This window comes from Lysobacter yananisis, from assembly GCF_031199375.1.
In the GTDB taxonomy this organism is placed as follows: domain Bacteria; phylum Pseudomonadota; class Gammaproteobacteria; order Xanthomonadales; family Xanthomonadaceae; genus Lysobacter; species Lysobacter yananisis.
In genome coordinates this window covers 1,073,453-1,128,861 of the sequence record NZ_CP133568.1, presented here as the reverse complement: position 1 = coordinate 1,128,861, position 55,409 = coordinate 1,073,453, and the positions used below count along the sequence as shown (strand labels likewise).

The 55,409-nt window shown below is 65.5% G+C and carries 54 protein-coding genes, 1 tRNA gene and 1 pseudogene (1 of these 56 cut by a window edge); 25 read left to right on the top strand and 31 right to left on the bottom strand.

Annotation, left to right across the window (positions count from 1 at the left end; genetic code table 11):
• Window positions 1–444 precede the first annotated feature (444 nt).
• Window positions 445–1,497, top strand: a complete 1,053-nt coding sequence (locus RDV84_RS04835; protein ID WP_267272131.1) for an IS30 family transposase — start codon at window positions 445–447, stop codon at window positions 1,495–1,497.
• Between the two features lie 320 nt (window positions 1,498–1,817).
• Here the strand turns inward: RDV84_RS04835 and RDV84_RS04830 are convergent, their stop codons facing one another.
• From RDV84_RS04830 to RDV84_RS04820, 3 genes are all read right to left on the bottom strand, one after another.
• Window positions 1,818–3,317 (bottom strand): PH domain-containing protein, encoded by a 1,500-nt coding sequence (locus RDV84_RS04830; protein ID WP_057949910.1) that lies wholly within the window; start codon window positions 3,315–3,317, stop codon window positions 1,818–1,820.
• Window positions 3,318–3,391: 74 nt separating this feature from the next.
• A complete protein-coding gene (locus RDV84_RS04825) occupies window positions 3,392–4,159 on the bottom strand; it encodes a PH domain-containing protein (RefSeq protein WP_309152657.1) in 768 nt (255 codons plus the stop codon).
• A gap of 124 nt (window positions 4,160–4,283) precedes the next feature.
• On the bottom strand, window positions 4,284–5,219 hold the full coding sequence (locus tag RDV84_RS04820; protein WP_078996900.1) for a lauroyl acyltransferase: 936 nt from the start codon (window positions 5,217–5,219) through the stop codon (window positions 4,284–4,286).
• A 129-nt stretch (window positions 5,220–5,348) separates the two neighbouring features.
• Here RDV84_RS04820 and dtd point away from each other — a divergent pair, with 129 nt between their 5' ends.
• From dtd to RDV84_RS04800, 4 genes are all read left to right on the top strand, one after another.
• Window positions 5,349–5,789 (top strand): D-aminoacyl-tRNA deacylase, encoded by a 441-nt coding sequence (dtd, locus tag RDV84_RS04815; RefSeq protein ID WP_057945982.1) that lies wholly within the window; start codon window positions 5,349–5,351, stop codon window positions 5,787–5,789.
• Between the two features lie 92 nt (window positions 5,790–5,881).
• Entirely contained in the window at window positions 5,882–7,750 is a 1,869-nt protein-coding gene (gene rpoD / locus RDV84_RS04810; RefSeq protein ID WP_057945983.1) for an RNA polymerase sigma factor RpoD, read from the top strand.
• Window positions 7,751–7,877: 127 nt separating this feature from the next.
• Window positions 7,878–8,375 (top strand): hypothetical protein, encoded by a 498-nt coding sequence (locus RDV84_RS04805; RefSeq protein ID WP_309152656.1) that lies wholly within the window; start codon window positions 7,878–7,880, stop codon window positions 8,373–8,375.
• On the top strand, window positions 8,372–8,860 hold the full coding sequence (locus RDV84_RS04800; protein WP_309152655.1) for a hypothetical protein: 489 nt from the start codon (window positions 8,372–8,374) through the stop codon (window positions 8,858–8,860). Before RDV84_RS04805 ends, RDV84_RS04800 begins: the two co-directional genes overlap by 4 nt.
• Before the next feature lie 54 nt (window positions 8,861–8,914).
• Here the strand turns inward: RDV84_RS04800 and RDV84_RS04795 are convergent, their stop codons facing one another.
• The 5 genes from RDV84_RS04795 to RDV84_RS04775 form a co-directional block, all read right to left on the bottom strand.
• Complete coding sequence (locus tag RDV84_RS04795) at window positions 8,915–9,280, bottom strand: nuclear transport factor 2 family protein (protein ID WP_057945986.1); 366 nt, start codon at window positions 9,278–9,280, stop codon at window positions 8,915–8,917.
• Between the two features lie 249 nt (window positions 9,281–9,529).
• Window positions 9,530–10,744, bottom strand: coding sequence for an AGE family epimerase/isomerase (locus RDV84_RS04790; protein WP_309152654.1), 1,215 nt, complete (start codon window positions 10,742–10,744; stop codon window positions 9,530–9,532).
• Complete coding sequence (locus RDV84_RS04785; RefSeq protein ID WP_309152653.1) at window positions 10,741–11,772, bottom strand: carbohydrate kinase family protein; 1,032 nt, start codon at window positions 11,770–11,772, stop codon at window positions 10,741–10,743. The genes RDV84_RS04790 and RDV84_RS04785 overlap by 4 nt, the downstream gene beginning before the upstream one ends.
• Complete coding sequence (locus RDV84_RS04780) at window positions 11,772–13,067, bottom strand: sugar MFS transporter (RefSeq protein WP_057945989.1); 1,296 nt, start codon at window positions 13,065–13,067, stop codon at window positions 11,772–11,774. The genes RDV84_RS04785 and RDV84_RS04780 overlap by 1 nt, the downstream gene beginning before the upstream one ends.
• A complete protein-coding gene (locus RDV84_RS04775; RefSeq protein ID WP_309152652.1) occupies window positions 13,064–14,116 on the bottom strand; it encodes a LacI family DNA-binding transcriptional regulator in 1,053 nt (350 codons plus the stop codon). The genes RDV84_RS04780 and RDV84_RS04775 overlap by 4 nt, the downstream gene beginning before the upstream one ends.
• Window positions 14,117–14,476: 360 nt before the next feature.
• Between RDV84_RS04775 and RDV84_RS04770 the strand changes: the two genes are divergently transcribed.
• Window positions 14,477–16,804, top strand: a complete 2,328-nt coding sequence (locus tag RDV84_RS04770; protein ID WP_309153685.1) for a GH92 family glycosyl hydrolase — start codon at window positions 14,477–14,479, stop codon at window positions 16,802–16,804.
• A 55-nt stretch (window positions 16,805–16,859) separates the two neighbouring features.
• On the opposite strand, the gene RDV84_RS04765 is transcribed toward RDV84_RS04770, so the two are convergent.
• Window positions 16,860–18,032 (bottom strand): alginate lyase family protein, encoded by a 1,173-nt coding sequence (locus RDV84_RS04765; RefSeq protein ID WP_309152651.1) that lies wholly within the window; start codon window positions 18,030–18,032, stop codon window positions 16,860–16,862.
• 401 nt (window positions 18,033–18,433) lie between these two features.
• Between RDV84_RS04765 and RDV84_RS04760 the strand changes: the two genes are divergently transcribed.
• From RDV84_RS04760 to RDV84_RS04750, 3 genes are all read left to right on the top strand, one after another.
• Window positions 18,434–18,509: transfer RNA gene (locus tag RDV84_RS04760), tRNA-Ile, on the top strand.
• Window positions 18,510–19,069: 560 nt separating this feature from the next.
• Entirely contained in the window at window positions 19,070–20,080 is a 1,011-nt protein-coding gene (locus RDV84_RS04755) for an ImmA/IrrE family metallo-endopeptidase (protein ID WP_309152650.1), read from the top strand.
• On the top strand, window positions 20,080–20,595 hold the full coding sequence (locus RDV84_RS04750; RefSeq protein WP_309152649.1) for a DUF4411 family protein: 516 nt from the start codon (window positions 20,080–20,082) through the stop codon (window positions 20,593–20,595). The genes RDV84_RS04755 and RDV84_RS04750 overlap by 1 nt, the downstream gene beginning before the upstream one ends.
• A gap of 78 nt (window positions 20,596–20,673) precedes the next feature.
• On the opposite strand, the gene RDV84_RS04745 is transcribed toward RDV84_RS04750, so the two are convergent.
• Entirely contained in the window at window positions 20,674–21,093 is a 420-nt protein-coding gene (locus RDV84_RS04745) for an H-NS histone family protein (RefSeq protein WP_309152648.1), read from the bottom strand.
• A 61-nt stretch (window positions 21,094–21,154) separates the two neighbouring features.
• Window positions 21,155–22,024 carry a hypothetical protein gene (locus RDV84_RS04740; RefSeq protein ID WP_309152647.1) on the bottom strand — a complete coding sequence of 290 codons (870 nt, stop codon included), beginning with the start codon at window positions 22,022–22,024 and terminating at the stop codon, window positions 21,155–21,157.
• A gap of 210 nt (window positions 22,025–22,234) precedes the next feature.
• Between RDV84_RS04740 and RDV84_RS04735 the strand changes: the two genes are divergently transcribed.
• The gene (locus tag RDV84_RS04735) at window positions 22,235–22,576 is read left to right on the top strand and encodes a DUF3024 domain-containing protein (protein WP_309152646.1); all 342 of its coding nucleotides are present in this window, start codon (window positions 22,235–22,237) and stop codon (window positions 22,574–22,576) included.
• A gap of 28 nt (window positions 22,577–22,604) precedes the next feature.
• Here the strand turns inward: RDV84_RS04735 and RDV84_RS04730 are convergent, their stop codons facing one another.
• On the bottom strand, window positions 22,605–23,231 hold the full coding sequence (locus RDV84_RS04730) for a hypothetical protein (protein ID WP_309152645.1): 627 nt from the start codon (window positions 23,229–23,231) through the stop codon (window positions 22,605–22,607).
• Window positions 23,232–23,379: 148 nt separating this feature from the next.
• Window positions 23,380–23,688 carry a hypothetical protein gene (locus RDV84_RS04725; RefSeq protein WP_309152644.1) on the bottom strand — a complete coding sequence of 103 codons (309 nt, stop codon included), beginning with the start codon at window positions 23,686–23,688 and terminating at the stop codon, window positions 23,380–23,382.
• A 785-nt stretch (window positions 23,689–24,473) separates the two neighbouring features.
• Between RDV84_RS04725 and RDV84_RS04720 the strand changes: the two genes are divergently transcribed.
• Both RDV84_RS04720 and RDV84_RS04715 read left to right on the top strand, forming a co-directional pair.
• Window positions 24,474–25,016 (top strand): hypothetical protein, encoded by a 543-nt coding sequence (locus tag RDV84_RS04720; RefSeq protein WP_250447859.1) that lies wholly within the window; start codon window positions 24,474–24,476, stop codon window positions 25,014–25,016.
• The gene (locus RDV84_RS04715) at window positions 24,998–29,383 is read left to right on the top strand and encodes a peptidoglycan-binding protein (protein WP_309152643.1); all 4,386 of its coding nucleotides are present in this window, start codon (window positions 24,998–25,000) and stop codon (window positions 29,381–29,383) included. Before RDV84_RS04720 ends, RDV84_RS04715 begins: the two co-directional genes overlap by 19 nt.
• A gap of 159 nt (window positions 29,384–29,542) precedes the next feature.
• On the opposite strand, the gene RDV84_RS04710 is transcribed toward RDV84_RS04715, so the two are convergent.
• The 7 genes from RDV84_RS04710 to RDV84_RS04680 all read right to left on the bottom strand — a co-directional run bounded on the left by RDV84_RS04710 (window position 29,543) and on the right by RDV84_RS04680 (window position 34,254).
• A complete protein-coding gene (locus RDV84_RS04710; RefSeq protein ID WP_250447855.1) occupies window positions 29,543–30,199 on the bottom strand; it encodes a helix-turn-helix domain-containing protein in 657 nt (218 codons plus the stop codon).
• A 36-nt stretch (window positions 30,200–30,235) separates the two neighbouring features.
• The gene (locus RDV84_RS04705; RefSeq protein ID WP_309152642.1) at window positions 30,236–30,682 is read right to left on the bottom strand and encodes a LacI family transcriptional regulator; all 447 of its coding nucleotides are present in this window, start codon (window positions 30,680–30,682) and stop codon (window positions 30,236–30,238) included.
• Complete coding sequence (locus RDV84_RS04700) at window positions 30,679–32,007, bottom strand: recombinase family protein (protein ID WP_309152641.1); 1,329 nt, start codon at window positions 32,005–32,007, stop codon at window positions 30,679–30,681. The genes RDV84_RS04705 and RDV84_RS04700 overlap by 4 nt, the downstream gene beginning before the upstream one ends.
• Window positions 32,004–32,366 carry a recombinase family protein gene (locus RDV84_RS04695; RefSeq protein ID WP_250447850.1) on the bottom strand — a complete coding sequence of 121 codons (363 nt, stop codon included), beginning with the start codon at window positions 32,364–32,366 and terminating at the stop codon, window positions 32,004–32,006. Before RDV84_RS04695 ends, RDV84_RS04700 begins: the two co-directional genes overlap by 4 nt.
• Entirely contained in the window at window positions 32,363–32,770 is a 408-nt protein-coding gene (locus tag RDV84_RS04690; protein ID WP_250447848.1) for a recombinase family protein, read from the bottom strand. The genes RDV84_RS04695 and RDV84_RS04690 overlap by 4 nt, the downstream gene beginning before the upstream one ends.
• On the bottom strand, window positions 32,767–33,237 hold the full coding sequence (locus RDV84_RS04685; protein ID WP_250447846.1) for a DUF2924 domain-containing protein: 471 nt from the start codon (window positions 33,235–33,237) through the stop codon (window positions 32,767–32,769). The genes RDV84_RS04690 and RDV84_RS04685 overlap by 4 nt, the downstream gene beginning before the upstream one ends.
• 183 nt (window positions 33,238–33,420) lie before the next feature.
• Window positions 33,421–34,254, bottom strand: a complete 834-nt coding sequence (locus RDV84_RS04680; RefSeq protein ID WP_309152640.1) for a hypothetical protein — start codon at window positions 34,252–34,254, stop codon at window positions 33,421–33,423.
• A 43-nt stretch (window positions 34,255–34,297) separates the two neighbouring features.
• Here RDV84_RS04680 and RDV84_RS25835 point away from each other — a divergent pair, with 43 nt between their 5' ends.
• The 5 genes from RDV84_RS25835 (at window position 34,298) to RDV84_RS04660 (ending at window position 37,545) form a co-directional block, all read left to right on the top strand.
• Window positions 34,298–34,699, top strand: coding sequence for an alpha/beta hydrolase family protein (locus RDV84_RS25835; protein WP_425606448.1), 402 nt, complete (start codon window positions 34,298–34,300; stop codon window positions 34,697–34,699).
• A 95-nt stretch (window positions 34,700–34,794) separates the two neighbouring features.
• Entirely contained in the window at window positions 34,795–35,097 is a 303-nt protein-coding gene (locus tag RDV84_RS04675) for a hypothetical protein (RefSeq protein ID WP_309152639.1), read from the top strand.
• 95 nt (window positions 35,098–35,192) lie between these two features.
• Window positions 35,193–36,194, top strand: a complete 1,002-nt coding sequence (locus RDV84_RS04670; protein WP_309152638.1) for a magnesium transporter CorA family protein — start codon at window positions 35,193–35,195, stop codon at window positions 36,192–36,194.
• 152 nt (window positions 36,195–36,346) lie between these two features.
• The gene (locus tag RDV84_RS04665) at window positions 36,347–36,997 is read left to right on the top strand and encodes a DUF6766 family protein (RefSeq protein WP_309152637.1); all 651 of its coding nucleotides are present in this window, start codon (window positions 36,347–36,349) and stop codon (window positions 36,995–36,997) included.
• Window positions 36,998–37,020: 23 nt separating this feature from the next.
• Window positions 37,021–37,545 (top strand): hypothetical protein, encoded by a 525-nt coding sequence (locus RDV84_RS04660; protein WP_309152636.1) that lies wholly within the window; start codon window positions 37,021–37,023, stop codon window positions 37,543–37,545.
• Here RDV84_RS04660 and RDV84_RS04655 read toward each other — a convergent pair.
• Entirely contained in the window at window positions 37,542–38,078 is a 537-nt protein-coding gene (locus RDV84_RS04655) for a hypothetical protein (RefSeq protein WP_309152635.1), read from the bottom strand. The genes RDV84_RS04660 and RDV84_RS04655 overlap by 4 nt on opposite strands.
• Before the next feature lie 210 nt (window positions 38,079–38,288).
• Between RDV84_RS04655 and RDV84_RS04650 the strand changes: the two genes are divergently transcribed.
• Window positions 38,289–38,897 carry a DUF4142 domain-containing protein gene (locus RDV84_RS04650; protein ID WP_309152634.1) on the top strand — a complete coding sequence of 203 codons (609 nt, stop codon included), beginning with the start codon at window positions 38,289–38,291 and terminating at the stop codon, window positions 38,895–38,897.
• 46 nt (window positions 38,898–38,943) lie between these two features.
• Here the strand turns inward: RDV84_RS04650 and RDV84_RS04645 are convergent, their stop codons facing one another.
• Complete coding sequence (locus RDV84_RS04645; protein ID WP_309152633.1) at window positions 38,944–39,330, bottom strand: hypothetical protein; 387 nt, start codon at window positions 39,328–39,330, stop codon at window positions 38,944–38,946.
• A 354-nt stretch (window positions 39,331–39,684) separates the two neighbouring features.
• Here RDV84_RS04645 and RDV84_RS04640 point away from each other — a divergent pair, with 354 nt between their 5' ends.
• Entirely contained in the window at window positions 39,685–39,876 is a 192-nt protein-coding gene (locus RDV84_RS04640) for a hypothetical protein (RefSeq protein WP_309152632.1), read from the top strand.
• 15 nt (window positions 39,877–39,891) lie between these two features.
• Here RDV84_RS04640 and RDV84_RS04635 read toward each other — a convergent pair whose 3' ends face one another.
• The 4 genes from RDV84_RS04635 to RDV84_RS04620 form a co-directional block, all read right to left on the bottom strand.
• Window positions 39,892–40,179: a hypothetical protein gene (locus RDV84_RS04635; protein ID WP_309152631.1), complete on the bottom strand. Its 288-nt coding sequence runs from the start codon at window positions 40,177–40,179 to the stop codon at window positions 39,892–39,894.
• Window positions 40,176–40,640: a BON domain-containing protein gene (locus tag RDV84_RS04630; RefSeq protein WP_309152630.1), complete on the bottom strand. Its 465-nt coding sequence runs from the start codon at window positions 40,638–40,640 to the stop codon at window positions 40,176–40,178. The genes RDV84_RS04635 and RDV84_RS04630 overlap by 4 nt, the downstream gene beginning before the upstream one ends.
• A gap of 245 nt (window positions 40,641–40,885) precedes the next feature.
• On the bottom strand, window positions 40,886–41,707 hold the full coding sequence (xth, locus tag RDV84_RS04625; protein WP_309152629.1) for an exodeoxyribonuclease III: 822 nt from the start codon (window positions 41,705–41,707) through the stop codon (window positions 40,886–40,888).
• A gap of 25 nt (window positions 41,708–41,732) precedes the next feature.
• Window positions 41,733–42,230: a hypothetical protein gene (locus tag RDV84_RS04620; RefSeq protein WP_309152628.1), complete on the bottom strand. Its 498-nt coding sequence runs from the start codon at window positions 42,228–42,230 to the stop codon at window positions 41,733–41,735.
• 270 nt (window positions 42,231–42,500) lie between these two features.
• On the opposite strand from RDV84_RS04620, the gene RDV84_RS04615 reads away from it, so the two are divergent.
• Genes RDV84_RS04615 through RDV84_RS04605 form a run of 3 tightly spaced genes read left to right on the top strand, consistent with a single transcriptional unit; the run spans window position 42,501 to window position 45,600 of the window.
• The gene (locus RDV84_RS04615) at window positions 42,501–43,109 is read left to right on the top strand and encodes an RES family NAD+ phosphorylase (protein ID WP_309152627.1); all 609 of its coding nucleotides are present in this window, start codon (window positions 42,501–42,503) and stop codon (window positions 43,107–43,109) included.
• Entirely contained in the window at window positions 43,106–44,656 is a 1,551-nt protein-coding gene (locus tag RDV84_RS04610) for an FAD-dependent oxidoreductase (RefSeq protein ID WP_309152626.1), read from the top strand. The genes RDV84_RS04615 and RDV84_RS04610 overlap by 4 nt, the downstream gene beginning before the upstream one ends.
• The gene (locus RDV84_RS04605; protein ID WP_309152625.1) at window positions 44,656–45,600 is read left to right on the top strand and encodes a cation diffusion facilitator family transporter; all 945 of its coding nucleotides are present in this window, start codon (window positions 44,656–44,658) and stop codon (window positions 45,598–45,600) included. Before RDV84_RS04610 ends, RDV84_RS04605 begins: the two co-directional genes overlap by 1 nt.
• A gap of 36 nt (window positions 45,601–45,636) precedes the next feature.
• Here RDV84_RS04605 and RDV84_RS04600 read toward each other — a convergent pair whose 3' ends face one another.
• The 3 genes from RDV84_RS04600 to RDV84_RS04590 form a co-directional block, all read right to left on the bottom strand.
• A complete protein-coding gene (locus RDV84_RS04600; protein WP_309152624.1) occupies window positions 45,637–46,356 on the bottom strand; it encodes an SOS response-associated peptidase in 720 nt (239 codons plus the stop codon).
• A 70-nt stretch (window positions 46,357–46,426) separates the two neighbouring features.
• On the bottom strand, window positions 46,427–46,843 hold the full coding sequence (locus RDV84_RS04595; RefSeq protein WP_309152623.1) for a GFA family protein: 417 nt from the start codon (window positions 46,841–46,843) through the stop codon (window positions 46,427–46,429).
• Window positions 46,840–47,118, bottom strand: coding sequence for a hypothetical protein (locus RDV84_RS04590; RefSeq protein ID WP_250447585.1), 279 nt, complete (start codon window positions 47,116–47,118; stop codon window positions 46,840–46,842). Before RDV84_RS04590 ends, RDV84_RS04595 begins: the two co-directional genes overlap by 4 nt.
• 241 nt (window positions 47,119–47,359) lie before the next feature.
• On the opposite strand from RDV84_RS04590, the gene RDV84_RS04585 reads away from it, so the two are divergent.
• A complete protein-coding gene (locus RDV84_RS04585) occupies window positions 47,360–48,664 on the top strand; it encodes a phospholipase D-like domain-containing protein (protein ID WP_309152622.1) in 1,305 nt (434 codons plus the stop codon).
• A gap of 161 nt (window positions 48,665–48,825) precedes the next feature.
• On the opposite strand, the gene RDV84_RS04580 is transcribed toward RDV84_RS04585, so the two are convergent.
• Window positions 48,826–49,383: a cysteine hydrolase family protein gene (locus RDV84_RS04580; RefSeq protein WP_309152621.1), complete on the bottom strand. Its 558-nt coding sequence runs from the start codon at window positions 49,381–49,383 to the stop codon at window positions 48,826–48,828.
• Window positions 49,384–49,636: 253 nt separating this feature from the next.
• On the opposite strand from RDV84_RS04580, the pseudogene RDV84_RS04575 reads away from it, so the two are divergent.
• Window positions 49,637–50,566, top strand: a pseudogene (locus RDV84_RS04575) (SDR family oxidoreductase); the annotation flags it as partial.
• A 2,350-nt stretch (window positions 50,567–52,916) separates the two neighbouring features.
• Here the strand turns inward: RDV84_RS04575 and RDV84_RS04570 are convergent.
• A complete protein-coding gene (locus RDV84_RS04570; protein ID WP_078995460.1) occupies window positions 52,917–53,234 on the bottom strand; it encodes a YkgJ family cysteine cluster protein in 318 nt (105 codons plus the stop codon).
• Between the two features lie 104 nt (window positions 53,235–53,338).
• Here RDV84_RS04570 and RDV84_RS04565 point away from each other — a divergent pair, with 104 nt between their 5' ends.
• On the top strand, window positions 53,339–55,409 hold the beginning of the coding sequence (locus RDV84_RS04565) for a glycoside hydrolase family 94 protein (RefSeq protein ID WP_425606312.1). The gene runs 6,632 nt beyond the window's last position; the window shows 2,071 of its 8,703 coding nt (coding positions 1–2,071); its start codon is at window positions 53,339–53,341; its stop codon lies beyond the right edge, outside the window.

Below are 55,409 nucleotides of genomic sequence, written 5' to 3'. Positions count from 1 at the left end.
TTCTTTGGTTACTTTCTTTGTGGCTTCAGACAAAGAAAGTGACCCGGCCGCTTGCGGACGGAAGCTGTTGATGTTCGCTTGTCGTCACCCATTGCTACAGCAGAGGCCGACCTTGCCGCGGTAAGCCCCCTGTAGGAGCGGCGCAAGCCGCGACCGCGCCATCGCGGCGATTGTGAAAGTTTCATCGTAGTTGCGTTGCCGCGGTCGCGGCTCGCGCCGCTCCTACAGTCGGATACGCAACCCCACGACCGTCATTCCGGCGAAAGCCGGAACCCATGTTGACGTTGCTGCCGCCTTCGCCGTTATCGATATGTCGCGCGACGACAAGCCGCCATCAAAAGCTTTCGTCCGCAAGCGGCCGAGCTACTTTCTTTTGTCAGCGCGAAAAAAGAAAGTAGCGCTGGTCTCTAACCTCAAGTGCATCACCTCAGTGAGGCACTGTGAATGGGCCAGCAGTATTCACATCTGAGCGCAGAAGAGCGCGGAGCCATCATGGTCTTGATCGCCCAAGGGGCGAGCGGACGGCAAATCGCGCAGACGTTGGGTCGGGCGCAAAGCACTATTGCTCGCGAGTTGCGTCGTAATGGGTTTCGGTCCCATTCGGGGCCGCCGCTGCGCGGACGCCCCCGTTTCGACCCTGGCTACGATGCGACCCGGGCGGGCCGGCGGGCCCAGCGACTGCGGCGACGGGCGCGGGTGCGCCGCAAGCTGCGACGCGACACCGTGCTGTGGCGACGCGTGCGCTATTGGCTGGAACGGTGCTGGTCGCCGCAACAGATTGCCGACAAACTGCGGGATCTGTACCCGGACCGGCCCTGGCTGCGCGTGTCGCACGAAACGATCTATACCGCGATTTATGCGATGCCGCGCGGCGAATTGCGCCGCCAGGTGACCCGTCTGCTGCGGCAGGGGCGCAAGTCCGGCCGCCGCACGCGCCAGGGAAGCGACGCCCGCGGCCATCTGCCGGATCTACCCAACATCCGCCTGCGGCCGCCGGCCGCGCATGAGCGCCTGATGCCGGGGCATTGGGAGGGCGACCTGATCGTGGGCGCGCACAATCGCTCGGCGATCGGGGTGCTGGTCTGCCGCCGCACCTTGTACGTCAAGCTCGCCGACGCGACCGCGCACACGGTGCTGGAGGCCTTCAGCTCGGCGTTCGAAGGCGTGCCGGAAAGTTTGAAGAAGACCTTGACCTACGACCAGGGCAAGGAAATGGCATCGCATCGGCAGTTGAGCGAACGCACCGGTTTAGCGATCTACTTCGCCGACCCCCATAGCCCGTGGCAACGCGGAACCTGCGAAAACACCAACGGCTTGTTGCGGCAATACTTTCCCAAGGGCACCGATCTGTCGGTGCATTCTGCGCAGCGCCTCAAGGAGGTGGCGTGGGAAATGAACAACCGCCCCCGTCGTAGCCTGGGCAGGCGCTCGCCCGTTGAGGTGCTCTATGAGGAACTCAAAAACCCGCGGGCGCAGGGTGATGCACTTGGACATTGACTCCGCCAGCCAAAGAAAAACGCTTGTTTAAGGTCAAAAGCCACTAGGTCCAGCACCTTGCGCGGGGCTGCGCCATAAGGGACATCCATGTCCCATGGCGCACGCGCGCATCCATGCGCGCGCCCTTCGGGGCTGCGGAACGTGGGCCTCGAGTGGGGTTGCGTCAGGGCTAAGGGCTAAGACAACGACAACGTCAAGGCAAAGCAAAGGCAAAGGCAAAGGCAAAGGCAGAGTCCTGCGGATTCCGGCTTTCGCCGGAATGACGGCCGGGTGCTTGCGGCCTCGAAGCCTGGCGGCGAAACCGCACGGCTCCGGCGTCTTCACCACCGCAACGGCCGCCCCGCCAACGCCCCCGCCAACCGATCGTAAAGCCGCCGCGCCTCATCCGCCGGCAAAAACCGTATCCGCAACGGCGGACTCAACGCGCCGGCCCCCGCCGTATCCAGCCACAAGGTCGCCGTGCCGCAACGCCGGTCCAGCGGCGAGCGGGTGAGCTGCAGCGCCTGCAGCTTGTCGAGCTCGGCGAAACGCCAATGCCGGCGCCACCAGCCTTCGCGCACCGCGACCAGTTCGGCGTTCATCGCATACCCCATGCGCCGCGCGCGCCGCTGCGCCTTGAACGCCGACCACGGCAGCCACAGCAGCGCCAGCAGGCTCCAGCTACCCAGGTGCCAGTACAGCGCGAACGCCGCCAACACGGTCCATGGCACGTCCGGCAGGAACAGCCGCCACCAGGCCGCGTTCGGCAGCGCGCGCCACTCCAGCGCGTCCCAGCGCGCGTGCGGCAGCAGGTGCGCGATCAATCGGTCGCAGGTCTGCGGCGAGGCGATCGGCGCCAGTTCCTTGAGCGCGCGGCCTTCGTCGTGTTCGTCCGCGCCGACCGTGTCCACCGCCAGCCGGCGGCGCTTGAGCAGGCGGTGCAGCACGCCTTCTTCCAGCGTCCAGGCCTGGATGCGCCGGCGCGGCACGGTGGTGCGCCAGCGCGCCAGCAGGCCGCGCTCGGCGGTCAGCCGGCGGCCCTGCTCGCTGAGGTCGAAGCCGTAGTAACGCAGCAGCGCCAGGGTCACCGACAGCGTCTTCAGCGCCACCGCCACCAAAGCGATCGTGGCCGCGGCCAGCAGCGCGTAGCCGCCGGCGTCGAGGTGGTAGCCCTCGACCCGGCCGAACAGCCAGTGCATGCCGCCGCGCAGCACCCGCTCGGGCACGCGGCCGTTGAAGTCGGGCACGGTCTGCAGCGCCGCGGCGATGCCGGCGCCGACCAGCACCAGGCCGCCGTTGGAGACCAGGCCGAGCCGCAGCACTTCCGCCGGCGACAGGCGCAGCAGGGAGTCGGCGCGTTCTTCCACCGCCTGCGCCGGGTCGGCGCCGCGGCGGCGCACCAGGGTCTCCAGCGCCATCGCGTCGGCCAGGGTCAGCACGCGCATCTGCGCCTCGGGCTCCTTGCCCGCGGCCGATTCCATGCGCACCTCGGCCACGCCGAACACCCGGTGCAGCACGGTCTGGTGCACGGCCACGTTCTGGATGCGCACGAACGGAATCACCCGCAGGCTGCGGTTGAGCAGGCCGCTGCGCACCACCAGCCCGTTCGGTCCGACCCCGTAGCGATAGGTGAAATAGCGCCACAGCGCCGCCAGCACCAGCAGGCCGACGCCGATCAGCGAATACAGCTCGTTGCGGTCGCCGCGACCGGCGAAGACCAGGATCAGCAGCGGCACGATGAATTGCTTGAGGTGCTGGATCAGCACGAACAGCCACGACATCGGATGCAGGCGGCGGTCGGCGACGGGTTCGCCGGCCGCGCCCGCCGCGTCCGCCGGCATCGTCGGCGCTGCGGCGTCCGCCGCGGCGACGGCGGCGGATCGCTCGGCCGACGCGGACACGGGGCCGGGCGCGCTCATCGGTCCTGGTCGTCTTCGTGGTCGAGCTGGCGGCCCAGCCGTTCGCGCAGGCGCTGGGCGTCGCCGGCGTCGAGGTGATCGATCGCCACCGAACTGTGGCGGGTGCCGGCGGTGTGCACCACCAGCGTCGCCAGCCGGCGCATGCGCTGCAGCGGGCCGTGCTTGAGGTCCAGGTGCTGGACCCGGGTCAGCGGCACGATGGTCTCGCGCTGCCAGGCCACGCCGCGGCGCACCGCGAAGCCGTGATCGTCGAGCCGCCACAGGGTGTTGCGGTAACGGCGGAAGCCGATCCACATGCCGATGCCGGCGCCGAACAACGCGCCGGTCAGGCCGCTGGCGAGCCCGGCATGGCGGCCGACGGTGAGCACGCCGCCGATCACCGCGGCGATCGCGAACACCACCGCCAGCGACAGGCTGATGTCGATCGTGCACAGCGGGATCGCGCGCGCCGGCAGGCGCTGCCAGCCTTCGCGCGGGAACCCGTCGGCGGTCGTGGCCGGCGGCGGCGTGGGCGCGGCATCGGGAGGCGCCGCGGACGGCGTCGCGACGGGCTCGCCGGCGGACTGGGCCTGCGCGGCAGGCGCGTACGCGGGGACTGTGGCGTCGCCCTCGGCCGCTGCCGCCGTCTCGGCAAGGTCGGTCCCGGCCGGATCGTCCGCGCCGACGTCCCCCGCCGCGGAATGCGCTTCGTCGCGCTCGCGCTCGCGCGCGCCGTCGGCGGAGGTGGGGGCGGGGAAGGCGGAGCCGGGCGGGATGGGCGTCATCGTGCGGGCAGGGCGAGGTTCTTCCGCAGTGTAGCGGGGCGCGCGGGGTTCGGTCGGTTCGCGCGCGCCCGCCGATGCGGCCGCGCGGATGCCGTTGCGCGAGCGCAGTCGCGGCGGCGGCCGCTCAGTGGCGGTCGGTCTCGATCGCGCGGTACGGATTGTCGCGCCCATCGCCGGACGGCCGCAGGGTGTAGCGCTTGTAGGTCCACTGGTACTGCGCCGGATCGCGCCGGGCGATGCGCTCCACCGCCTGGTTGAGCGCGGCGCAGGCGCGGCGCGGATCGGGGTCGGCGATGCCCGCCGGCGCGGTTTCCACGCGCAGGGCGAAGCCGGGGCCGTCGGGATGCTGGTCGATGCGCTCGCAATAGCAGAACAGCACCGGCGCGCCGGTGCGCTCGGCGAGGCGGCCGAGCAGGGTCATGGTCAGGGCCTCGACGCCGAAGAACGGGGCGAATTCGCCGTCGCCGGCCTTGGGCTGCTGGTCGGGCAGGATGCCGACCACGCCGCCGGCGTTGAGCCGCTTCCACAACTGGCGGACCGCGGCGCCTTCGGCGCGCACCTGGGTCACGCGCTGGGCGTCGGTGTCGGCGCGCACGAGGTTCAGGAAGGCCTCGCCGACCGGCGACTCCGGCGGCTTGTACAGGATCGCCAGCGGCGTGCGCGCGGCCAGCCACTGGTTCAGCAGCTCCCAGTTGCCGTAGTGCGGCGCAGCCACGATCAGGCCCTTGCCCGCGGCCAGGGCGGCGTCGAACAGCTCGGTGCCGTGCTGCTCGCGCAGCAGGGCCAGGTTTTCGGCGTGCGGGCGGGTCCACAGGCGCAGGGTCTCGACCGCCTGGCGCGCGGTGGTGCGCACGATCGCCTGCTGCCACTGCTCGCGTTCGGCCGGCAGCAGCTCGGGGTAGGCCAGGCGCAGGTTGACCCGCACGACCCGGGCCTCGCGCCCGTCGCGGCGCTGCCAGGCCGCGGCCACGGCGTCGCCCAGGCGCTGCTGCCAGGACCAGGGCAGGCGGCCGATCAGGCTGGCGAAGAAGTAGAGGACGCGGGCGGCGAACTGGGTCATGCCGGCGAGTGTAGCCGCGGCCGCCGCCAGCGCCGCGGCGGCACGCGGTCCCGAATCCCGGCGAACGCCGCCATAGCCGGCACGTTGCAGGCCGTACACTGGCGATCCCCGGAATTGAAGCGGTGCGCGATGTTGAGCCTGATCCAGCGGGTGACCCAGGCGGCGGTGACGGTCGACGGCGAAACGGTCGGGGCGATCGGCCCGGGCCTGCTCGCCCTGGTCGGGATCGAGCCCGGCGACGGCGAGGCGCAGATCGCGCGCATGGCCGATCGGCTGCTCGGATACCGTGTATTCGCCGATGAGGCCGGACGCATGAACCGTGGCCTGGCCGACACCGGCGGCGGGTTGCTGCTGGTCAGCCAGTTCACCCTGGCCGCCGACACCAGCAGCGGCATGCGCCCGGGCTTCAGCACCGCGGCCGCGCCGGGGCTGGCTGAACCGCTATTCAACCGTTTGCTCGAAACCTGCCGGCAACGCCACGGCGGAGGGGTGGAAACCGGCCGGTTCGGCGCCCATATGGTCGTCAGCCTGGTCAACGACGGCCCGGTCACCTTCCTTCTCCGGTCCTGATCCGGTCCGCTGCCCCGTCCTGTCCGGGTCGGGGGCGCCGGACCTGATATACTGGAGCGTTCCCTACCCTCAATAGCGCGGTGGCGCAGCCCATGGCCAACGAACGTCAGCCCCCTCCGTCCGATATCAAGCTCCTGATCTCCAAGGGCTTGGAGCAGGGCTATCTGACCTATGCCGAGGTCAACGATCACCTGCCCGACGATCTGGTCGACGCCGAACAGATCGAAGACATCATCGGCATGATCAACGGCATGGGCATCGAGGTGCACGAAGTTGCGCCCGATGCCGAAACGCTGCTGCTCGCCGACGGCAACACCGGTAACCGCGAAGTCGACGACACCGCGGCCGAAGAAGCCGCCGCGGCGCTGACCGCGCTCGACGGCGAAGGCGGCCGCACCACCGATCCCGTGCGCATGTACATGCGCGAGATGGGCACGGTCGAACTGCTGACCCGCGAAGGCGAAATCGCCATCGCCAAGCGCATCGAGGAGGGCCTCAACCAGGTCCAGGCCTCGCTCGCGCTGTACCCGGGCACGATCCAGCTGATCCTCGACGATTACGAGCAGCACAAGGCCGGCAAGAAGCGCCTGGCCGAGATCGTGGTCGGCTTCAACGACCACCTCGACGAAGAGCCCGAGCCCGCCGCTCCGCCGGCGCCGCCGGCCGACGTCGCCGACGCGGACTCCGACGAGGACGAGGACGAAGAGGCCGCCGGCGACGGCGAGGAGACCGAGGAGACCGTGTCCGGTCCCGATCCGGTCGAAGTCGCCGCGCGCATGGAAGCCATCGCCGACCTGCACGGCAAGTTCCTCAAGGCCCACGCCAAGTACGGCTCGGCGCACAAGAACGCGACCAAGCTGCGCGAGGACATCGCCGCGGTGTTCATCACCCTCAAGCTGCCGCTGGCGCTGACCGACTCGCTGATGCGCAACCTGCGCGAAGTGGTCGGCTCGATCAAGGAGCGCGAGCGCAAGATCCTCGACCTGGCCACCCGCGTGGCCAAGATGCCGCGCAAGGACTTCATCCGCGCCTGGGAAGGCAACCAGACCAATCTGGAGTGGGTCGACGAACTGCTCAAGCGCAAGCAGAAGTGGTCGTCGGGCCTGCGCGACGTCAAGGACCAGATCGTGGCCGAACAGCAGGCCACCATCGAGCTGGAGACCCGCTCGCTGCTGACCCTGGACGAGCTCAAGGAAATCAGCCGCGCGGTCGCCTACGGCGAAGCCAAGGCGCGCAAGGCGAAGAAGGAGATGGTCGAGGCCAACCTGCGCCTGGTGATCTCCATCGCCAAGAAGTACACCAACCGCGGCCTGCAGTTCCTCGACCTGATCCAGGAAGGCAACATCGGCCTGATGAAGGCGGTGGACAAGTTCGAATTCCGCCGCGGCTTCAAGTTCTCGACCTACGCCACGTGGTGGATCCGCCAGGCCATCACCCGTTCGATCGCCGATCAGGCGCGCACCATCCGCATCCCGGTGCACATGATCGAGACGATCAACAAGCTCAACCGCATCAGCCGCCAGATGCTGCAGCAGTACGGCCGCGAAGCGACGCCGGAAGAGCTGGCGAAAGAAATGGACATGCCGGAGGACAAGATCCGGAAGGTCATGAAGATCGCCAAGGAGCCCATCTCGATGGAGACTCCGATCGGCGACGACGAGGACTCGCACCTGGGCGACTTCATCGAGGACACCAACGTGGAGTCCCCGGTGGAAGCGACCACCAACATCAACCTCTCCGAGACGGTCCGCGACGTGCTCGCCGGCCTGACCCCGCGCGAGGCCAAGGTGTTGCGCATGCGCTTCGGCATCGACATGAACACCGATCACACCCTGGAAGAAGTCGGCAAGCAGTTCGACGTGACCCGCGAGCGCATCCGCCAGATCGAAGCCAAGGCGCTGCGCAAGCTGCGCCATCCGAGCCGTTCGGAGCAGCTGCGCAGCTTCCTCGATATCGATTGAGTCGAGACGTAGCGATTGCGTAAAGGAAACAGGCCCCGCTCGCGGGGCCTGTTTCGTTTGGGCCCGTCCCCCGGCCCCAGGCGGTGTTATCGTCGCTGCGTAGGTAGCACGGCCGCGGAGAGCGCGCATGGAAGATAACGTTTACGCCAGGGCGACCGATCCGGCGGTCGCCGCGCTCGATCAGGCCACGCATTCGTCGTTGCCCCACTTCACGCTCATGGCCATGTTCGTGGGGAGCCTGCTGGCGACGCCGGTCGCCGGTGGATGGATGATCGCGTTGAACTATCGCGCACGCGGAAATCGCGGCTGGGCTTGGCTCTCGCTTGCGACGACAGCGCTGCTGATCGCTCCGGTGGTGGCGTTCGTCGATTACGGGGCGATGGCCATCAGCTACAACCACGATCCGAGCCGAATGCCGTTGCAGATGGGCGCGTTGTTGTCGCTTCAGGCTGCGGCCGTCACGGCCATCGGCTACTTCCTTAAGGGCGACGAATTGCGGGCCCGTCATGAGCGTGGTTTGCCGCTGCGTTCGTGGTGGGCGGTCTGCTCCGTTTCCGTTGCCGCGGCGGCGTTGCTGCTTGTCTATCTGTTGGCGCCCGCGCTCTTGGCCGGGTTGCGCGCATGAGCGAGCACGATATCTGGTCAGCGCCCAAGGCCGAGGTGACGGACGATCCGCGCGCGTCGGCAGCGCACTGCTTGTTCAGCGTCGAACAAATCGGCGTTGCCAGCTTCTTCGGCGGCCTGCTGGCCGGTGCATTGATGCTGTCCTGGAATCTGTGGTCCTTGCAGCGCCGCTCGCTGGCGAGCGCGCTCATCGGTCTGTCTGTGGCGTTGTTGTGGGCATCGCCGCTGGCCTTGGCGGTGGCCGCGATCGGAACCCTGGCGGGCGAAGAATCGACAGCGTTGACGGCACTGGCGATCGCGCTGGCGCAGCCGCTGTTGGCCTGGGGCGTGGCGATGATGCAGCGAACCTCCCCGCGCGCGCGTCGAAGCGCGGAAGGTGTGTTGCGGCCGGCCAGGCAAGCGCTGATCGCAGTGGGTTTGGCTTGGCTGCCGGCGACGCTGCTCATCGTCGCGTTCTGCGTCTTCTTTCTGAAATCCAGCGACTGAATAGCCTGCGGAAACGTCAGGCTCGCGGGGGCGGCGCGGAGTTCGGTTCGCGTGTCAGCCGTAGAAAAACTGCTCATGCACGATCTTGCCGTCGCGCACCTTGTACACCGCGACCTCCGTCATCGGCCCGCGGCCCATGCTCTTGTAGGTGGCGTCGATGCCCATCGCGAGCGTGAACCAGTCGCCGCCGACGACCGGATCGCTGCACCAACTGCTGTGGATTTCGACCACGTCTTCCATGAATTTGCGGCCTTTCTCGCGGATGGCGTCGAGGCCTTGGACGTTGCCGAGCGGGCCGTTCTGGTGGCCGGGCGCTTCGATGCTGACCGCGTCGTCGGCGTAGAGTTCGTCCTGAATCTGCTCGTGCTGGCCGGCGCGGCACAGCTCGACGTAGCGGTCGGCGATTTGCTGGATGTCCATGACGGCGCTCCGGGATGAAGGAGCGGCCAGGATAGGCGGGCGGATGTTGCGTGGCCGCGTACGTCTGTCAGCGCCGCGAGGTGACGGTGGGCGTTCCCGACGAGCGGCACATGAATGCGCGAAGGCGCGGGGGCTTCGTGTAGGGGCGGCGCGAGCCGTCAACGCGACAACGCAGCCGCTACGCAACCGACGTCGCGATTGCGTTGTCGCGGTCGCGGCTTGCGCCGCTCCTACAGGGCCGCGGGCGGCTTACGCGCCGCGCAGCCAGCGGATCACTTCGTAGCACGCGCCCATGGTGTGGTAGTCGGTCTTGCCGGCGGGGCTCTTCTCGTCGCTGTACTTGCCGTTGCGGCGGTCGAGGATGCGGTACCACGCGCCGTAGCGGTGGTCGACCATGTGTTGCCACGCGTAGGCCCACAGCTTGTCGTACCACTGCCAGTACAGGTTCTCGCCGGTGCGCACGGCCAGCAGCGCCGCGGTCGCCAGCGATTCGGCCTGGACCCAGAAGTATTTGTCGTCGTCGCAGACCGCGCCGTCGGGGGCGAAGCCGTAGGCGAGGCCGCCGAATTCGTCGTCCCAGGAGCGCGCGATCGCGGTGTCGAACAGGTGGCGCGCGGTCGGCACCAGCCAAGCCGGCGCGTCGCCGCGCGCGGACAAGTGGCGGTCGAGGATCAGCAGCAGCTTGGCCCATTCGGTCTGGTGGCCGGGCTGGAAACCCCAGGGGCGGAACAGGTGCTTGGGATCGTCGCGGTGGTAGTCCCAGTCGATGTTCCAGTCGCGGTCGTAGTGTTCCCACACCAGTCCGTCGGCTTGCGCGGCCTGGCGCTGGGTCATGTTCTGCGCCAACGTCAGCGCGCGTTCGAGATAGCGCGCGTCGTTCGACGCCTCGTACGCCGCCAGCATTGCCTCGCACATGTGCATGTTGGCGTTCTGGCCGCGGTAGCCGGTGAAGTTCCAGTCGGCGTCGGCCTCGTCGCGGTACAGGCCGAATTCGGGTTCCCAGAAGCGCGCTTCGAGCAGGTTCCAGGTTTCGTCCATCCACGCCGCCGCTTCGCCGATGCCGGCCTTGACCCCGCACGAGTACGCCAGCAGCACGAAGGCCACGCCGTAGCAGTGGTTCATGCGGTCTTCCGGGCGGCCGTCGCGGATCGTCCAGGCGTAGCCGCCGGTGTCCGGATTGCGGTGGACGTCGCGCAGGTAGCGCAGGCCGTGGCGCGCGCGTTCGCGGTAGTCGTCGCGGCCGAACTCCACCGCCGCCATCGCGTAGTTGAAGACGAAGCGGGTCGAGCTGACCAGATGGCGATGCGAGGCGTCGTAGACCGAGCCGTCGTCGCGGAAGTAATGGAAGAAGCCGCCGTCGGCGTCGAGCGCGACCGGATCGTAGAACGCCAGGGTGTCGCGGATGTGGGCGAGCAGGGTGTCGGCGTCGCGGAAGTTCGGCTGCGGATCGAGCGGGAGGTTCATGCGGGTTCCTGGGCTTGTTCCTGCATCAGGCGTTCGACGTCGGCGGCGCTGGGCATGGCCGCGAACGCGCCGTGGCGGGTGGTGGCGAGCGCGCCGGCGGCGGCGGCGTAGCGCAGCGCGTCGGTGAGTTCGCTTTCGCGCTGGAGGAAGTCGTTGAAGTTCGCCGCGCTCACGCCGAGCGCGACCAGCCGGCGCAGCAGGCCGCCGACGAAGGCGTCGCCGGCGCCGGTGGTGTCGCTCGGCGCGACCTTGAAGGTGGCGACCGAACCGCTACGGGTGCGCGTGTACCAGCGGATCGGGGTGGCGCCGTCGGTGATGAGCACGCAGGTGGCGTAGCCGTGCCACAGCCGCTGCAGCGCGGCCTCTTCGCCGCCGAGGTGGCGGGCGAGGAATTCGAACTCGCTGCCGCACAGCTTGATCAGGTCCGCTTCCAGCAGCGCCGCCAGCAGCCGCGGCGCCGGATCGAAGCCGGCCGGCCACAGCGACGGGCGCAGGTTCATGTCCATGCTGACCAGCGCGCCGGCCAGGCGCGCGCGGCGCATGCCGGCCAGCGTCGCCGCGGCGATGGCTTCCTCGGTGAGGCTGTTGGAGCAGACGTGGAACACGCCGGCGTCGGCGAAGCCGTCCGGGCTGAAGTCGGCGTCGCGGAACAACAGGTCGGCCGCCGGCGGCCGGTAGAAGCTGAAGCTGCGTTCGCCGTCGCCGTCGAGCGAGACGAAGGCGAGCGCGGTCTTGGCCGCGTCGGTGCGGCGCACGTCGCGGGTGTCGACGCCGTAGCCGCTGAGCTGGTCGGCGATGAAGTCGCCGAACATGTCGCGGCCGAGCATGCCGACGAAGCGCGCGTGCGCGCCCAGGCGCGCGGCGGCGACGGCGACGTTGGCCGGCGCGCCGCCGGCGTATTCGACGAAATGACGCGGTTCGCCGGGGCTTTGCGCCGGACGGGCGAGGAAGTCGATCAAGGCTTCGCCGAAGCAGACGATCGCGGCGTTCGCGCCGCTGGCGCCGGACGAAGAGGGTACGGCGGACATCAATGCATCACTCCCGAAGCTTGCGCGCTGGCGTGCTGGCCTTGGCCGGCGCGGATGCGCGAACCGGACAGGCCGTACCAGACGATGAAGGCGTAGCACACCGCCGGAATCACGAACGAATGCTGGATGCCGATGCCGTCCGACAGCAGGCCCTGCAGCAGCGGCACCACCGCGCCGCCGACGATGGCCATGATCAGCAGGCTCGAGGCCTTGCTGGTCATCGGCCCGAGCCGCTCGATGGCGATGGTGAAGATGGTCGGGAACATGACCGAGTTGAACAGGCCGATCGCCAGCACCGTCCACATCGCCACCGTGCCCTGGGTGCTCATGGTCAACGCCAGCAGCGCGATCGCCGCGACCGCGGCCAGCGCCAGCAGCTTGCGCGCGTCGACGCTGCGCAGCAGCGCCGCGCCGATGAAGCGGCCGACCATCGCGCCGCCCCAGTAATAGCCCAGGTAGGTGCTGGCGGTGGCGTGGTCGAAGCCGCCGATGTTCGGCTCGGACAGGTAGTTGACCAGGAAGCTGCCGATCGAGACCTCGGCGCCGACATAGACGAAGATCGCGATCACCCCGAACAGCAGATGGCGCTGGCCCAGCACCTCGGCGAAGCTGTGGCGGGTCGGGTCGGCGCTCTCGGTGGACTCGGTCAGCGGCGGGATGCGCATGGCGTAGACGAACACCGCCAGCAGCACCAGGCAGCCGGCGATGACCATGTACGGCATCTGCACCGCCGCGGCTTCGTGCGCGCGGTAAGCGGCTTTTTCGGCGACCGACATCGCGCCCAGCTGGGCGTCGGTGAGCACCGCCGCGGACAGGATCAGCGGGCCGATGAAGGTCGGGAACACGGTCGTGCCCAGCGAGTTCAGCGCCTGCGCCAAGTTGAGCCGGCTCGGCGCGCCGGCCGGATCGCCGAGCAGGCTGATGTACGGATTGGCCGAGACCTGCAACACGGTGATGCCGCTGGCGAGCACGAACAGCGCGCCGAGGAACAGCGGATACGAGGGCACGCGCGCGGCCGGGAAGAACAGCGCCGCGCCGACCGCCGCGACGATCAGGCCGATGACGATGCTGTTCTTGTAGCCGAACTTCGCCACCACCCGGCTGGCCGGCAGCGACATCAGGAAGTAGGCGCCGAAGAAGGTCGACTGGATCAGCATCGACTGGGCGTAGTTCATCTCGAACACGGCCTTGAGATGCGGGATCAGCACGTCGTTGAGGCTGGTCAGGCCGCCCCAGGTGAAGAAGATCGTGGTCACCACCGCCAATGCGGCGGTGTAGGACATGACGCGGCTCATGCGGACTCTCCGGGCGGTGTCAGGTGCACCTCGCTGCTGCTGCGGGCCTGCAGGCGCACGGGAGCGATGGTGTGGGCCGGCGCCAGTTCGGGCTCGCGCAGGCGCTTGAGGATCAGTTCGGCGGCCTGGCGGCCGCGCGCGCGCGGATCGACCGCGATCGTGGTCAGCGGCGGCGAGGCGACCGCGGCTTCGGGAATGTCGTCGAAGCCGACCACGGCGAAGTCGCCGCCGGCGCGGCGGCCGCGCGCGACCAGGCCGGCCATCAGGCCTAGCGCGACCGCGTCGTTGTAGCAGACCGCCGCGGTCGGCGCGGGATCGCGCACGAACAGCGCGCCGGTCTGCTGCGCCGCTTCCAGGCGGGTCGGCGCGCATTCGATCAGCCACTGCGGCTCGGGCTCGATCCCGGCCTCGGCGAGGGCCTCGCGATAGCCCTGGCGGCGCTGCCGGCACGAGGACGAATCGCGGTGGCCGCCGAAGAAGGCGATGCGGCGGTGGCCGCGGTCGAGCAGGTGGCGGGTGGCCAGGCGCGCGCCGTGGGTGTTGTCCAGGGCGAGGAAGTCCCAGGCGGTGCCGTCGAGCTCGCGGTTGAACACCAGCACCGGCGTGCGTTCGCCGACCTGCGCGCGCACCCGCGCGCCGTCGCTGCCTTCGGCCGGCGACAGGATGATCCCGGCCGGGTCGTGCTCCATCAGCGAGTTCAGCACCGCCTGCTGGCGCTCGACCGATTCGTTGGTGCTGCCCAGCAGGGTGACGAAGCCGGCGGTGGCCAGCCATTCGTCCACGCCGGCGGCGAATTCGGCGAAGAACGGGTTGGACAGGTCGTTGATGACCAGGGCCACGCCGGTCGACACCTTGCGCCGCAGGTTGGCCGCGCCGCGGTGGTAGACGTAGCCTTGGCGCTTGAGCTCGGCCTCGACCCGGGCGCGGGTGTCGGCATGGACCAGCGGGCTGCCGCGCAGCACCAGCGACACGGTCGCGCGCGACAGGCCGCAGGCGCGGGCGATATCGGCCAGGGTGACCCGGCCGCGGGGAGCGGGCGCGTCGTTCATCTTGGGCACCTCGCGAACTGTGGACGGGCGGGACTCATGGCCGGCACGGGTGGTTAGAAGGCTTTTGGATCGTTCTAAATGCCGCCATCCTGCGGCCTGGGCCCCGTCGCTGCATTCTGCAATGCAGCATGAACGGGCCGGGGCCGCGTGTTAGCTTGCCTATATTTAGAACGATCTAAAAGTGGCGGCCCGGCTTTGCGGCCGACCGTCGTCCCCTTCGAGCCTTCCCGTCGCACCGGTTCGAACGCGCCAAGGCGCGAACGTTCCGGTCCGGCCTTAGACGGAGTACCCCGGATGACCCGGCCGGTCCAGTCCCGCACCTCCCGTTCCCGTCCCGTATGGTCCCTGGCCGCCGCCGCCATGGCGCTGGCCGCGGGCGTTCTCGCCGCGCCGGCCGCGCTGGCGACGGCCGCCGACGCCGACGCCGGCCGCCGCGCGTTCGAGGCCGTCGACCCGTTCATCGGCACCGGCGGCGAAGGCCACACCTTCCCCGGCGCGACGGTGCCGTTCGGCATGATCCAGCTCAGCCCCGACACCGAGATCAAGCCGCGCAAGGAGGCCTACGGCTGGGCCGCCGGCTACCGCCACGGCGATCCGACCATCGTCGGCTTCTCCCACACCCACTTCTCCGGCACCGGCCACTCCGACCTCGGCGACGTGCTGGTGATGCCGATCGCCGGCGAGGTGAAACTCGAACGTGGCGATTCGAAGATGGCGCGCAGCGGTTACCGCTCGGCGTTCCGCCACGACGACGAAGTCGCCCAGCCGGGCTACTACGCGGTCACCCTCGACGACTACAAGATCCGCGCCGAATTGACCGCGAGCGAGCGCGTCGGCGTGCACCGCTACCGTTTTCCCAAGGGCCAGGCCGCGCACGTGCTGCTGGACCTGCGCACCAGTCTGTACGACTACCCCGGCAAGGTGCTGTGGTCGCGCGTGCGCCTGCGTCCCGACGGCACGGTCACCGGCTTCCGCGAAACCCGCGGCTGGGCGCCGGGCCGGCAGCTGTATTTCGCCATGCGCTTCTCGCGCCCGGTCAGCGGCCACGCCTTCCACGATACCGAGGCCGACGTGGCCTACAAGGGCTTCCCGCCGCCGGGCGAGAAAGACCCGACCCGGCGCGCGCAGATCGAAGGCCGCCAGCTCGTCGCCAGCCTCGACTTCAAGGACGCGCCGGGCCAGGAACTGATCGTCAAGGTCGCGATCTCGCCGGTCAGCGAAGACAGCGCCATCGCCAACCTCGACGCCGAAGTGCCCGGCTTCGATTTCGACCGCGTGCGCGCGCAGGCGCGCGAGCGCTGGAGCCAGGCGCTGTCGGCGATCGACGCCGAAGGCGACGCGGCCGCGCGCAAGAGTTTCTACACCGCGCTCTACCACACGCTGATGGGCCCGAGTCTGTTCATGGACAGCGACGGCCGTTATCGCGGCCCGGACAACGCGGTGCACGAAGCCAAGGGCTTTCGCTACCACTCCACGTTCTCGCTGTGGGACACCTATCGCGCGCTGCATCCGTTGCTGACCCTGGTGCAGCCGGAGCAGCGCAACAGCGACTTCGTCAATTCGCTGCTGGCCTCGCGCAAGCACAGCCCGTACGGCGTGCTGCCGGTGTGGTCGTTCCACGGCCAGGAGACGTGGTGCATGATCGGCTACCACGCCGTGCCGGTGATCGCCGACGCCTACATGAAGGGCATCCGCGGTTTCGACGCGAACGAAGCGCTGGAGGCGATGGTCGCCAGCGCCGACTACGGCCCCTACGACGGCATCGCCCAGTACAAGGAACTGGGCTACGTGCCGATCGACGAGGAAGGCGAAGCGGCGTCGAAGACCTTGGAGTACGCGTTCGACGACTGGACCATCGCGCGCATGGCCGGGGCGATGGGGCGCAAGGACGTCGCCGCGAGATTCGAAAAGCGCGCCGGCAACTGGAAGCACGCGTTCGACGCGAACACCGGATTCATGCGCGCACGCAAGCGCGACGGCAGCTTCCGCGAACCGTTCGATCCCAGCGCCAGCGGCTACGGCAGCGACTACACCGAAGGCAACGCCTGGCAGTACTCGTGGTACGTGCCGCAGGACGTCGCCGGCCTGGCGAAGGCGCACGGCGGCGCCGACAGGTTGATCGCGCGGCTCGACCAAGTGTTCGAGGCCAAGGTCGATCCGAAGATCTTCGCCCACATGGAAGACATCACCGGCCTGATCGGCTGGTACGCGCACGGCAACGAGCCCAGCCACCACGTCGCCTATCTGTACGGCTACGCCGGCCAGCCCTGGCGCACCCAGGAGCGGCTCAAGCAGATCATGGCCAGCCAGTACGCGCCGCGGCCCGACGGCCTCGCCGGCAACGACGACCTCGGCCAGATGTCGGCCTGGTACGTGTTCACCGCGCTGGGCTTCTACCCGGTGGCGCCGGCCAGCAACGAGTACATCATCGGCCGGCCGTTCCTGCCCAAGGCCACACTGAACCTGCCCAACGGCAAGCGCTTCAGCGTGATCGCCGAAGGCCTGGACGAGGCGCACACGTACATCGGCAGCGCCACGCTCAACGGCCAGCCGCTGGATCGCGCGTTCCTGCGCCACGAAGAGATCCTCGCCGGCGGCGAACTGCGCTTCGTCATGCAGGCGCAGCCGAACCGCGAATGGGCGAGCCATCCCAAGCAGTTGCCGTACTCGATGAGCGCCGCGCGCTAAGCGCGGCGACGCGTGCGTCGGCGCGGCCGCCGACGCACGCCGGGCGCGGCAAGGATCAGAAGTCGTCGCGTCCGTGCGTCGCCGCCGACCAGCCGATGAACTCGGCCGCGTTGCCGTCCGGCCGCCCGCGCTTGGTCGCGTTCTGGAAATTCGGAATCGGCGTACCGCGGTTCATGTAGCCGTTGACCGCGATCTCGCTGTAACCCGGATACAGGCCGAACGACCGGCAGTCGCGCACGCCTTCGCCGTACAGGATCGACTTGGCCATGTACTCCAGCCCGCGCGCGAACCGCGGCTGCGGCTCGTTGCCGACCTTGAGCAGCCACACGCTGGTGTCGCCCTGGATCGTCGCCATCTCCGCCGCCTGGGCGATGCCGGCCAGCGAATACTGCGGATGGTGGCAATCGCGCGCCGCCAGTTCCTGCACCTCGCCGCTGCTGTAGACGATGCCCGGGATCAACTGCTTGATCCGGTTGAGCCCGGCGTTGTAACGATTGGCGTCGTCCTGATAAACGCCGGTCGCCATCATCGCCAGCGCCCCGGACACGCCCCAGTTGTTGGTCCGGCTCGAGGCCTGATTCGCGTACCCGTACAGCTTGTTGAGGTAACCGTTGAAGCGATCCTGCGACGCCTGCGGCCAGCCCGCCGCGTCGCCGTCGTGATGGCGCAGGATCTCCGCCGCGCTGGCCCACACCGGCAATCCCCACGCAGCCTCCAGCCACGCCTGCGGCGCATCGGTGCCCGGCGCCAGCGTGAAGCCGGTGAACTTCGCCGACCACGCATCCAGGATCTGCACCGCCTTGTCGCGATTGCGCGTATCGCCGGTGACCGCCCAGCGCAGCGCGTTCAAGTACGCCGCGAACCCATCGTTCTTCCAGCGCCCTTCCTGCGGCCCGCCGGCCGCGCGCACCACCTCCACCGTCGCCAGCGCCTGATGCGCGTAGGTGTGCGAACCGCGGTTGTCCTGCAGCAGGCGGTTGTAGCCGGTCTTCATCGCGCTGCTGTTGCCCGATTGCACCGCGGCGCGGATCGAGGCGAGGCGGTTCTGGGTCATCAGCAGGCCGGGGTGCTTGAAGGGCGGCACGGCGGTCGGCGCGGCTGCGGCTACGGTCGCGTCGTCGCCGGATTCGACCGGCCCGGCGCGTTCGGCGGCGTAAGCCAAGCCGAACGAGCCCGCGAATGCGGCCACGGCGAGGAGATGGAAACGGAACGGAAGCAAGCGCGGCATAGAGACCTCGTAGGAATGGAGAGGCGGCAGCGGACCGTCGCCGACGACAGCGGCGCGTCCGGACCGAGGCCCCCCATCAACGAGCGCCGCGGACGGCGTCGCCGCCGCACCGCGCGATGCCGGCGGGCGGTACGCGCCGGCGGCACAAGCACGCGTCTGTCGCGCGTGTTGTCGCCATGCTGCCCGAGTCGCGGCCGCGAAAGTGCGACCCCGAGTGGGCAAGTCGGACGGCGGGAATCGTATAAAGGCGAGGAGATTCGCAGTTCCGGCAGCCGCTTTGGCGCGGCGGGGCGGCGGCAACGGGACGCCGTCGCCGGTGCCTGGGCGAGTCCCAGGGACGGCGCGCAACGTTGACCGGGCTGACGGAGGGTGGGGCGCTGCTTTAGAATCTCGCCTCTTGCGGGCCTATAGCTCAATGGTTAGAGCAGAGGACTCATAATCCTTTGGTTCCAGGTTCGAGTCCTGGTGGGCCCACCACGCCGTTACGTCAAACGGCTTTCTCCGCCTTTCCGCACCGCGCGAAAACGCCTTATTTTCGGCCTTTTCGTCGCATGCCTGTGGTTTTGGAGAAAATAGCGCGCGCCACTTTTGGCGAAATTTTCGCCACTTTTTCTCCGTTTTCTCCGCGGCTGTGGACTGAAAACCACAGGCACCATTTTCCGTGGTCTTACGAATCAATGGGTTAGCTGTGGACTTGTCAAGCGAGTTTTATCGCGATCAACATGCCCGCAGGAACGCAAACCTGAAACCACGGCGTAAACGCGTGAAGCAGTGGCCGGCTCACTCCGGGAATCTCGTCTGGTGAGCCAATACATGGATAAAATGGAGATGGAGCTCCCTTGCCGATGTGGACCCAAGTGTCAATGACCAAGATCAGTCCAAACGTTCTTCGATGGGCGCGAGAGACTGCGGGGCTGACCCCCGACGCGGCTGCGGCGAAGATTGGACTCGGTCCCCTGAAGAACTTGGAGCCTGGCAAGCGAATTGGTCAGCTTGAGTCCGGCGCAGTCGAGCCTAGTCGCCCATTGCTGCTTAGGATGAGCAAAGCCTATCGTCGTTCCCTCCTCACGCTTTACCTACCAGAACCTCCTGTGCCTAGTGAGCGCGGCGAAGACTTTCGTACTTTGCCCCAGCGCGAGACTGCGGACGAGCCAAATTTAAATGCATTGTTACGTGACCTGCGCACGCGGCAAGGACTGGTGCGAAACGTCCTAGAGGATGAGGAAGCAGAAGCACTCCCCTTCGTTTCCTCCATGAGTGTCGCCGATGGCGTCCATAGTGTCCTCGCATCTATGGAAAAAACCCTGGGCATTTCGCGTAGCGAATTTCGTGCCCATCGGACAGTCGATCAGGGGTTCACATACCTTCGGCGCCAGATCGAATCAAGTGGTGTCTTCGTTCTCCTGCTTGGAAATCTTGGGACGCACCACACCAACATCGACGTCGAGGTATTTCGAGGTTTTGCATCGGCCGACGAGTTGGCTCCATTCGTGGTAATAAACGATCAGGATGCAAGAACTGCTTGGTCCTTCACACTGCTGCATGAAGTGGCGCATCTATGGATAGGTGCGACCGGTGTGAGCGGAGGTTTCTCTGACGGGAAAGTGGAAGTCTTTTGTAATGACGTCGCGTCATTGTTCCTTCTCGACCCAAGTGAGTTGGCAGAGCTTACGACTGCGTCGATTCTTACGGCAGATGAATTACCGTCGGCGATTACAAAATTCGCTAGATCAAGATTGGTCAGCAGAAGCCTTGTCGCCTATAGGCTGCTTCGCTCTGGCCTAATTCAGGAGCCTATGTGGCGCGCTTTGAGGGACCGTTTCAAGCAAGAGTGGGTAGATTTTCGAACGAAAGAAAAAGCATCCTCGAAAGGCGCGCCGGATTACTACGTAGTCAAGCGTCATCGTCTTGGGCGAGGTTTGATTAGCGTAGTGGAGCGTGGGCTATCGCAGGGGCGACTTAGCTACACCAAGGCTGCCAGAATTTTTGGGGTGGCTCCTCGTAGCGTACAAAGCGTGTTGGGCGGTTCCAGTGGTGGGGGTGCTTGATGCTCTACCTCGTTGACGCCAACGTGCTGATGAGCGCGGCAAACACCTACTACAGGCACGATTGGGTGCCCGAGTTTTGGGAGTGGCTTTCTTTTCACGCCCAAGCCGGCTCTATAAAGGTGCCGCTAGAGATATTCGAGGAGTTCGAAGATGGATCCAAGGATGAGTTCAAGGACCAGATGTACGCCTGGATCCAAGATCCGAATAACAAGCAGGCGATACTACTGCCGCAGGCCGCGGACATCGCGCTAGTTCAAGCTGTCCTCTCGAAGGGCTATTCGAGCCAATTGACTGAGGACCAAGTGGAGAAGCTTGGTAGAGATCCCTTTCTCATAGCCCACGCCTTGACCTCCCCCAAGGATCGCTGCGTTGTAACAAACGAGAAATCCGCGCCCGCAGCGAAGCCGCACAATCGGAAGATTCCGGACGCATGCTCGCTCAATGGCGTTAAATGGTGTTCACCGTTTGACCTAATGGCTGCATTGAAGTTCCGTACTGCTTGGAAGGGCGGGTGACCCGTTGGCAGGTCTGCGTTAGCCACCCTCTGTCGGGTTGGGGCGTCCCAGGCATCAAAAAAAGCAAAGGGCTTAATTTCAGCCGGGCTTGACGAGCGTTCGCTTGCCTATAGAACTGGCCGTCCGTGCGGTGGGTTTCGCGATGCCGGGAATCAGGAAGTCAGTAGCGTGCTGACCGAACCTGATCTTCTTAGCGAGCCAACGCGGCATGCTCCCTCGGCCTGACCAGGTGTTGAGTTCGTTGTCTGGGTCGCGGTACTTGGGCGCGACTTTGGCTGGCTTGCGGCGTGATCCGCGTTTCCGCCGGGTGGGCTGGACATCCGGCTGATCCCCAAAGAGCTCCTCGATCGTGTAGCCGTGGCGAGCAGCGAGCGCGACTGCCTGCTTGCGCACCGATGCAGCGGGGCGGCGTTTCGATAGGAATTGCTGTCGCTTTTCCGCGGCGGTCAAAAGGGCGGTCAGTTCCCGCAGGTTGAGCCTATCGATATCGATGTTCATGCGTGTTTGCGATGATGTATTTGAGCCAATTTGTCGGGAGGGGGTTGCCCTTCTCATACGGCTATGCTCGATTTAGGATCTTCTGCACGATTAGGATCAAAGACACAGTCATCATTAGCGACGCCAGCAATAAGTGCGATGGCTGCATCAGCCGCGCAAGATCCATGTGGTGTTCGTAGTCTGAACTCTGAAGACATTGGGTCGGACGACTCTGCTTGCCGCAGCGTTCACTAATTTCTTTGGCTTTGGCGGCAGATTCCTTTCCAGATTCCAGGGCCAGTGGGAAGGCGGTGCTAGACACCAGTCCGGCTATCAGCCCCATTGCAAGCGCTGTCTCTTGTGAAACTCGATGCCGTCGTGCTTCGGTGGAGCTTGGGTAAATGGACTGGAATCGCGTGGACAGACGCTGAAGTTCTGCAAGATACTTCCCGCTCTGCCTCGTAGGTCGAGCAGTGGACATCGTCAGCATGCTCAGTTTTTCAAGCGAAAGCAGATGTCGCTTGATGCGTGCCTCGCCGGCGGCACCACCAAGATCCCAAGAGTGGCGGACGAGGTCAATTACGTAATGAGCATTCGACGGCTCTTGGTGGTCGCTGGCGTGGCCGCTCAAGACGAACGAGATTTCTCCCGAGACGGACAACCCGACTGCAAGTTGAGCTGGTTTATCGTACTGAACTTTGCGTTCTTCCCAGGCGGTCGGCGGTAGCAAAGGAGATCTGAGGACAGCGGAAATATGGACTGTCCGGTCCAGTACCGAGATCTTGAACTCATGGAGGGAGTTCGGTGTGTGGCCGAGCACCGCTCGTTGCAGCTTATCTTTGACCTCGACCTGCCAGTTAAGGCTAGAAATCTTCGATTCCCAAACGAGAGATCTCGTACGATGCTCGATACGTCGATTGCGGACAGATTCAAGTAGCAAGAGCGGTTTCAAGGTATACCTCATCCTAAGGTTCGCCAACGCATCCCCGTCGCAGGCGAGAGTTCGCTAGGTCACCGCCACTGTCCTTTACGGGCATCGAGCAGCTTGAGGCCTTTCCGCGGCGCGTAGCGCCAGTGGTCGAATGTCGCCTCTTGCATGATGCACTTTGCTTCGGGGAAAGTGTACGTTTGGACTCCGGCTGCTCTACCGTAGGCTGTCGCGATGCTCAACGATATTGAACGTAAGCGTGCCGAGAAGATGATCGTGAGGCTTCTGAAGCCTCGCCACAGCCCTCACGTGAAGTCTGGCGGGACCGTCCTCTACCGAGAGGTGGGCCAAACCTTCGAGATCTATTCCGCGAGACCAGCTTTCGGCGACCCCGACGAGATCATCGAGATCCCGATCGCCAAGTTCCGGTACGTTCGGACGCAGCAGACCTGGCAGTTGTTGTGGTCCAGGGCCAGCGGTAAGTGGCAGCGGTATGAGCCAATGCGCGAAGCAGAGGATCTGGCGGAACTCGTGGATGAGGTTTGGCGCGATCCCTATTGCTGTTTCTGGGGATAGCTGCCGTCCGCGATTCCCGGCGGACTAGTCAGCGCCACTCGCCCCGTCGACCATCCATAAGCTTGAGCCCTGTCCGAGGGGCGTAGCGCCAGTGGTCGAATGTCGCCTCCTGCATGATGCACTTGGCCTCACAGAGCTTCGCATCGCGCTTGATGCAATGGCGATATCGCGGGCCATACCAGTCCATCATGCTCATCCCCTTCGGCAGGTTCTCGATGAGCCAGTAGCCTGTGAACGTGTCCGGTGTGTACGTGACGTGGTCCAGCGCCTCAAACACGGTCATTCGGTTGTTCTCGAAACGCTCGTGGCGTTCGGCGTGATCGCGCACGAAGTGTTCGTAGCTAGGAGCTGCACTCTTATCCGCGCGCCAGTCGTACCAGCGAGTCTTGATGCCGATCTGATCCCATCGCGTGACTGCGGCGATGAGCGCCTCCTTGAACGGCGCAAACACCCACTCTCCGGGCTGCAACAAAGTTAGATCGCTTTCTTCGCCAGTACCTGTCGCGGCATATGGCCGTTCGTCTAGTTGCTTGCGCAACAATTCTGCTTCTTCACGTTCGCTTTCAACTCGGAAGAAAAGCGCGTCGCCCCAAAGCGACTTCCCGCGCGGCAACTCCACGCTGAGCGGATCCTTCTCAATTTCACTGTGCAACATGGTTCTACCACGCCCCTGTGTGTCTTCCCTAGATGTTGATGCGTCAGCCTACACCCGTCGCGGTCGGGAAAGCGTAACGGCAGTTAATAGATGGATCACACAGCTTCCGAGCTTGCCGATAGCGGCCCACGCCAAGGCGTATGCGCCGTCAAGCCAGAGCTAGATCGCCTGCATCGGCCCAGTTCAGCGGCCCGCAGCGAGGGCCAAGTTCAAGGCGCCAGCCGGAATGCTTCGATCGATGATGTGCGGCCCAGGTTGGCCCGAATGAACCTTCGACGGACAGGAGCTTGCGGCGCACCAAACGCCCGGGGTTGCCCCATTCGTCTCGCTCGCGGACTTCCTCGATGATCGCGAAGGACTTTTGATCGTTGTAGACGACGGGTTCACGACGCGTGCGCAGGCGGCATTCATAGCGGGATACACAGATGCCGAGGTCGGCTGGTGCGGGCTGATTCATACTCAGTCTCGGTACTGCAAATGCGTGGTGTGAAGTTCCGCGATCAATTGATCCGCGTACTTGGTCACCCAGGCGGCAAGGTAGCTCATGGCGGTCGAGTAGCTCGTGAACTCGCGGTAGTGCTGCGTGCTGCGGAGCGCGCGATGGGTGCCTAGAACTGTCCATGACTTCCCGCTACTTCGCCCCGCGGTGGCCACTATTCTTCCGCCCGGTCCCCAGGCGATGGCGATGCAGTCCGTAGAGGCAGGCCGGCACTGCTCCAGGCACACCCAGGCACACGGCGCCGGGAGCGGGGGCAGTCCAACGCGAGGCGGGCCTGGTGGCATACATCGATTCCCCGCCGAAGCCGAGCCGGAAATTACCGCTCTGGAATCTCGTCTGCTGAGACTCTATAAGCACGCCCAGATGGCAGCGATTGAGCGCGGATTTAACATCTTCTTGGAAATTTCCAAGATCAACCTGCTAACTACGTCGCATCGACCACGATTAGGCTTGACGCCGGCCCGCGCGTCGGATCAATCTCGCCGGGCAAGACCGCAGACCTAAGGGAGACGCCAACGATGGCGTCCCCGACCGCAACACACTTTGGATGATCGAGCCCAATCGGCAGCAACTCCATATCGCCCAGGATGGGCGATACGGCCCGACAGTTGAACACGGACGGTTATGTCTTGTTTCTCCCGCGCACCAAGAATCCCGAACTGCCTCGCTGGCGGTGCAGGTGGTGTGCGCGGTTGCGATGAGCTTCGTCCGAATTCGAAACTTTTCTCTCAGGACATACCGCAATGATTCAAGGCGCCCCCCCTGCCAACGTCCAGGCTGACTTCCCTTGGCCGTTGACCTTCGAAGCGTTTTCGTTCGGCGTTCGCTGCTACAACACGTTGGCCAGCAACATCATCTTCGACAACCATCAGTTCGCATTAGACGACGAAATTGATGGCGCGTCCGGCCAGCCGCGATCAGCCGATTGGAAGGAGCGCTGGACCGCCAGCTACATCGTCATGGCGGAAGATATGCCGCCCGGCCCGGTTGAAGTTCGGTGGACTCCGCTGGACGGCGCGGAACGATACGCGGAAATCGACCTCATCAGGGACATATTCCCTGATCAGCGGGTACTGCATAACGTCCCCAAAGAGGATATCAACGAAGATTGGGCCCGCTTTGAGGGGGGTAAAACCAGTCCGCCCGACATTCTGATGGAGGTCAATGACCGAACCATCAATGTCTACATGAGCGCGCATGTGCTGACCAAATCCTTCCCGATTCCCGGACGCGACGACGTTAAGAGCCGTTGGGATTTGATCCTGGCTTGGACGAAGACCTTCTGAGGGAGCGCGGCGCCATGGAAGACACAAAGAACAAGAAGAAGGTGGTTCAACTCGCCGAAGACGGACTTCCGAAGGCCGATGTCTCGTACTACACGGCCACGCCGGAGCATCTGACGAGCTACGACAGAGCTGCCGACGAGCTATACAAGTTCAAGGTACCTCCGTTGCTGGATACTAAGGACCGGCACTCGTACCTATTGATCGGGCTGATGGATGGCACCGGTAACGATGTCGGGAAGGATCCTCTGCATGCCACCAACGTCGCGAGATTCGAAACGCAGGTCCAAAAACTAAAGCATTCGGGCGTCAATATCGATGTCGTGTACAAAGCCGGTCCCGGTACACAGAAAAATACTGTAGCTGAAACCATAGACGCAGCCACAGGTCGAACCAGCGAATCAATCGCAGAGCGCACATATCAAGAGTTGGTGGAGCGCGCGCAGAAGATATACAGGCTCGATCCTGACGCGAAAATCGCGATTCATGCCGAGGGGTTCAGTCGCGGCGCTAGCCAAGTTCCTTTGCTAGCGCGAATGATTCACGAGCGCGGAATCCCCAATCTGGATCGCGCCGAATACGTCCACGACGCGCAAGGCAAGCTCACTAAGACGTATCCGCACTTCCATCAATCCCCTGGGCACACTCCGATGACTGTGGGGCTCTACGATCCCGTGCCTACGGGCGCGATGGAAAAGTTGGACCGGCGCTTGCCACCATCGGTAGTCTCTGGATTCCAGATCAACGCCGCTGACGAGCGGCGCGGCCTATTTCCAGTGGACCGCATCATTCCCGCGGGCGTGTCGGAGGATGGTCGCTTTCTGAGCGTCAGCGTTGCAGGGGCGCACTCTGACATCGGCGGCAGCTATCAGCGCAATGGTCTAGGTACGCGCAGTCAGAACTTGATGACGGACTACCATAACGCGCTCTTCAGTGAGCCGCTATTGCGGCGTTTGCCGGAGACCTACGATCCACGTCTGAACGTCATCCATCGCTCAGAAGAAGGCAATGTGCTGTTCCGCGCTTGGCCTAAGGTGGAGCGCGATTCGCCTAAGGGCGAGGTGACAAAGCTGATGCCGGACGACGGCGCGCGGGTTATAAATGACCCGATCGAAGCTGCAATTCGCAGTCGGCCAGAGCCCATGTCGCCGGCCGTAGCCGAAGTGGCCCAACGAGCTACGCCGGTGGTCCGTAGTTTGCCTGAGCGATTTGCTGCGCCTCCCGCTGAAGAGGCAATGGCGGAATGGCATAAGAAGGTCGGCAACGTCGAGCTTCGGCCATATCAAGCTCCGACGCAGTTGAGTCCTGGCGCCAAAGTAATGGCGGCAGCGGGTGTCGCTGGCGTTGCTGCAAGTATCGCGGATGCTAAGGCAAGCGCGAACCAAGCCAGTACGCTGCTCGCTCAAGACAATCTGTCAGCAGCGCAATCAACTTTGACCCACTACGCCGCCCGCGGCACGGGCGGCTGGATTGGCGGCGCGACAGCGGGCATGGTCGCCACGGCCGCAGCAACCGGCCCCGGCGTGGTCGGCTTCATCGTCGTCGGCGGCGCGGCCGTGGCCGGCGCGCACGTAGGAGAGCATGTCGCCACGGTGCTGGATAGCTACAAGACCTTCAAGCAGACAGATCGCGATGGCGTTGCTTGGCAGTCCAACGGGCGACAGTGGGTGCGGCAGGATCTGGGCGATCTGAGCGACGACGGTCAGAACAATCCGGTGAAACAGGCGTTCTCTGCCGATCCGGAGAAGGCCAACGAACTGAGCTACCGGGCGAGCAATTCGGCCACCGAACTAGCAATCGGAAAGTTGGAGTCGCCGCGCAACCCATACTCACAGGCCGCGGCGGAGACCGATCCGCCAAGCTTGCGTCGCGCAGATTGGGAGCGCAATCCGGGGAGCGGCGAATGGGACCGGAAGGTTGTGGTCGGCTTCGAGCAGCGCGGCGTGCCGATGGTCCGGATCGACTCGGCCGGCCCAGAACGCGCGGACGAACTCAATCGTGCGGCGGAGCAGACGATCCTCGACAACATCGCCAACGGACCGGCGCCGATGGCGGCGAGATACGCGATGGCGCATCGGAGCGAAGGATGGGAGCGGTTTGGCACTGTCCCTGCCTCGATCAGCGCCGCACTGCACGACGACTCGCTGGTGGCGTCCGACGGCAAGCTGTACCAGCGCACCGCAGACGGTCAGTGGCAGCGCAACGGCGAGTCCGTTGTCGCCGCAGGGAACTTGCGTCAGGAGTTGGAAGGCACACGCACCGCGTTACAGCCGCAATTGGCGCAACACGAGCAGCAACTGGCGGCCATTCCTACGAGGCAGCCGCCCACGTTGGAGGACATCGAGCGCGCGGATCTGATGGCGACCTACAAGGTCCACAACGTCAATCCGAATCCCCAGCAGTTGGAGGCCGCACTGGAGGCTGTCAGGCGAACCCAGCACGAGCAGGGTGTCGCACCGCTTGCTACGTCCCTGCACCTCGGACGCAATGCCGCGGGCAACTTCGACATCGACAGCCCGATCGAGCATATCGGCCGCGATGCTGATGGCGCGAACCGGGTCCATGCCGTGACGAGCCCGTTGGAAGTGCAACTCGCCATGCTGGATCTGCGGTCTCCGCCGCCCACTTCGCCAGAGGCGCCGGAGCTGCGCATCGCCAACCTGTCGCCCAAGCAGCAGGAAGCTCTGGAGCAGGTCGTCCGGGAAGCCAATCGCGTCGGCCTGACGCGCGACGAAGTGCAGGGCACCGCGCGCGAAGCGGTGGCGGCAGCTGGCCGTGCAGACGTGGAGCCTGAGATCGTCATCGGCGCCGTGGCGGCGGAGCGCTCAGTACAGCCAACGAAGGTCGAGGTGCCGCGGGCCGTTGACCAGGCGCCGGTTGAACCCCCGAAACCCGCCGAAGCAGATCTGGCGGCTAGTAAGCCGTTGGAACCACCGTCAAAGCCTGGGCATCGCGACGCCGAGGCGGTGCCGGACCGTTCCAGCGGAGCGCCGGTAGCATCGGCCACGTCGGCGCCTGTTACACCCGCGGCGGTAAGTCCCGAAGCTAAGCAGGCTCCCACCGTAAGCAACGGGGAATTTTCCGCTCCTCCCCAGCAGCCCGAGCGCCAAACTTCCGGCTTACCGGACCAGCAGCCGCAACCTGAGGTGATCGCGGCCCAGTCGGCCAACCCTGTCGCGCCGCCCCGTCAGCCCGAAACCGCGCCCAGCGCGGCCGTGGAGGCGCCGGCCGCCGCGGCGCCCCGGGTTGCGCCGCAGGCGGTCGCGGAGGCCGAGTCCGCCCCGCGCATTGCGTCGTCGCCGGCAGAAGCAACCCCGGCGCCGACGACGGGAAAACCGGACGTCGCGGAGGCCGGCGCACCGGCGCCGGCTGCGCCCGCGGTCGCTGTGGCGCCTGCTCCAGCACCGGACGACAGCACCTTGCAGCGCGGCGACCGCGGGCAGGAGGTCGAGCTGCTGCAGTACCGGCTTCAGCGGGTGGGCTATCGCGGCCCGGACGATGCGCCAGTCCCCGAGCGTGGGCATTTCGATGCCGCGACGGAACACGCGGTGCGCCACCTCCAGCGCGACCACGGCCTGGCTGAAACGGGCCGTGTCGACCCCGATACGCTCCAGGCGCTCGCGGTGGCCCAGCAGGCCAAGATCGAGGCTCAGAAAGCAGTGCCGCAGGCCGACGGGGCCGAAGTCGCCAAGGTGCAGGGGCAGCCGGCGCAGGCAACGGGCGGGCAGAAGCCGCAGACCGTTGTCGCTAACGAGCCGCAGCAAACCGCGCCGATTGCGCCGACAGCCGAGGTCCGCGCGGCACCGGCGCCGGCATTGGCGGGTTACGCGGCGTCGGAAAACGACCCAATCGTGGCCGCGCCGAAAACCCAAGTCTCGGACATGCTGGCGGACGTGGGGGCTAGGGAGTCCGCGCAACCGTCGTACTCGCAAGCGGAGCCCGGCAAACCTGTCGATTCGCGTGCCGTCCACGGACAGCTTGCAGGCGAACCCGCTCAAGATCGGCGGGAAACAGAACGCGAACTGGCGCGCCTATCGCCTGCCGACCAAGCAATGTTCGCGAAGATCCGGGGCGCCGCCCCTGCTAGCGTTCCAGACGAGGTGGTGGCCAAGGCCATGCTGGAGGCCAAGCGTAACGGCATCCCCGACGTGGAACGTGTGGGTCAGGTCGGCATCGCAGACGGAAAGCTCTGGGTCGGCAGTGTGACTCCCGGCTTCCACGCAGCCGTGTCCGCGAACGGCCCCGCTCCGAACATGCAGGACACGCTGAAAGAGACGCAGATGGTGAACCAGCAGCGCGATCAGCAGCTAGCGATGGAGGCCACGCAGCGACAGCAGGACGAGCAGCGCGCCAAGCCCATCATGCACTAGCGTCAGCGCGAGAAGGTGGCCTGTGCATCTTGGACGAAAAATTGCCGCCTGCTAAACTGGCATGAGCGGTACGCGGCGCCGTGGTATGCCTCCTCGGCACAGCCGCCGCGTCACCGCTCACCTTGGTTGCCCGCCGGTAAGGAAACCGGCGGGCATCTTTTATTGTAGGCCCGTGGTTGCCCCGTTCGCCTTCTGTTCGCCCTTGCGTTGTCTTGGCTTGCTTGCCGGCGGCGATTCGCTCTTAGTCGTCTTCTTCGCGGTCGGAGCCTTGCGGGCTGCCTTCTTCGTCACCGCAGTTGCTGCCTTACTGGACGCCTTTTTCGCTGCGATCGGAGCAGCCTTCTTCGCCGACGGCTTCCGGGTGCGACGTACGACAGGCTTGGCCGACGGCGCATGCTGAGCCAGCAGATCTTGGACCTGTCGCTTAGTCATGCCGCGCGCGATTGCGATTTTCTGGACTGACTCCGCGCGCGGACGGTTCTGGCCGCGCTCCCACATGTAAATGGCCTGGGCGCTGACCCCGAGCAGGATGCCGAATGCCTCCATCGTCAGCCCAAGCTTTTTACGCAGCTTCTTCAGCCCGCTGGCGGAGAACCGCGAGCGTGTTGCAGGAGCGTCTTCCGCGCGCTGGACAGCGACCGCGTTTCGACTTCCTGAGGCTATGCCCTTTTGAAGTTTGGCGACGTCAGCGCGCAGTGCCGCGATCATTTTGCGCTGCGCGCCCACTTGTTTGCGCAACGGTTCGACTTGGAGTTTGAGCTCCTTGCGCGTCAGTCGTGCTACTTCGGCTTTGAGAATCGTAGCGATGTTAGGCATGGGTGATCCTTGCTGTGGCCATTCGAGACTAGACGATTAGTTGTAGCCGGACAAATGGGGCTTGAGCGCGGTGAACTTCGCTAGCTGCTCATCCCAGCGATCCGGTGGAGCGATGGCCACGTCGTCCAACGTCCAGTCCGGAACGGTGTCGTCCAGGATCGCCTCGATCAGTTCGGGCGCGAGCAGCGTCATGTTGATCATGCGGGCGACGTAGCTGCGGTCGACATTCTCGCTGTCCGCGATGTCCTTCATGGACGCGACTTCGCCGGTGTCCAGCATCGCGCGCCATCGATAGCCGCGCACGAGCGCGGACTGGAGCGCAGTGAGCTCGGCGGAAAGCTCTGCGAACTGAACCTTGGTTTGGCGGAGACGACGCTTACCCGACCGGCGGCGAAGTTTGACGGGAACGCGGATGAGCGTGTCGCCATTGCTGATCTGGACGATGTCGGCGTCGCCGCCGACTTGGATGACGAGTTCGTTCATGCGTTGTCCTTCATGAGTTCTTGTATCGACGTGGCCGACCCCAGCGCATGCAGGCGGATCTCAATAGCGCTGTGTGTGACCACGACGCGCTCGATCAGCTGTTGTGCCAGCCGGGCTTGTTCTTCGGGGAAGAGCGACTCCCAGATGCGGTCGATCTGGCGCAAGGCGACGGTGACCCGCGCCTCATCCAGCGAGGGGTCTTTTGCGACGGCGGCCTTCACTACCTCGGCAAGTACGTCCTCGCGCTTGAAGATGTCGCGCAGCTGCTGCAGCACGATGTCTTCCAGCTCGCTGGCCGGAAGTCGGGGTAGCACGGACTCGGAGAGGCGGCCGCGCTCCATCGTCTCCCGCGTCTGGTAGTAGCGATAGAGCCGTCCGTTTCCCTTGGTGGTGTGCCAGGGGATCAGGGCGCGGCCGTCCGCCGCGAACACCAGGCCCTTCAACAAGAAGGAGATGCGCGAGCGCGTGACGTTGCCGCGCGCGACCGAGTTGGTCGAGAGCAGCGCATGGACTGCTTTCCACAGGTCCGAATCTATAATGGCCGGATGCGTGTCGGGAACCTCAGAGTCTCCATGCTTCAAGTGGCCGAGGTAAGTCCGGTTGTGAAGGATCTTGTGCAGCCCGCTCTTGTCCAGAACCTTGCCTTCGCGAAAGATCCCAGCCTTCGTGGTCCACGACTTGTTGCGGTACCCAAGGGCGCGCGCTCGCTCGGCGAGCTTCTGGATGGACTTCAGTGCCAGGAACTGGGTAAACGCCCAGCGCACGATCTCGGCCTCTTCAGGGTTGATGGCGAGACGGCGCTGCTCGATGTCGTAGCCCAGCGGCGGGATGCCGTGCATCCACAAGCCCTTGCGTTTGCTGGCCGCGAATTTGTCTCGGATACGCTCGGCGGTCACTTCGCGCTCGTACTGGGCGAAGGCGAGAAGCATGTTCAGCTGCATCCGCCCCATCGCGTCAGTGGTGTTGAAGTGCTGCGTGACCGAAATGAAGGTCACGTCGTGGGCGTCGAAGACCTTGATCAGGTCGTGGAAGTCCAGCAGCGAACGGCTCAAGCGATCCAGCTTGTACGAAACGATGACGTCCACGCGGCCGGCTTTGACGTCGGCGATCAGCCGCTGCAGGGCAGGGCGATCCAGGGTGCCGCCCGAGTAGCCGGCATCGTCGTACAACTCGCCCACCGGCACCCAGCCCTCGGAACGCCGGCTGGCGATGTAGGACTCCCCGGCGTCGCGCTGGGCGTCAATCGAGGTGTACAGCTGGCCCATGCCCTCATCGGTGGAGACTCTGGTGTACACCGCGCAGCGCAGGCGCGCGCGACCGTTCATGCCGCGCCCCGGACGATCCGCGCCGGCGCCAGCTCGCACTCCATCACCGACACATGGTACTTCTGCTCCAGCACCCGGAGCAGTTCGTCGTAATCCGCCGTCCTCGTTGAAAGGTGCTGGCGTCCGAGTACGGCGATGCAATCGATCTGCCGGGCCTCAGCGGCCTGGAGTAGGCGCTGCAATCCCGGGCGATTCTGGCTGTGCGCGCAGTAGCCGTCGTCGACGTAGACCGACAGTGTCGGGGTGACGTCGCAGCAGCGGTTGAGGGTTTCGACCAGCGTCACGCGCTGGACGGTGATGTGGTCGGGCGAGGCGATGGGAGTTTGGCAGTAGACGGCGATGCGCAGCGGCGTGGTCATGGGCGGGCCTCCGGGATGGGGGCGTCGTAGAGGAAGGAGTGGGGTGCGGAACGGGGCAGTCCAGGCGCTAATCGCGGGTGCGGCGCGGCGACCCAGAGGGCGACGTTGGCGCGCTCCAGCTTCATCTGCACGGTGAGCAGTTGGGTGTGGATGCGAGACAGGCGGTGGTACTCGGCGACCACGACGGCTTCGACGCCGCCGGCTTCGACGTGCGCCAGCAGCGATTGCAGGCCGGGCCGGTCCAGCGTCGTACCCGAATGGGCTTCGTCGCAGTAGATCACGCTCGCGTAAGCGCCCAATTGGGTGCGCAGGAACTGCCGCGTGATCCGGATCTGCTGGGTCAAGGCGTCGGAGTGGTAGCTGGGCGTGCGGATGTAGCAGGCGACGGTGCGGGGCGGTGTCATCGGGTCTTCCTTCCGGAAGCGGCATCGGCCTTGATGCCGAAGAAGAGCGGGCCGGACCAGCGCGTGCCGGTGATCTCGCGCGCAATCGCCGACAGACTGGAGTAGGGCTTGCCCAGGTACTCGAAGCGATCCTTGCCGAGGACGCGCACGGAATGCAGGGCGCCGTGGTAGTTTCGGGTGATCACGAGGCCGGGCTGCAGCCGGTTCTTGTCCTGCGCTTTCATGGTTCCGGTGCTCAGAAGGTGGCGGATGCGATCGTCGTTCGCGGCGACAATCGAAGAACGGGCCGCGCGCGCGGCGTCCTCTTGTATTCGGTGTGCCAGACGCCGCTCGACGTAGCGCCGGTTGTTGATGCCCGGCGGAGCGCCGAAGCGATCCGTCCACATCGCCTTCAGGTCGATCCACTTCATCTGGTAGAGCGATTCGATCTGGGCGATAACATTTTCAGGTAGCGGGTTAATGGACATCGCGTCGGTCTCTCCGTGGTGGTTTGAGGGCGCGGACAGTCACCCTCTCTTCGGAGGCGTTATCAAGGTCCACAGGGCGGTGCGCGGACGCGGAGTTTTTGCATCGCGTGCGCAGCAGGCCGGTGGCGAGTAGCTCGGCGACCATCAACAGTCGCTGCTGGGCAGAAGCGCGTATCGAATCGTTCATGAGATGTCCTTTTTCCTGCGGGGTGGTCCCGCGCGTGGGGTGGCGGATCTGGGCTCCGGCGCTCGGCGAATCCACACTTCGCCTTTGGACCAAGCAATGAAGCGCGAGGCGTTCTTCGAGAACAGTTGCCACATGCTGGTGTAGTTGTAATCGGTGTCGTAGCCGGCGCGTTCGACCAGGGCGCGCCAGCTGGTCGTGGCTTGACCGGATGCGTGCGCTTCTTTGAGCAAGCGCATGAACTCGCGTTGATTGCGACGCAGCTCCAGCGACTCGCCACCCAGGGTTAACCGGTTGTAGGGCGGCTGCAGGTCGAACCACAGCGTGGCGTCTTCGCGCAGCAGGTGCAGAAACTTGTCGGTGTCCAAGCGGATGCCTTCCACGTCCATGTGAGAGATTGAGTTCAATGCGACAAAGGTCTGGTTGGGATCGCCGTTGGGCGGCGAAGCGAGAGGGGACGAGGTGATCACGACGCGCCGACGCGTTCCGCTGTCGCGCTCCAGCGCCTGAAGGATTGGAGCAAGGTCTGGATGGAGCGCGGTTCGCAATAGGTACACGCAGGTGCGCGACGCATCGGCTCGGGACAGGCGCCACAGGCGTCCCTCGATCAGCGTCTCGGGCAGAGCATCCAGGTCCTCGACTTGGCGCGCCAAGGAGGCCGGCAGCCAGCTTTCGACTACGCTGACCGACAAGTACTCCGTGCCCAGCGTCACCACGCCCGCGCATCGACTGCATCGCACGGTGCGCTCGTCCCACACACCGATTTGCAACGACTTCTTGAGCTTGCAGCTCCGACATTCGACATGCCGGGCGCGTTTGGGCTCGGTCAACATACCGACTACTACGAACGGCTCCATCGCATCGTTGTCGTACGCTATGGCGGACGAGCCTGACCAGGCGCCAGACCGATACCGTAGACAGTCTCCCTTGAGTCACGTCCAAGCGATCGACGCCCCGGTTCTGCTGCTTCAGGGCGAGGCCGACCAGCGGTGCCCCCTGGGGCAAGCGGAGGAACTGTTTGCGCGCTTGGTACGCATCGGTCATGCCGAAGCCCGGATGGTCATCTTCCCGGGAGGTACGCACCACGTTTCGTCCACGGGGCGCCCAAGCCACCGAGAGGCCTTTTACAGGCACCTGGCCGACTGGGTTAGTGAGCGCTCCCGATCTTCCGACAAGCCCGACACCGCCTATGCCGTCTCTGAAGCGGAGGGCGTGAAGAGCAAAGATCGAACGAAGTCCCGGCAGAGCCCGACGACAATGCGGGAGGCTGCCAAGTAGCGGCTCAACTTCTTCGGCTTTTCGCGCGGCCTTAATGGTGCGCGGTTCAGCGTTTTACGCCAGATATCCCCCCGCCAACCGATGGAGATACGCCAATGGGCAGCACGAACATGCCGACGAGCGCCGTCAAGACGCCGAACAAGACCGTCACCGCCAAAACTCCGAGCAAATCCGCAGCCACCAAACAGTCGGCGTCCACGGCCGGGGCAAAGAAGACATCGAGCGCACGGGAGCTCATCGCTCCTAACGGCGACAAGCGGCTCGTTCGACGCGATGCTCAAGGACGTATCAAAGAGAGCGACGACCTTGGCCGCTCCCTGGCTCAAGACGTTCGTCGCTCTGCGAAAACGAAGGTCAAGGCCGGTCACGGTGATAGTGGAGACCAATCGCGCAAGTAATCGGCCGGAGCGGCGGCGAGATAGCGCGGGCGAGGTAGGAAGGCACTGCAGCCACCTCTTCCGAAAGAGCGCCTCCGCAGGTGAGCATAGATCGGTTGGACGAGAAGATGAAGAGCAGGCAGCAAAGAAACAAGGAAGTAACGATCACGCACTACCGCAAGGGCGGAGACGGTGCCGACCTGGCCCTCGATCAGATCAGCGATGATGTCCCCGACGAAGAGCTATTGTGGGTGGACATATCGAGCAGTGACGAAAGCCTCGTGCGCGAGACAGCCAAAAGGCTAGGCCTGTCAGAAGTACTGGCCGACCGATTGGCATCAAGGCGCGATGGGCCGTGGATCGACAGCGATGGGAGCCAATTCGCAGTTCTGGTCATGGCCGCCGTCCACGAAGGTAATCTGGCATTCCACGGTGCTCCATTTGCCCTGGCGGCCGGCAAGAACGTAATCCTATCTGTGCACGCCGATCCGCTGAACTTCGTCGATGAGCTGCGTTCACGTGAAGGGCGTCGGTCGAGAGTCGGTGCTCTAACGGCCGAAAGCTTCGTGGCGTCTCTGCTCGGATGGCATCTCGACAGTTACTTTCAGGCAGCGTCGGACTATGAGCGGTACGTCGAGCGATTGGAAGAGAGTGTCCTGCGAAGCCATGAGGGCGAGCGCCTGAACGAACTCCGACAGCTCCGTAAGGGCGCGTCAAGACTGCGGCGAATGCTGGCCCCTCATCGATACATCTTCTCCAGTCTTGCGCGGCCGGACTTTCGTCCAGATACGTGCTCGGAAGCGAAGAAGCAATTTACGTTGCTAGCCGATCATTACGAGCGCGCGATGGATGTCATCGAGAATGCCAGAGACCTCATGATCGGAAGCTTTGAGCTGTTTTCAAATCAAGTGGCGCTACAGACAAACGAAACCATGCGCGTGTTGACATTTATTACCATTGTAATCGGCCTGCAGACTGTCGTCGCTGGCGTACTAGGTATGAACTTCGATGCCCCGTTCTTCAAGACACATGCGCTGGGTTTCTGGATCGCTTTAGTCGGGATGGGTGTTTTGTGCATAGGAAGCTTACTTGTCGGACGCTGGAGACGCTGGTACTAGGATCTGGGCCATCAGCATGACGAACGATCAGGATGCTGACGATCGGGGTCTCATCGCAGCGCTGACGAAAATTTGTATGTGATCTAAAGATCGCCAGATTTCACAGGGCTCGCATTCGCAGCTTTTAAAAACTATCCGGAGCGTATTGGCCAGTGCGAAGCAAACCTAATTTCTTTCGAAGAAACGGCCTTAGCCTGGTACTGGCCGTGATCTTCCTGATCTTCCTGCTCGGACAGGTCCTGACCGGCCATGCCGCCTGGAACGAAGAGCTGCTGCGTGAAGGCCAGGCGCCGTTGAGCCTGTGGGCATACTTCGACAGCGGGCATTTCATTTCCGCGACCTTCGAGAACTGGGAAAGCGAGTTCCTGCAGATGGGCATGTACGTGCTGCTGACGGTGTGGCTGCGGCAATGGGGTTCGGCGGAGTCGCGCGGATTCGACGAGGAGCCCGACAAGATCGAACCGGGGCCGGCGCCGTGGCCGGTGCGCAAGGGCGGGTGGTGGCGCAAGCTGTACTCGCACTCGCTGACTGCGGCGTTCATGGGCTTTTTTCTCGCCTCGTTCGCATTGCACGCGTACGGTAGCTGGCGCCACGAGAACGACGAGCGCAGGCTGCAAGGGCGCGCACCGGAGACCTTTGTCGAGCACGTCGGCGGTTCCACGTTCTGGTTCGAATCGTTCCAGAACTGGCAGAGCGAGTTCCTGGCGGTGCTGTCGATCGTGGTGCTGTCGATCGTGCTACGCGAAGACAAGTCGCCCGAATCCAAGCCGGTGCGCGCGCCGCACCATCAGACCGGAGCTTAGGCGATGCTCGCAGGCATGCCGGCATGAGCGTAGTGACGCCCTATGTCAGCTATCTGCTGTGGCTGATCGCTGGCTACCTAGACTTCGCCTGCCACCGGCGCACGCAGCTACCGCAGACCTCTGGTCTACGCGAGTCGGCCTTGCATCTAGCGCAGTTGGCCTTGCTTGCGGTCGCCATGACGCTTGGACTGGCGCTGACCATTGGACCTGCGGTGTTCGCGGCGCTGGTCGTTCTGGTCGCATCGCACGCTGTGCTGGGCTTTCTCGACACGCGCCAAGCCTACGGCCGCCGCGAGATCCGTCCGTTCGAACAGCACCTGCACAGCGTGCTCGACCTGGCGCCGGTGGCGGCGCTGTGGTGGACGTTTTCCTGGTGGTACCGGGCCGACGCGCCACTCACCTGGCGCGATCCGCCGGCGCCGACGGCGGTGTGGATCACCGTGATCGCGCCGGCGCTGCTGCTGTGCGTCACGCCGGCCTTGCTCGAGCTCCGCGCCGCGCTCGCCGTCGCGCGCGCGCGACGCCGCAGCGAGCCCGCGCGAGGTTAGGGCACGAGCACGACCTTGCGGCAGTCCTCCTGCTTGCGGTCGAACACCTTGTAGCCCTCCTCGGCGCGGCTCAGCGGCAGGCGGAGGGTGATGATCTCCTCATCGCAGATCGCCGCTGGCGACGCGCTCGAACCCGGCTCAGGTCGCCGCTGAGTGGATCGCCGGGCCTGCGCCGGCGCGCCGTTCTTGGCGCCGGCGTTGGTTTCGCCGAGGGTGCTGGTCAAGGTTTCGGCGTCGGCGCCGGCATGCGCGCCCTCGGGCGGCGTGAGCGCGTCGGCGCGGCCGTGTTCGGCGGCCTTGTTCGGGTTGTGGTCCAGGCTCGCGGCCAGGCGATCCGCGGCCTGGCCTTGGCGGGCGATGCGCCGCGGACCTTCGGGCTCGGCGGACGGCTTGCGTTTCGCCCGTGCGGGCGCGGTGTCTGCGCGGTTCTTGTTCGGCTTCTTCGCGGCGGCTTTGCCGGCGGTGGACTTTCGGGACGGGACGGTCTTGCGTGTGGCCATTGCGGAGCCTCCGGAGGCGGGTGCGGAAGGCACCGCGGTAGACGACGCAATATCTGTGCCGCCACGCCGCGCCGATTCGACAGCGTCGCTGTGACGGGCGGTGCGCGCATTCGCGCAGCAGCTGCACGGCCGCGCAGTTCTTGCAGGCCGCGACGCGCTGCGGCGTATTCGCGGCCGCTATGGCGCGATCGCGGCTGGCACGGAAGCTGCGTCGCCAGGGTTACCCCTCCGAGGAGTCCGCTCATGCATGCGCTGAATCGCAAGACCGTCGCGACGCCGTTGCTGGCGTTGTCGTTCGCCGTCCTGGCTGGAGGCACGATCGGCGCACCGGCGCAGGATCCGCCGACGACCCGCACCACCTCGCCCGCGAACCGCGGCGGCAACCCGACCACCGAAGCGACTCAGCGCGATTCGGATTCGCAGGCGCTGGGCCTGCTCGCCGCGCTCAACGAAAACGAGATCGCCGCCGCGCGCCAGGCGCAGCAGAAGGGCGTGAGCGGTCCGTATCTGGAATTCGCGCAGCTGATGCAGACCCAGCACGGCGACAATCTGCGCAAGACCCGGCAGCTCGGCACGCCGGGGGCCGGCGCCGAAGTCGAATCGCTGAAGAACAAGGGCCGACAGGAGTTGGCCGAACTCGGCCGGCATCAGGGCAAGGATTACGAAGTCGCCTACGCCCGGGCGATGGTGAAGGGCCACGAGGAAGCGCTGGCCTTGATCGACGACCGCTTGAGCGACCTGGCGCGCTCGGCCGCGGTGAAGAGCCATCTGGCCCAGACCCGGCAGCACGTGGCCATGCATCTCGAGCTGGCCAAGGATTTGCCGGCCGCCGCCGCGACCGCGGCGCGCTGAGCGCGGCGCACGTCGGGCCCGGCGCACAGCCGGGTTCAGCGGAGAATCAGCGCAGCGCTATCGTCTGACGCATGCGCCCTTCAAGCGTGATCGGCATGCGTGCCGGCGCGGCACCGTGATCGTGGACGCGGTTCCATACCGTCTCGATCGCGGCGCGCGCCTGTGACCACTCCAGGCACGAACGCTCGCGCAGGCGCTGATAACGCACCTGGGTCGAATCCCACATTTCGTCCAGCGCGCGGCCGCGGGCGCGCAGGCAGGCGTCGAGCGCCACTTTGATCGCCGGCCGCACGTCTTCCAGGCGAAGGTGCGCGCAACCCGGCAGCGAACGATAATGCGATCGCCAATAACTCAGTTCGGCTTCGTAATCGATGACGAATCCATCGTTGCCGGCGTCCTGGCTGGGATACGTTTCGCAGATGCTGCGGCCCACGGCTCGATCTCCTGTTGGTTGCGGATGGTTGGTTGAGTTGCGCCCCTGAACGGCATGAACCGTAAAAGCGCCGGTGTGGATCGGTGGTGAAGATTCGCGTGGAAAACACGTTAAAAGCAAGCATCGGCCCGGTCGGCGCGGGCCGGCGTGGTTGATGGACGCGGTCGCTGGCTGAGTCGTGGGATAGGATCTTTCCTGGCTATAGGCGCAACCTGCCGGCGCGGCGCGGCGTAAGCGCTGCGCGCAGGCGACGCGCGCGTTAACGCGGTTTCCAGCAGGCGGGTGCCGCCGCACACGCAGCGCTAGCGGTGCGGGGCCCAGCGTGGATTCACCGTCTCGACAGGATCACGCGCCATGTGCCGCAACGAGATCGACGTCCAGCTATGCGCGTTCGAAGCAGCATTCCCGTTCCTCAAGGCCGCGATGGACGCCAGTTCGCTGGAGCGCGAGGTCTCCGGCTTCCGCGCGGAACTCGTCCCGCAGGCTGCCGACGACGCGGAGCGCAGCGAGATCGAAGCGCGCTTGGCGGCAGCGATGCGGTCGTAACGATCGCGCAGCCGATCACGGACGAGGCGGCTGCGGCTCGGGTGCGGGCTCGTTGCCGGTCTCGGCGCGCTGCTGGCAATCGGCCAGTGCCGACCCCGACAGTCCGCCGCAGGCCGTGCGCTCCGACGTTTGCTCGATGCCGGGCTCCCCGCGTTGCTGCGGCTGCGCCGCGCGCGTGGTGTCGCTGGTCGTCGAGCGTTCCGGCGTATCGCTGCGCCGGCGGTCGCACGCGCCGCAGGCCAGCGCGACGGTGAGCGGTAAAGCGAGCGCGGCCGCGGCCGCGCACAGGCGCGCGGCGTTCACGAGTCCGTCTCCCGCGAAGGCGGGGAGGGTTCCAGCCACGGCTCGCCGGGCGCTGCCTGCGCACGCGCGGACGGCTGCAGGTGGTCGTGGACCTCGCGCACGCCAGGCACCGCGCGGATCGCGCGCAGCGCAGCGTCGCGCCGGGCATCGACGATGTGGCCGGTCGCGACGATGCATCCTTCCTCGGCCTGCACATCGATGCATCCTTCCTCGGCCTGCACATCGATGGACCCGCCGAGCCCGTTGCGGTCGAGCGCAGCGCGGACCGCGGCGACCAACCGAGCGTTGTCGGTGTCGTCCGCGACGCCGGCGGCGCTCGCAGTGGTGGGAATGTCTTCGACGCCGTGGCGCTCGGCCGCGGCGTCGTTGCCGGGCCGTGCGGCGCGGCGCGAATCCAGCAGGCAGGCGGCGGCCACAGTACCGGCGGCGAAGGCGAGGGCGTGAGTCAATAAACGTGTCATGGAAATCTCCTGGCGGGGTGAAGCAACGAAGGGACGGATGTGGTCGCCGGCGCCAGCGCTGAAGGATGTCGCCGGTGTGCAAGCGGTGGCGGCGACCGCGCTGCGGCGCGCTTGAGGCGCAGCGGCGAACTGACAAGGGCGTTCGATCGTGCGGCGGAGCAACAGGGTCGTGTGCGCGGCGATAGCGTCGCGTCAACCCGATGCGCCGCTGTCTGCAGCGCGGGTTAACGGCTGCAGCCGTAGCGTTAACGTTCTCTGCTGCGCCGCCGGCGCGGCGCGCTGCGGTCGAGTTGGATCCACGCTGGCGCGTGATCGCTGGGCTTGGCCAGCGCGCGCACCCAGCGGTCGACGCCGGCGTCTTTCAGTCGCGGCGCCAGCACCGCATTCAACAGCAGATGATCGATGCGCAGCCCCGCGTCGCGTTCCCAGTGGCGACGGAAGTAATCCCAAAACGTGAAAGGCCTGGGCTCGGGGTGCTGTTGCAGCAACGCATCGGTCCAGCCCTGGTCGAGCAGGCGCTGGTAGCGGTCGCGGCTTTCCGGCTGCAATAGTGCGTCGCGGCGCCACGACTTCGGGTCGTAGATGTCGGCATCGGTCGGCACCACGTTGAAATCGCCGGCCAATACCACCGGATGCTCGCTGTCGGCCCAGGCGCGCGCGTGGCGGATCAGGCGGTTGAACCAATCGAGCTTGTAATCGAACTTGGGTCCAGGCTGCGGATTGCCGTTGGGCAAATACAGGCAGCACACCATCAGCCCGTGCACGGCCGCTTCCAGATAACGGCCTTGGACGTCACTGTCGTCGCCGGGCAGGGCGCGACGGATCTCCACCGGTTCGACGTCGCGCCCCAGGATCGCGACGCCGTTCCACGAGCGCTGCCCTTGCCACAGCGCACCGTAGCCTGCGCTTTCCAGCTCGGCGCGCGGAAATGCGGCATGTTCGGCCTTCAGTTCCTGAAGGCAGACCACGTCCGGCGCCTCGCGTCCGAGCCAGCGCAGCAAATGCGGCAGGCGCGGGCGTATGCCGTTGAGGTTGAAGGTCGCAACTTTCAGGGTCTTGCGTTTCATGGCCGTCGCGGCGCGGTTGTCGTGGTCAGCTCATCGCCGCCGGCGCGGCGTAGTCGAGCGCCTGCACGCCGGAGGTTTCCAGCACCGGGCGCAAATGTTCCTGTTCCTGCGCCGGCGCGTCCACCAGGACCAGAATGCGGCCGGCCGCGATTTCGTCGTCGAAGCGCTGGCGCACCGGATCGGGCAAGGACGACCCCATCAACGCCGAAGCCCACGTACCCACCGCGGCGCCGACCGCCGCGACCAGGGCCGCGCCGGCCAAGGTCACGCCCAACGGCGTGATGACGGTGGCCGCCAAGCCGGCGAGCAAGCCGGTGGCGCCGCCGACGCCAGCGCCGCGCACAGCGGCGGGAATGAAGTCGGTGTCGGCCTGCTTGTGGCGGTCGGCGATGCGTTCGAGTTCGATGTCCGAGCGCGCGACCAAGGAAACGGCGTCGTCGCCGATGCCTTCTCCGCGTAGCAATGCCAGGGCCTTGCGCACAGTTTCGATGTCGCGGGCGAGATAGACGCGGCGTTCGATCATCGGTGGCTCCGGTTGCGGATGTGGCTCGCCGTTACGCTGCACGGCGCGGCGTTAGCAGCCCGCGAAAGCGGCGCGTCCGCGGTGCGCTACGACGAAGTTGCGCGCAGATCGTTCCGTGAGCGAAGCGTTTTCGCTCGCACTTCCGCGCCGTTAAGCACGTGCGTACGAAGCGTTCGCGCGGCGTGCGCTTGTGCCGGTGCGCGGCCACGGCCGACTAACTTTTGCGGGTGCATGGTAGCTCAGACGTATCGACGCACCTTCGAGGCAACCATGAACCAGGCAGCCACCGGTAAGAAGGACGAACTGGACCGAGCGCTGGACGACAGCTTCCCCGCCAGCGATCCGCCGGCCGCGACCTCCGGCACCACCGCGACCCCGACCCAGCCCCACACCGCCGCCGTGCATCGGCCCGAAACGGGGCTGGTACATGTATACCGAGTCGTCGCGCCGCCGGATGCGGACGCCCCGTTCGGCCGTCAGCCGACGTACTCGGCCGGGCGCTGGACTTCTGCGGGAACGCCTGCGCTGTACGTGTCCGGCAGCGCGGCCGGCGCGATCCTAGAGCATCTCGCCCACGCGCCGCACGAGCAGGAGTTGCTGCTGGCATCGGCGACGCTGCCCGACGATTGCGTCGTCGTGCAGGCGGCGCTGCCATCGACGTGGTCGGACTTCCCGCACCACCCGCAGGCGCAGTGCATCGGCGATCAATGGGTCGAGGCCGGCGCTTCGCTGGCGCTGAAGCTGCCGAGCGCCCTGGCGCCGGACAGCTTCAACTACCTGATCAACCCGGGCCACGTCGACAAGGTGCTGATGCAGTCGATCCAGGTGCGGCCGCTGCGGATCGATCCGCGTTTGACCCAGCGCACGGAGGCCTCATGAGCGACGCCGCCTCGCACGCCAGCGCACGCACGCTGCCGATCTGGCAATCGCTGGACGCCCTGACCCAAGCAGGGTTTCGCGGCCGCGCGCCGCGTGAGGCCGACGTGGTGGTGATCGGCGCGGGCATCGCCGGGCTGACCACCGCGACCGCGCTGCTGCAGCAGGGGCGCCAGGTCGCCTTGATCGACCGCAGCGGATTCGGCGACGGCGAATCGCTGCGCACCACCGCGCACCTGGCCAGCGCGCTCGACGACCGTTACACCCGGCTGCGCCGCTGGCACGGGCCGCAGGGCGCGCGCCTGGCGGCGCTCAGCCACAGCGCCGCGATCGATTGGCTCGAAGCCTTTTGCGCGGCTGCCGGCGGCTGCGGATTCGCGCGCGTATCGGGCTATCTATTCGCTCACGACGGCAACGCCGAGCGCCTGCGCGAAGAAGCGCAGGCGGCGCGCGATGCCGGGCTCAACGCGCGGCTGATTTCCAGCGGCCTGTCGCCGTGGCCGCAGTTGGGCGCGATGCTCGAATTCCCGCAGCAGGCGCGCGTCGATATGGGACTGCTGATGCAGGCCCTGGCGCTGGCGGCGATCGAACAAGGCGCGGTCTGCGTGCACGCCGACGCCGTCGCCGTCGAAGGCGGCGCGCCGGCCTCGGTGACGCTCGACGACGGCGCCGTGATCGCCGCGCGCGCAGTCGTGGTCGCCACCAATACGCCGTTCAACGAACGCGTGTCGCTGCACACCAAGCAGGCGGCGTACCGCAGTTATGTCGTCGCCGCGCAGTGCCGCGAGGGTGCGGTGCCCGATGCGCTGTTGTGGGACGACGCCGATCCGTACCACTACGTGCGCTGGCTGGAAGACGCCGAACGGCCTGGGCACGGCTGGGCCATCGTCGGCGGCGAAGACCATCGCACCGGCCAGGACGCGGACACGACCGCCTATGTGCGCCTGCAGGACTGGGCGAAGCAGCGGTTTCCCGGTCTGGGGAACTTCACCCACGCTTGGTCGGGCCAGATCATGGAACCCGCCGACGGCCTGGCCTTCATCGGCGCCGACCCGGCCGGTGCGCAGAACGTCTTCGTCGCCACCGGCGATTCGGGCAACGGCGTGACTCACGGCACCATCGCCGGCCTGCTGTTGAGTGAGCTGATCCAGGGACGGCCGCATCCCTGGAGCGCGCTGTACGATCCGTCGCGCAAGTCGGTGCGGGCCGGCGGCGAATGGCTGCAGGAAAATGCCAATACCGCTGCGCAGTATTCCGATTGGGTGACCCCCGGCGACATCCGCGACGCCAGCGAGCTCGGGCTCGGCGAAGGCGCGACGTTGCGGCGCGGGCTGCGCCGGCTGGCCGTGTATCGCGACGGGACCGGCGCGGTGCACACGTTCTCGGCGCGCTGCCCGCATCTGGGCTGCGCGGTGCGCTGGAGTCCGCAGGAAAAATCCTGGGACTGCCCCTGCCACGGCTCGCGCTTCGACGCCGTCACCGGCGCGGTCCTTAACGGTCCCGCGCAACGGCCGCTGGAAGCGGCCGATCCGGATCGCGGCACGGATTGATGCGCGCCGGCTTCGACAAGGTCGTGATCGCGGCGTTGCTCGGCAACGCGGCGGTCGCGGCGACCAAATTCGTCGCCGCGGCCTGGACCGGCAGTTCGGCGATGCTCAGCGAAGGCGTGCATTCGCTGGTCGACACCAGCAACCAGTTGCTGCTGCTTTACGGTTTGCGTCGTGCGCAGCGCCCGCCCGACCTCAGCCATCCCTTCGGTTATGGGCGCGAGCTGTATTTCTGGGCGTTCATCGTCGCGCTGATGGTGTTCGCGGTCGGCGCCGGCGTTTCGCTGTACGAGGGCGTGGCGCACATCCGCGACCCGCATCCGATCGACCGACCGCTGGTCAGCTACGCGGTGCTGGCGGCCTCGCTGCTGTTCGAAGGCGGCAGTTGGTGGGTCGCGCTGAAGCGATTCCGCCAAGCCAAGGGACGCCGCGGCTGGATGCAGGCGTTCCGCGACAGCAAGGACGCCACCACCTTCACTGTTCTGTTCGAAGACACCGCCGCGATGCTCGGCCTGCTGCTCGCGTTCGCAGGCATCGCCCTGTCCCAATGGACCGCGGACCCGCGTTACGACGGCTACGCGTCGCTCGGCATCGGCGCGGTGCTCGCGGTCACCGCGATTCTGCTCGCGCGAGAAACCAAGGGCCTGTTGCTGGGCGAGGCCGCGCAGCGCCAGGTTGCGGACGACATCCTGCGCATCGCCAACGCCGACCCGGCGATACGCCGGGCCAACGGTGTGTTGACCCAGCAGCTGGGTCAGGAATCGATCATGGCGGCCTTGAGCGCGGACTTCCACGATGCCTTGACCACGCCGCAGATCGAAGCCTGCATCCTGCGCCTGGAAGCCGCGGTGCGTGGCGAGCATCCGGATGTGATCGCCTTATTCGTCAAGCCGCAGACCGCGCAGACGTGGGAGCGGCGCAGGCTGCGGCTCGAAGCGGAAGCCTGAGCCGTCGGATACGGATGCTTCGCCCCATCCGGCCGGCTAGTCGTCGTCGGCGAAATCCTCGTCGGTGTCGTCCGCGTATGCCGATTCGCTGTCCGCTGCAGCGGGTTCGAGCAAAGTGTAGTCGTCGCGGGTCTTGTCCTGGATCACGCGGCCGACCGGATACGCATCCAGCGCAGGCAGGCGCAGTCCCTTCAACGATGCGCCGGGAAACCAGCCACCCGGCTTCAACCAGCGTTGCCAGCGGTCGGCAGGAACGAACACCGGCCCATCCTGGGTCAACGGCGCGGGGATCGCCGGATTGGGGCCGGTCAGCAGGGTGAACGTGTAGAGCGCGGGCCCGTCGCGATCCCAGCATTCCCACAACCAGGCCAGCAGCAAAGGCTCGCCCGAACGCGCGTGGATGAAGTACGGCCGCGCCGGCGCAGTGTTGCGGTCCCACTTGTAGTAGCCGCTGATCGGCACCACACAATGCTGCGACTGCCACGCTCGCCGGTACATTCGGCTGCGCGCGGCGCGATCCAGGCGCGCGGTGACGGTGGTGTAGCGCGTCTGCGGCGACGGCGACCACGGCGGCACCAGGCCCCAAACGCATTCGCGCAGGCGCGGGCCGTCGGGCATGCCGAGAACGGCGACGGCGGTGTCGTGGCCGGCGATGTTGTAGCGGTCGGGCGCGGCCCGCAGCGCATCGGCGAAGGCGGGGAAAGTGGCCGACGCCCAGTCTGTTTCGGCCGAAAGCGCCTGCACGAATCTACGCATACCCGCGAGCCTGCTGCGGTGCGGCGATGCAGAGGCGGGCGAGCGCGCCGAGCGGCTTGACCGACATGGCCTACTGCGGCTGCGAGTCGCTGGGATGGTGAACGCCATCGCTGACCGGCACCGGATCGAGCCATAGCGGATCGACGCTTTGCAGACAACCGACGTTGACGCCGTATTCGTTGGGATCGGAGCGCCGCTGGTGATGGGTATAGACACCGCACACCGAGCAAAAGTAATGCTTGGCTGTTCGGGTATGGAACTGGTAGAGCCTCAGCGCTGCGTGCCCCCTAACGACTCGCAGATCGGGCAGCGGCACCGTTGCCACGATTGCGCCCCGGCGACGGCATAGCGAACAGTCGCAACGCTGCGGATCGACGATGCCGTGCGGCAGCCGCAGCTCCAGTTCCACCGCGCCGCAATGGCAGGTGGCGCGGTGGACCGGCCCGATCGTCGTGCCGCCGACAGATCGAATGCGTGTTGCGCTCACGAGGCCTTCCCTTCGCCGCGGAAGCGCCGGCTGCGCCAGGCCAGCATCTGTCCGACCACCGCGGTCGCCAGCAGGCAACTGTTGGTGACGACGAATACCCAGTTGTCGAGCAAGACGCTGTACACCACAAATCCCAGCGAGGCCGCACATTGTCCGATGAACAGCCAGCTCGACACGCCCTCCTGATCTGGGCTGCGGGCTTGCTTGACGATTTGGCGCACCAAGGTGGCGATCAGCACAGCGGAGGACATCCATCCGATCCAGTCCGATTGCATGGGACCAAAAGCCTCCAGTCTTGGGCGTATGGCGGGGCTCGTTCCACCGCGGGGCGTGAATCCGGCAGACGGCGGTCGTCACTGTGCTTTCCCGCGGTTCGTAGCCGCTGCCGCGGTCGTCAAATACGCTGCAATGCCCATGGTTAGGGATCTGCGAAGGCGACCGCCCGCCGCGAAGACGTCGAACGAACACCCGCCGGGCGATGAAACTACACCGGCTGGCGCGGCCATTGAGGTGGGCATGGGCATCCTGGAACGAAAGCGTTGGACGCGGCGGCAGGTCGGCGTCTGGTTGCTCGGCGCTGTCCTGACGACCGCCTTGGTGGCATGGATCGCGGTGAACTTGGCCGGTCCGGAAAAGCGCATTCAGCGCCTGCCGGAGCACCGCTACGGAGTGGAAGACCCGCAGTTCCGGCGCGAAATGTCGATCATGCTCGGGCCGGGCATCGTCGCCGGCAATGAAGTCGTGGATCTGCAGAACGGCGACGAGATCTTCCCGGCGATGCTGGAGGCGATTGCGGCGGCGCGGCGTTCGATCACCTTCGAGACTTACATCTATTGGTCAGGCGAGGTCGGCCGGCGTTTCAGCCGTGCGCTGGCCGAGCGCGCGCGCGCCGGCGTCGAGGTGCGCCTGACCGTCGACTGGCTCGGCAGCGCCAAGATGGATGCGGACTTGCTCGATGAGATGCGCAGCGCCGGGGTGCAGATCGAGCGTTATCGGCCGCTGGACTGGTACAGCTGGGACCGGTTCAACAACCGCACCCATCGCAAGCTGTTGGTGGTCGACGGCGCCGTGGCGTTCACCGGCGGTGTCGGCATCGCCGACCAGTGGCGGGGGCACGCGCAGGACCCCGAACATTGGCGCGAGGCGCATTTCCGCCTGCGTGGTCCGGTGGCTGGTCAGTTCCAGGCCGCCTTCAACGACAACTGGATCAAGATGACCGGCCGGCCTCTCTCAGGGCCGGTCTATTTCCCGTCGTTGGCGCCGGTCGGCGGCGTCGACGCGCAGATGTTTCTCAGTTCGCCCACCAGCGGCAGCGAGAGCATGCACCTGATGTACTTGATGGCGCTCACCGCCGCGCGGCGTTCGATCGATCTGTCTGCGTCGTATTTCGTTCCGGACGAACTCATCGTACAACCGCTGTTGCGCGCGCGCTTGCGCGACGTGCGCGTGCGCATCCTGGTCCCCGGCGAGCACACCGATTCGGAAACCGTAAGGCTCGCGTCAAAGGCGCAATGGGGCGCCCTGCTCGCGGCGGGCGTCGAATTCCACGAATATCGGCCGACGATGATGCATGTGAAGATGTTGATCGTGGACGACTACCTGGTGTCGGTGGGCTCGACCAATTTCGATATCCGATCGTTCCGGCTTAACGATGAGGCCAGCCTCAACGTGTACGACCGCGGATTCGCCCAGCGCATGCGCAGGGTGTTCGAGAGCGATCTGGCTCGGTCCCGGCCCTACACGCGCGACGCGTGGCTGCAACGGCCCTGGCATCAGCGCGTCCGCGAGGCTTTGGTCCGCCCCTTGCGTTCGCAACTGTGAGGCGGGCGTACGGTGGCGCGGTGATCGGCTTGCGAGCGCGGTGGATGAGATGCACGCATCGGTCGAAATGCCGATAGTCACTCACCGGTCGCCCATTCCAGGAGTCGCGGCCCGTTACGAAGGCGGCGCCGCGGCAGTCGAGTCTCCGCCGGCGCAACCTGTCATGGATGCAGCGAACGCGACTGCGCGCAGCGCGCATGCACCGACTGCTTGAGTACTGCGAGGGCCACCGCGGTACGGCGCCGGCTCGGTGCGGCGACGCAATCGGCGGGGATCCGCACCGTCAGGTCGCGCATGTGCGCATCGATCGCGGTGGCTGCGATGCACACATCGGTCGAAATGCCGGTGATGGCCACTTCGCGGCAGCCGCAATGCTCAAGAAGCACCGCCAGCGGCGTGGAATGAAAGGCCGACTGTTTGGGCTTGAGCACGTAGAAGTCGTCCGCCTCCGGCGCTAGCAAGTCCGCTATCGGCGCGCCACGGCAAGTCTCGTGGCGGCAGACCGCGACCAGTTCGCGGAAATCGGCGTGCCACTGGCCGAAATTGTCGTTGGCGTAGATCACAGGCGCGCCGACGCGGCGGAAGCGGCGCTTCAGCGCGGCGATCCGGCGCGCGGCCGGCAGCGCCTGCTTGAGCAGCGCCTGCCCGTCCGCGAAATCGAGGAAGTTGAACATGTCGACGATCAGCAGGGCGATCTGGGGCGGAGCGGCGTTCGTCATCGATCATCGATTCCGCGACGGCTTGGACGTTGGCGAAAGCAAGCTTTCTGAAAAGCTGCCTCCGGACAGGTTAGCGCGCCGCGAAGAGTGGAGCGACCGCGCTGGATTCACGCGATCGGAAGAAGTACGGCGCTATTTTCGATGCCCTGTCCATTGGGAGCGATCGACGATGGCCAAGAAACCTACCCGTTCCAAAGGCGGTGCATCGGATCACCTCGTCCAGGCCAGTACCACTTCGCAGCGGCAGTAGGCCATTCAGGCCGACGTGGAGCGCAAGGACGCCAGGAAGGCGGCGAGCTCGGGCAAGAGGGCGCCGGTCCAGGCCGGGCCTCGGCAACATCCCGAAAACCCGCTGCCCAAGCAGCATCAATCCAAGCCTGGCCACGAGCACCTGCTCGAGCCCGCGCCGGAATTCCTCTCGCGCGACTATCGCGGCAGCGGCAAGCTCGATGGGAAGGTCGCTCTGGTGACGGGCGGCGACTCGGGCATCGGCCGCGCGGTCGCGGTGCTGTACGCGCGCGAAGGCGCGGACGTGGCGATCGTCTACCTGAGCGAACACCAGGACGCACACGACACCCGCGCCTGCATTTAGGACGAAGGCCGGCGGAGCCTGGCCATCAGCGGCGATGTACGCGATTCGCGGTTCTGCGCGGATGCGGTCGCGCAGGTCGTCAATGCCTTCGGCCGGCTCGACATCCTGGTCAACAACGCCGCGTTCCAGCAACACAGCGATGCGCTTGAAGATCTGACCGATGCGCATTTGCAGGAGACCTTGCAAACCAACATCGCCGGTTACTTCTACATGGCGCGCGCCGCGCTAGCGCACTTGCCGCGCGGCGGCGCCATCATCAACACCGGCTCCGAAACCGGCCTCTTCGGCAATGAGCGCTTGCTCGACTATTCGGCCACCAAGGGCGCGATCCATGCGTTCACCCAAGCGCTCGCCAGCCAGTTGCTGCCGCGCGGCATTCGGGTGAACGCAGTCGCGCCGGGTCCGGTGTGGACGCCGCTCAATCCCGCCGACCGCCCGGCCGAAGAAGTCGCCACATTCGGCCAGGACAGCGACATGGGACGTCCGGCCCAGCCCGAGGAGATTTCGCCTGCCTATGTCTTCCTCGCGTCCGCGTTGATGTCGTCGTATGTCAACGGCATCGTCTTGCCGGTCACGGGAGGACATCGGGGTGACGGCGCGCGGACATGGATAACGCCGCCGCTAGAGATGCGCGCAGTGTTACGTCGACGACCGCGGCGTGCGTCGCATTTTTGCACGAGATTCGGATATGACGTGGAATTCTACGAAGTAGTCAGCGCTGTTCAGCACTATTGCACGGAGAGCCGCCCTCTCAGGCAGCGTATAGTCGCATGTTATGTCCCGAGATTTGGCCCGCACCCGGCTTTTCGGCGCCCGTGAGCCGAAGTCGCCTGTAATGCTCGGTCGCGGGATACCGCGCGAATTAAAACATCGTCCCAGCCTATGGTTGAACTCTCGCCGACGTCGTCCGCGGGATACGCTGCGGGGGTTAAGCCGCCGTCCATGTGTGAACAGTTCTGTACGGGTTCCGAGAGGCAATGCTTGCGCCAAGTCCTGCAACCTATGTCGCTTCGCGCGGATTGGAACTGCGTTCGCTTTACCGCGCCGCCTGCGCATCGCTCCCGTGGAAGTGAATCGACCAGAGCGGTGTTCATGCATTACCTCAAATTGAGGGCAAGTTCGAACGACTTGGAGGGGCCGCACGCGGGGTCTATCCATGAACATTGCTTGGCGGGGTTACACCGGGCAGCCCCCGCCCTGCGCCTCATTCTGCACACGTCAGCAGAGTAAGATCTGAAGCGCAAATGCCTCAGGGAGCTTCGGGATCACTGGATGTATAGCGTTGCCCTGAGATCGGGTTGCGGTATACCCCCGCGGACTGCACCACGAGAGTGTTCCCAAGGGGCGAAAGGATGCGTAACTCTCCATCAAGGAAAGATTCATTGGCCGCATAGGGCGCGCCGCGAGGGGCGCCATGTAAGCATTGCAGATAACATGGCCTGTCATCCGACGTCATGGCTTTGATCAGCCAAGAGTGGAAGTGAATCTTCATCGCCTGCGACCTCGAGTCCCCCATGTTGCTGTACCCGCCCGAGCGGTTGCATTGCGTTGCAGGATCATGTGATGCCTTAAGGGATCTATGCAGCCAGGACGGGAGGGCGGGGGTTAACACTCTGCGGTAGCGGTGATCGTGTGTAATTTAGTGGAGGCCTGTTTGCTGCCTTCGGCTTGCGCGTTCCCACGCTATCCATACGATCGGAATCGCGCCGTCCCATGACAGGGAAGAGTTCCCTCGTATGTCAGCATACCTAGCGCGAAGCTTGGGAAGCAGGTCCTCGAAAGAGATTTCCGGGGAAGTGATATGGCCGAAGATACCCAGGTACAACGCAGGCGCGAATTCGCTGAAGAGCAAGTCGTGACGGAAGAATGGGGCGTCTTGGTAGTGTGTTGCCCAGTAGGCTAGGCCGCCGCGGCTGGTGGCGCAGGGAAGCGCGTGCATGAAGTAAGCCCCGATGAGTGGATGGATGCACAAGCTTGCGCTGCTGAGCCGTGATACGCGATATGGCGCTTCAGTCAGCTGACGAGCGGTTACCAACACCCTCGTAGAGTTGGTCGCCCTATCAATAGGGGTTACACCGTACGCCCCTTCTATGGTGAATGCCAGCTATTTATTTTTTCGTAATGCGGCTGGTTAAATGCGCTATAGCGCATACTCGTGACCCTGCTACGCGGGGCGAGGCTCGATGGAGTGGTATATCTATTGGTTCCTGTTCACCCTGTCGAACGAACAGGCGTCCAGATGATCGTGCCGGACGCATTGCACGAATGTGGATACCGGCGTGTGGATCGATCACTGTCTCCGTTTAGCGAAGCAGTTGAACGATCCTTGGGTAGAGAATTTCTGTCTATTCATTGCGTGATTCGCCGTGAATTTTTTTGGCTTCCAATGATCGAAGCTCGACTACGTAAGCTGATGCAACAAGCCAGATGGCATGGCAAGCTCAACCCTGTGGCTCACTGAGGTACTCATGCAGCAGAACTTTGACATCGCCATTGGGCGATGTGAGTCGGTCGATGGGAAAGAGGTGGTCGTACAACTGGACACGGCGATGGTTAGTCGCTTGGTGCCAGGACACCCCTGGAACAGAAACGGAACCAGTAGACTTCGGTTGTCACCGGCACTGTGCAGCGTATCGCGGCCGCCACAGGCGGGGCGCGAGGCATTTCTCGATCGAGACGCCATTCTCAGAAACCCGCCGGGGCGCTTTGACTTGCTCGGTGACGGCCAATACACAGTGATTCGACTGAAAGCGCTGGCGGCGAATACGGAGCCTCAGCCTTTGGTGCCATCGGTCAAGCTGACTTGGTCGGAACGATCTCAGCGTCGGCGATCCAGGGCTTAGCTCTTTTGTTGAGCTATAAATGTGGGCTGCCTGCCGCGGGTGGGCGTTAGTCGCGATGCTCTACGACGCATCAACGCAAACGGGGTTCCCGGAATTGGCTAATACAATTTCAACGGAATGCCACTAACAGTGCGCTCTCGATAGTCTTCACGCACCTCTCGGCAACAAGGCCCCGACATGGCGAAGCGACGACACACTTCGGGGCGGGCGTCATAGATAGCACAACACATGCGTGCCGGGTCGATGGCGACGCACCAACCTTCTTCGTCTCGTGCCATGACCGTAAGTCCACTGGACGTATGCGTCGTTAGATGATCCGGTATCCGATCCTCAGGTTGGACGACTACAGTCAATCGGCAGCAGACTGCATCGCAACTTGCGCACAATGATTTCTTCGAGGTGGTTGGGGTGTTCAGCGCCTAATCCATGTTGCGAGGGTAAGAGAGATTTCACTTGGCGGTAGCCTAGCAGCTGCGAGTATGAGTTCCCGGCGATGGCTCGCCGCTGATCTTGGTCTGCGATGCCTCAGCTTTGGACGATACTCAGCCGCTGGTTGCGCCTGCGCACGCGCTGGTGGCGCTGGCGCCGCGTCGCCGTCCACGCCGCGGTGCAAGTCGAAGGGCCGCTGCGGTCGCAGCTGTTCAGCGTCGAACAGATGGAACGGCATGGCGAGGCGTTGGCGCGCCAGCATCAGCTGCGCGCCCGTGCCGGACCAGAGCGGCTGCTGGCCCGGCTGGGGGAGAACGCGGGTCTATTGGATGACGCCTACTTGTTACTTACGCGGATGGTCCGCGACGATATGCGCGTCACGCCAGCCGCCGAATGGCTTCTGGACAATTACTACCTGATCGAAGAGCAAATTCGCACTGCGCGCCGGCATTTGCCCAAGGGCTATAGCCGCCAACTACCATGCCTGAGCCAGGGCACGTCGGTCGGACTACCTCGCGTCTACGATCTCTCGCTCGAAGCCATCGCGCACGGCGACGGCCGCGTCGATGGCGAAACACTCGGCCGCTTCGTCGCCGCCTATCAATCGGTCGCGCCTTTGAAACTAGGCGAGCTATGGGCAATCCCGATCATGCTCAGGCTGTCGTTGATCGAGAATTTGCGCCGCATGGCGGTGCGGGTGATGCGCGATGGCGCCGATCACCGGCTGGCGCGGGAGTGGGTGGGCCTGCTCGACAAGACCGCTGCGGAAAGCCCCAAGGACGTCGTTCTGATCGTCGCCGACATGGCGCGTTCGCAGCCGCCGTTGACCGGCGCGTTCGTGTCCGAACTCACCCGCGGCTTGCAAGCGCGCGGCTCGATGCTATCGATGCCGGTCGCGTGGCTGGAGCAATGGGTCGCCGATGGCGGCTACAGCATCGAGGCCTTGGTGCATCTGGAAAGCCAGCAGCAGGCGGCGGACCAGGTGTCCATCAGCAATAGCATCGGCAGTCTGCGCTTCCTGGCCAAGATGGATTGGCGCGAGTTCGTCGAAGACAGTAGTTGGATCGAGCGCCGCCTGCGCGAGGATCCGGCCGGCACTTACGCGCGCATGGACTTCGGCACCCGCGACAGCTACCGCCACGTGGTGGAAAAGCTGGCGCGGCTGGGCGGCGTCAGCGAACAGCAGGTGGCCGACATCGTGCTGCAGCTGGCGCAAACGGGCGCGCAGGCAAGGGCGGCCGACGACAATCTAGGGCACGTGGGCCACTACCTGGTCGACGAGGGATTGGCGCGGACTCGGGCCCAGGTCGCCGTCGCTGCGGGGCGGCCCCGGCCGAGCTTGTGCTGGCGTCCGGCGAGAATTCCGCTACCGGTCTATCTGATACCGATCGCCGCGATCGCCGGCTTGTTCGCCTGGGGCGTGCTGTCACAGTATGCAGCGACTGTCGTACCTGTGTGGTTGCTGGCGATCCTCGCGGCGATCGTGTTCAGCGAGCTCGGCATCGCCCTGGTCAACTGGGCCGCAACCTTGCTGGTGGCGCCGCGGCCCTTGCCGCGCATGGATTTCTCCAAGGGCGTTCCGGAGCATTCGCGCACCCTGGTGGCGGTGCCGTGCATGTTCGGCAGCGCGCAGGGCGTGGACAGCTTGGTCGAAGGCCTGGAAGTCCGCTTCCTGGCCAATCGCGACCGCCACATCCACTTCGCGCTGCTGAGCGATTTCCTCGATGCCGACCGCCAGGAACTGCCGAGCGACGACGCGCTGCTGGCGCGCGCCGCGCAACAGATTGAAGCGCTGAACGCGCGCTATGCCCCCGACAGCGGCGGCCTGTTCTTCCTGTTCCATCGCGCGCGCCAGTGGAACCCGCGCGAAGGCTGCTGGATGGGCCACGAGCGCAAGCGCGGCAAGCTGTCGACGCTGAACCGGCTGCTACGCAGCGGCCGCCACGACGAGTTCGCGCGCGTGGTCGGCGACACCGCGCCGCTGCGGCAGGTGCGCTACGTCATCACCCTGGACAGCGACACCCGCTTGCCACACGACGCCGCGCGCGCCTTCATCGGCACCATGGCGCATCCGCTCAACCGCCCGCACCTGGACGGCGGCCAGGGCCGGGTGGTGCGCGGCTACGGCATCCTGCAGCCCAGCGTCGGCACCATCCAGAGCG

Coding starts and splice junctions, on each gene's coding strand:
- RDV84_RS04835 (WP_267272131.1), top strand. CDS start 445: ATGGGCCAGCAGTATTCACATCTGAGCGCAGAAGAGCGCGGAGCCATC.
- RDV84_RS04830 (WP_057949910.1), bottom strand. CDS start 3,317: ATGCCGGCGGACGCGGCGGGCGCGGCCGGCGAACCCGTCGCCGACCGC.
- RDV84_RS04825 (WP_309152657.1), bottom strand. CDS start 4,159: ATGACGCCCATCCCGCCCGGCTCCGCCTTCCCCGCCCCCACCTCCGCC.
- RDV84_RS04820 (WP_078996900.1), bottom strand. CDS start 5,219: ATGACCCAGTTCGCCGCCCGCGTCCTCTACTTCTTCGCCAGCCTGATC.
- dtd (WP_057945982.1), top strand. CDS start 5,349: ATGTTGAGCCTGATCCAGCGGGTGACCCAGGCGGCGGTGACGGTCGAC.
- rpoD (WP_057945983.1), top strand. CDS start 5,882: ATGGCCAACGAACGTCAGCCCCCTCCGTCCGATATCAAGCTCCTGATC.
- RDV84_RS04805 (WP_309152656.1), top strand. CDS start 7,878: ATGGAAGATAACGTTTACGCCAGGGCGACCGATCCGGCGGTCGCCGCG.
- RDV84_RS04800 (WP_309152655.1), top strand. CDS start 8,372: ATGAGCGAGCACGATATCTGGTCAGCGCCCAAGGCCGAGGTGACGGAC.
- RDV84_RS04795 (WP_057945986.1), bottom strand. CDS start 9,280: ATGGACATCCAGCAAATCGCCGACCGCTACGTCGAGCTGTGCCGCGCC.
- RDV84_RS04790 (WP_309152654.1), bottom strand. CDS start 10,744: ATGAACCTCCCGCTCGATCCGCAGCCGAACTTCCGCGACGCCGACACC.
- RDV84_RS04785 (WP_309152653.1), bottom strand. CDS start 11,772: ATGTCCGCCGTACCCTCTTCGTCCGGCGCCAGCGGCGCGAACGCCGCG.
- RDV84_RS04780 (WP_057945989.1), bottom strand. CDS start 13,067: ATGAGCCGCGTCATGTCCTACACCGCCGCATTGGCGGTGGTGACCACG.
- RDV84_RS04775 (WP_309152652.1), bottom strand. CDS start 14,116: ATGAACGACGCGCCCGCTCCCCGCGGCCGGGTCACCCTGGCCGATATC.
- RDV84_RS04770 (WP_309153685.1), top strand. CDS start 14,477: ATGGCGCTGGCCGCGGGCGTTCTCGCCGCGCCGGCCGCGCTGGCGACG.
- RDV84_RS04765 (WP_309152651.1), bottom strand. CDS start 18,032: ATGCCGCGCTTGCTTCCGTTCCGTTTCCATCTCCTCGCCGTGGCCGCA.
- RDV84_RS04755 (WP_309152650.1), top strand. CDS start 19,070: ATGAGCAAAGCCTATCGTCGTTCCCTCCTCACGCTTTACCTACCAGAA.
- RDV84_RS04750 (WP_309152649.1), top strand. CDS start 20,080: ATGCTCTACCTCGTTGACGCCAACGTGCTGATGAGCGCGGCAAACACC.
- RDV84_RS04745 (WP_309152648.1), bottom strand. CDS start 21,093: ATGAACATCGATATCGATAGGCTCAACCTGCGGGAACTGACCGCCCTT.
- RDV84_RS04735 (WP_309152646.1), top strand. CDS start 22,235: ATGCTCAACGATATTGAACGTAAGCGTGCCGAGAAGATGATCGTGAGG.
- RDV84_RS04730 (WP_309152645.1), bottom strand. CDS start 23,231: ATGTTGCACAGTGAAATTGAGAAGGATCCGCTCAGCGTGGAGTTGCCG.
- RDV84_RS04725 (WP_309152644.1), bottom strand. CDS start 23,688: ATGAATCAGCCCGCACCAGCCGACCTCGGCATCTGTGTATCCCGCTAT.
- RDV84_RS04720 (WP_250447859.1), top strand. CDS start 24,474: ATGATTCAAGGCGCCCCCCCTGCCAACGTCCAGGCTGACTTCCCTTGG.
- RDV84_RS04710 (WP_250447855.1), bottom strand. CDS start 30,199: ATGCCTAACATCGCTACGATTCTCAAAGCCGAAGTAGCACGACTGACG.
- RDV84_RS04705 (WP_309152642.1), bottom strand. CDS start 30,682: ATGAACGAACTCGTCATCCAAGTCGGCGGCGACGCCGACATCGTCCAG.
- RDV84_RS04700 (WP_309152641.1), bottom strand. CDS start 32,007: ATGAACGGTCGCGCGCGCCTGCGCTGCGCGGTGTACACCAGAGTCTCC.
- RDV84_RS04695 (WP_250447850.1), bottom strand. CDS start 32,366: ATGACCACGCCGCTGCGCATCGCCGTCTACTGCCAAACTCCCATCGCC.
- RDV84_RS04690 (WP_250447848.1), bottom strand. CDS start 32,770: ATGACACCGCCCCGCACCGTCGCCTGCTACATCCGCACGCCCAGCTAC.
- RDV84_RS04685 (WP_250447846.1), bottom strand. CDS start 33,237: ATGTCCATTAACCCGCTACCTGAAAATGTTATCGCCCAGATCGAATCG.
- RDV84_RS04680 (WP_309152640.1), bottom strand. CDS start 34,254: ATGTTGACCGAGCCCAAACGCGCCCGGCATGTCGAATGTCGGAGCTGC.
- RDV84_RS25835 (WP_425606448.1), top strand. CDS start 34,298: ATGGCGGACGAGCCTGACCAGGCGCCAGACCGATACCGTAGACAGTCT.
- RDV84_RS04675 (WP_309152639.1), top strand. CDS start 34,795: ATGGGCAGCACGAACATGCCGACGAGCGCCGTCAAGACGCCGAACAAG.
- RDV84_RS04660 (WP_309152636.1), top strand. CDS start 37,021: ATGAGCGTAGTGACGCCCTATGTCAGCTATCTGCTGTGGCTGATCGCT.
- RDV84_RS04650 (WP_309152634.1), top strand. CDS start 38,289: ATGCATGCGCTGAATCGCAAGACCGTCGCGACGCCGTTGCTGGCGTTG.
- RDV84_RS04640 (WP_309152632.1), top strand. CDS start 39,685: ATGTGCCGCAACGAGATCGACGTCCAGCTATGCGCGTTCGAAGCAGCA.
- RDV84_RS04630 (WP_309152630.1), bottom strand. CDS start 40,640: ATGACACGTTTATTGACTCACGCCCTCGCCTTCGCCGCCGGTACTGTG.
- xth (WP_309152629.1), bottom strand. CDS start 41,707: ATGAAACGCAAGACCCTGAAAGTTGCGACCTTCAACCTCAACGGCATA.
- RDV84_RS04620 (WP_309152628.1), bottom strand. CDS start 42,230: ATGATCGAACGCCGCGTCTATCTCGCCCGCGACATCGAAACTGTGCGC.
- RDV84_RS04615 (WP_309152627.1), top strand. CDS start 42,501: ATGAACCAGGCAGCCACCGGTAAGAAGGACGAACTGGACCGAGCGCTG.
- RDV84_RS04610 (WP_309152626.1), top strand. CDS start 43,106: ATGAGCGACGCCGCCTCGCACGCCAGCGCACGCACGCTGCCGATCTGG.
- RDV84_RS04605 (WP_309152625.1), top strand. CDS start 44,656: ATGCGCGCCGGCTTCGACAAGGTCGTGATCGCGGCGTTGCTCGGCAAC.
- RDV84_RS04600 (WP_309152624.1), bottom strand. CDS start 46,356: ATGCGTAGATTCGTGCAGGCGCTTTCGGCCGAAACAGACTGGGCGTCG.
- RDV84_RS04590 (WP_250447585.1), bottom strand. CDS start 47,118: ATGCAATCGGACTGGATCGGATGGATGTCCTCCGCTGTGCTGATCGCC.
- RDV84_RS04585 (WP_309152622.1), top strand. CDS start 47,360: ATGGGCATCCTGGAACGAAAGCGTTGGACGCGGCGGCAGGTCGGCGTC.
- RDV84_RS04580 (WP_309152621.1), bottom strand. CDS start 49,383: ATGACGAACGCCGCTCCGCCCCAGATCGCCCTGCTGATCGTCGACATG.